We start from the raw sequence: 57477 nt of genomic DNA, 5'->3' as shown, positions 1-57477 counted from the left end.
TCGAACACGTTCTGGTTCCCCCGGCCGAACACGCTCCTGTGCCCGTTGGCCGGGTCCCAGAACTCGAAGTCCCGCCGGGGCATCAGATACGTGGCGTTCGGGAAGGTCGGCACCCAGTCCCGGCCGTCGAGGCGGGTGTTCCAGCCCACGTGATCGACGTGCAGATGGGTGTTGACCACGACGTCGACGTCCTCGGGCCGCACCCCGGCGGCGGCGAGGTTGTCGAGGTAGCCGGTGTCCAGGCGGCTCCACACCGGCGCGTAAGGGCGGTCCTTGTGGTTGCCCACGCCGGTGTCCACGAGGATCGTGCGCCCCTCGCTGCGCAGCAGCCAGGACTGGATCGTCGTACGGCACTCGTCCGTCTCCGGGTCCCAGAAGTCGGGCACCAGCCAGTCGCGGTGCTCGTCCCACGAGCCGTCGGGGCTGTCCGGGAAGAACTGGCCCGGCGCCAGCCCGGCCGAGCCGTAGAACTCCTTGACGCGGGTGACGGTGACGTCGCCCAAGGTGATCTGTTCGGGGTCCTGGCCCATGTGCTGATCCATGTGCTGGCCCATGCGCTGATCCATGTCGTGATCGATGTTCTGGTTCATGTCCTGATCCATGCGGTCCGTCCTTGGGTCCGGGATACGCGGCCGAATCGGCGGCCGACTGAGACCGATCCTGGACACCCGGACGGGCACCAGCCACTCCCGGCTTGTCCTACCCCTCGCAGGGTGTGGCAGGGACCGGGCCGCCCGTCGAATACTGGGGCGATGAACGGACCAGGCCCACTCGGCGCCTTCCTCCAAGCCCGGCGGGCGCAGCTGCGGCCCGAGGACGTCGGCCTGCGCGACCTCGGGCCCCGCAGACGGGTGGCCGGGCTCCGGCGCGAAGAACTCGCCCAACTCGCGGGCGTCAGCGTCTCCTACTACACCCGGCTGGAACAGGGCCTGTCCCGCGGGGCCTCCGCCGAGGTGCTCGACGCCATCGCCGGCGCCCTCCTGCTCGACACCCACGAACGCGCCCACCTCGACCGGCTCGCCGACACCGCCCGCCACACGCCCCGGCCACGCCGCCCACGGCCCGAGAAGCTCGCGGCCGAAACCCGGGACCTCCTCCGCGCCGTCGACGGCGTCCCCGCGATCGTGCTCGGCCGCCGCACCGACGTCCTGGCCTGGAACACCCTCGGACACGCCCTGCTGGCCGGCCACCTCGACGTCCTCAGCCCGGACGACCCGGCCCGACGACCGAACATGAGCCGGATGCTCTTCCTCGACCTGCACTGCCGGGAGCTGTACGCGGACTGGGAACGCAAGGCGCGCGCGGTGGTCGGCAACCTGCGCATCGCCGTCGGCAGACATCCGGAGGACGCGCTGCTCGCGGAGTTGATCGGCGAACTGACCATGAAAAGCCCGGAGTTCGTCGCCCTGTGGGCAGACCACCGCGTAGTGCCGTGCGACGCCTCGTCCTACGAGCTGCACCACCCCGTCGTCGGCACGGTCACGGTGACCCAGCAGACCCTGTCCATCGCCCGCTCACCAGACCAGGCACTCATCGTGTGCACCACCCCCGCCAACTCCCCCTCCGAGCAGGCCCTCACCCTCCTCCGCCAGGCGGCCATCAGCCGGGCACCGCACGCGCGCGGCGCGGGCGCGCGCCAGGCGTAGGCCGGGCAAGCGCTGCGGCCCCGGGCCCGCGGTAACGGCGCCGCCCCGGCCTCTGCTGCGCGGGGCGCGGCAGGGCTCGCGGTCTTCCCCGAACCACCCGCGATCCCCTGGGCCGCCAGCACCGACACGGGCAGGCAGATGCAGGCCCACAAGCGCTCGCGCAAGGTCAAGGGCACCAAGCGGTCCTCGAAGGCGCGCAACGACCGGAAGCCCTCCCACGGCCGGTGGCAGGGGCTCACCGGCCGCCACCCTCGGGACAGCAAAGGGACATCACCGGGAGTCCGACGCCCCCACACGGACGCCGACCGTGAACAAAGTGGAACAACCCCCGCGAGCACGAGGCCGATTCCCATCCGGCCGGTGTCTGCAGGTCGACGCGGGAGCAACCCCCGCGAGCGCGGGGCCGATGGCGAGGGTGCCGGTGTGGAAGGCGGTGAGTGCGAGCAATCCCCGCGAGCGCGGGGCCGACACCAGCCGGGCCGCCCGGAGCGCCGCTAGGTCAGAGCAACCCCCGCGAGCGCGGGGCCGATGCGTGGTCGAGGGCGCGGTTCCAGGCGGCGGGGGAGCAACCCCCGCGAGCGCGGGGCCGATCGGGACGTGGGCGGGGTGGTTGCGGATGATCACGAGCAACCCCCACGAGCGCGGGGCCGATCTCGGGTACGGCCATGACGTGGTCGAGCAGGCGGAGCAACCCCCCGCGAGCGCAGGGCCGATGGGGTGAGCCGGACCCCGAGGCGGCCGGTGAGGGAGCAATCCCCGCGAGCGCGGGGCCGATCGCATCAGCCTCCGCCGCGAGGCCCGCATGCAGGAGCAATCCCCGCGAGCGCGGGGCCGATAACGCGGTGGTCATCGGGATGCCGAGGTAGGCCGAGCAATCCCCGCGAGCGCGGGGCCGATTTGCGGGGCGATTTGCCTCGCGACCAGCAGTGAGAGCAATCCCCGCGAGCGCGGGGCCGATGCCTGGCCGGTCCACTGCTTCACGGTCTCCCAGGAGCAATCCCCGCGAGCGCGGGGCCGATCAGCCACCCGGTTGCCGCTGCGCGGTCTCTCGGGAGCAATCCCCGCGAGCGCGGGGCCGATGACGGGCCGTAAACGCGGCCCGGCAGACCGACAGAGCAATCCCCGCGAGCGCGGGGCCGATACGACCAGCGAGAGCGAACGGCCGGCGGCGAGCGAGCAATCCCCGCGAGCGCGGGGCCGATAATCCGCTGCCGCCGAATTCACGGAAGCCGTTGGAGCAATCCCCGCGAGCGCGGGGCCGATGCGGAGTGGGAGAAGGCCACCGACCACGGCGCGGAGCAATCCCCGCGAGCGCGGGGCCGATCGGCCGGCTGTTGGGCCAGGGCGCCCCGCTCGCGAGCAATCCCCGCGAGCGCGGGGCCGATAGCGGCCGCCTCGCTCGCACTTCGCGCTGGAGAGAGCAATCCCCGCGAGCGCGGGGCCGATTGGTGCCAGGCCTGATCAAGGCAGTACGACCCGGAGCAATCCCCGCGAGCGCGGGGCCGATTCCATGGTCCGCAAGATCGACGCCGACCTGCGGGAGCAATCCCCGCGAGCGCGGGGCCGATCGGCTGTGGCTGGAGACCCTCGCCGACGCCGAGGAGCAATCCCCGCGAGCGCGGGGCCGATTCGGCGGCGGCGTTCTCGCCCCACCGCGAGAGGGAGCAATCCCCGCGAGCGCGGGGCCGATCACGCCGCCGCGCCCCGCTCCTGCGCCGCCACGGAGCAATCCCCGCGAGCGCGGGGCCGATATCAGGGAGGTGAGGCCCCGGGGGAGGGGCTGAGAGCAATCCCCGCGAGCGCGGGGCCGATGTCAACACCTCGAAGAACACCGGCACCACCAACGAGCAATCCCCGCGAGCGCGGGGCCGATCTCGGGGCTGGCGGGGTCCTCCCCGGTGAGGAGGAGCAATCCCCGCGAGCGCGGGGCCGATGCGGACCCAGGCCATCGTGGCTTCTCTCGGCAGGAGCAATCCCCGCGAGCGCGGGGCCGATTGGGGCTGTGATCCCCACCTGGGCCCGCATTGGGAGCAATCCCCGCGAGCGCGGGGCCGATACAGCAGCAAGAGCAGCAACTACATCGTGCAGAGAGCAATCCCCGCGAGCGCGGGGCCGATCTGGCGGTTACGAGGGTGACGGTGGCGTGGGTGGAGCAATCCCCGCGAGCGCGGGGCCGATGCCGCCACCCGCGTCGACGCCGAGCTCACCGCCGAGCAATCCCCGCGAGCGCGGGGCCGATGCCGCCACCCGCGTCGACGCCGAGCTCACCGCCGAGCAATCCCCGCGAGCGCGGGGCCGATAGCCGAACGCGAGCTCAGCGAACTCGTCGGGCGGAGCAATCCCCGCGAGCGCGGGGCCGATCGGATCTGGCCGGTCTGGGTGAGCATGAGGTAGGAGCAATCCCCGCGAGCGCGGGGCCGATTCCACGTCACCCAGCGACCACGAGCTCTTACCGGAGCAATCCCCGCGAGCGCGGGGCCGATACTTCCTGACCTGCGGTGATTAGCGGGCGAGGGGCCTGATTGATTCAGTTCGATTGGTAGAGGGCTCGTCGAACAGCCGATACGTTGTTGCCATCTCTCCTTGCCCCAGGGGTGGTTGTCATTGTCGTGGCCTACGCTCTCGAAGCGTACTCGTACGTGGAGGTTGAGACGATGCTTGAGGACCGTTGGCAGGGGTACCCGCCCGAGGTCGGGAGCTGGCTGGCGCGCTGTGGGGTAAGTCCGCTGGGCAGAGTGGGGGCGGCGGTTGATGCCGGGTACCGTCACGGTATGACGACTGGTGACTTCGTTGTGGTGACGACGACCCATGACGACGAGACGAAGGCCCGTGAGCTCGCCTCGGCGGTGATCCGTGACCGCCTGGCCGCGTGTGCGCAGGTCTACCGCGTCCAGTCCGTCTACTGGTGGGACGGCGGGGTGCAGGACTCCGCCGAGTGGCGGATCGACTTCAAGTCCCGGGCGAGCCTGGCTGATCGGCTGTCCGCGCGCATCGTTGAGCTGCACTCCTACGACACGCCGGAGGTCGTCGGGGTGCCGGTGATCACTGGATCCGCCGCCTACCTGGACTGGGTGGCCGCAGAGACGCGAAGCTGATCGGCAGTTGCTCCAAGGAGGCCCGGATCTCGTCTCGAAAGGCCTGGGCCGCCGGCGATGCCGAGAGTTGGTCGGCCAGTGCGGACAGCCGTACTCGACCCATGGTCGTCTAAGCTTCGAGCGTGGCGGCGAGGGCGTGGCGGCCGATCTCGACGGCCTGGTCGACGGCGCCCGCCGTGAGGTAGCCGGCCGCGACGTCTCCGAGCACTGCGACCCTGATCTTCCGGTCGTCTTCGCCCGGGTCGGCCAGGGTCTGGTCTGCGGCCGCGCCGAGGTCTCGGTGTCGCAGCTTGGCGTAGGTCGCCACCGTCATTGAGCTGAGGCGTGCTTCGCCGAAGAAGGAAAACCAGGCCGGAGCGGTGTCGGGCTCCGCGTAGTCGAAGGCAGTCCGGGCGCGGTCCAGTGCACGCAGTGCCGACTCCCTGTCGCCGTCCGCCGCGGCCTCCTCGGCTTCCCTTGCGGCGAGCCAGGCCCGGGCCGCTTCCAGGCCTCGGCCCCGGACATTCTCCTGTGCAGCGGCGAGCATCTGCCGAGCCGTTGCTGCATCCACCCCGTACGAGGCGTAGCCCAGGGCGAGGGCATGCAGCGGGCCGTGTCCGGCGCGGTCGGCCGCGAGTCGAGCCGTCCGGTAGTAGTGACCGGCGTGCGAGTAGTCGCCGAGGTCCCAATAGGTCCATCCGGCCAGAGCCGCGGTCTCTCCAGCGGCGATGGTGAGCGCGCCCCGGTGGGTGCCTGCGTTCGGCAGGACCGCAGTGATGTGGTCGATATGCGTGGACAGGTGCGCGGCGAGCAGTCGAGCCGGGATGTGTTCCTCGTCCCCGAACTGTCGAACGCTGGGAGAAGGTTGGTAGCCCGGGACAGGACGCGTTCGGCCTCATGGTGAGCGGCGAAGAGCAGCGGGTCTGGATCGGGGATCCGAGCGGCCCGAGCTGGCTCCTCCCCGGCTGACTGCCGGTACTCTGGGCTGCCCCGTCGCGGAGGAGGACCAGATGGACGAGGACGAACCCCTGGGGCAGTGGGCAGCGCGGCGGGACGCGCGGCGTCGGCCGGTCGGCGAACTCAAGGCCGCGACCATCGGCCACGAGACCGCACCGGCCCACCTGTACCAGGACGCACCTCGACTCATCTCCTGCTGGGACGGCTACCAGTGGGTACCGGAGACGATCGCGCCGAACTACGCTGCCGCACAGCGCTTCCTCCACGGCATCGGCGGCGACGGGGTGATTCTGATGTCTTCGGCTCGACCTCCGAAAAAGTCGGCGGGGAAGCATCGCAAGCCCTGACCGGCCGTACCACGGTACGGCCGGTCAGCGTCATCCATCACGGAGCAGTCGCCGGAGCGGCACCCCGATCGCACGGGCGATCGCGCTGAACTTGTCGAGCGTGGGCGGCACGGGCCTGTTCTCGAACCGGCCGACGGTCCGCCTGTCCAGTCCGGCCTGCTGCGTCTCTATGGGCACACACGGGGGAGCCCCCGCGAGCGCGGGGCCGACCGCCCGGCCCCGCCACCGACAGAACTCACCCGGGAGCAACCCCCGCGAGCGCGGGGCCGACTGCTGGGTGGTCTCCGGGATGCCGGTGCCGGTGGAGCAACCCCCGCGAGCGCGGGGCCGACGGCGGTGAAGCCCTCGACACCGAACGAGCCGTAGAGCAACCCCCGCGAGCGCGGGGCCGACCCGTCGACGGCCACCGGGTAGCGGCCGTGCTCGGAGCAACCCCCGCGAGCGCGGGGCCGACCCGTCGAAACCGGCGTAGAAGTGGCTTTCAAGGGAGCAACCCCCGCGAGCGCGGGGCCGACGGCATCTGGGCGGACACCTGCTGAACGATCCAAGAGCAACCCCCGCGAGCGCGGGGCCGACCGCCGCTCCCGCATCACCTGGAGGGTCGCCTCGGAGCAACCCCCGCGAGCGCGGGGCCGACACATCGGAGACGGAAAAGTGGCCTCAACCGACAGAGCAACCCCTGCGAGCGCGGGGCCGACAGGTGGTAGCCGGTGAGCCGTCCCTTGCCTGCCGAGCAACCCCCGCGAGCGCGGGGCCGACCGTTCTGGTGGCGGCTGGGGAGTGGTCGGCGGGGAGCAACCCCCGCGAGCGCGGGGACGACCAACTGACGATCGAGGACGCCTCCACCCCGCTGAGCAACCCCCGCGAGCGCGGGGACGACTCGCGGACCAGCGGGGCCAGCACCCGCGCCAGGGAGCAACCCCCGCGAGCGCGGGGACGGCGGCGGCTACAAGCGCATCCGCGACGGACGGGCGGAGCAACCCCCGCGAGCGCGGGGACGACCCCGGGAAACGCAAGTGGCCCCCGGGAGACGGAGAGCAACCCCCGCGAGCGCGGGGACGACGCGGTGAGGATGGCCATCAGGGCGCCGGCCGCGGAGCAACCCCCGCGAGCGCGGGGACGACTCGCGACCCCAAAAAGAATCATGGGCGACCTAGGAGCAACCCCCGCGAGCGCGGGGACGACGCCGCCGGACCGGTTGAGGCTCTGACGGCCCCAGAGCAACCCCCGCGAGCGCGGGGACGACGTCTCCCTGGTCCTGCTCCTGCTCGGGGTCGCGGAGCAACCCCCGCGAGCGCGGGGACGACTGGAGACCGAGGCCCGCGGCGAGCAGGGCTGGGGAGCAACCCCCGCGAGCGCGGGGACGACGTTCAACCAGGCCGTCACCGCTCAGTAGTGCGGGAGCAACCCCCGCGAGCGCGGGGACGACGTCGGGCAGGGGGTGCAGTCTCTCCAACACGTGGAGCAACCCCCGCGAGCGCGGGGACGACACTTTCTGACCTGCGGTGATTAGCGGCCGAGGGGCCTGATTGAGTCAGTTCGACCGGATGACGGCCCGGAGGGGAGCTGATGTATGACCGTCATATTTCTTTGCTCCGAGGTGAGTTGTCAGTGGGGTGTCCTAGGCTCTCGAAGCGTACCTGCGTGTGGAGGTTGAGGCGATGGTTGAGGTCCGTTGGCAGTGGTACCCGCCCGAGGTCAGGGGCTGGCTGGGTGCGCTGTGGGGTAAGTCGGCCGGGCGGGCCGGGGGAACGGCCAATCTCCTGCTGTCGCACATGCTGGACACTGCGGCGGTGGCAGAGATCCTCTGGGACCGCTACCTGCCGCCGGTGACGCGGTGGCGTCTGGACGCTCTCGCGGGGGGCACGGGTAAGGGGCGGCGTCTGTTCGCCTGGTTGTGCGGGATTCATGACTGTGGCAAGGCCACCCCGGTGTTTCAGCATCTCGACGGCGCCGGTGAGGCAGCGGTCCGTCAAGCGGGGCTCACCTGGGACAAGTACGCAGTGAAGGGGGCGTCTTGGCGGCATGACAAAGCCGGTGCCCGGGTGCTGAGGGCGCTGCTTACTGACGCGAAGTGGCATGAGGAACAGGTCGGTTGGGTCTGGCCGTTGGTCGCCGGCCACCACGGTTTGATCCCGACGCTGGGGCAGCTGAGGCCACCGAAGAAGAACGAAAAGCTGCAAGGCAGCAGCCAGCCCTGGAAGCTCGCGCAGTCGGCGCTGGTGGAGGTGTTCTCGCGGGAGCTCGGCTATGCGGGGAAGTCGCCGCTGGCTGCGGTGGAGCCGGCGCTGGTGCCGAGCCGCGCGGCGCAGCTTCAGCTGTCCGGCTTCGTGGTGATGGCGGACTGGATCGCCAGCGACGAGCGGCACTTCACGGGTGTGTCCGACCTGGCGAAGGTGGCGATGCCTCAAGCGCGGCAGCGGGCCGCGGCGGCGTGGTCGAGGCTCGAACTGCGCGGTGGATGGGGAGCGTTGGCGGCGCCCGGCCCGGAGACGTTTCGGGACCGGTTCGGCCACGGGACCAGGCCCTCGCAGGAGTTGGTCCTCGACGTGGTGCGTCGGATGGGCGGGCCCGGTCTGGCGATCGTCGAGGCGCCGATGGGGGAGGGGAAGACGAAGGCGGCTCTGGCGGCGGCCGAGCTGATGGCAGCGCGTCACGGTGCGGACGGGGTGTTCCTGGGCATGCCGACCCAGGCGACGGCGGACCCGATGTTCACCCAGGTCCGGTCGTGGCTGCGCGAGGTCGGCGATGGGCTGGAGGGCCAGGTCGCGCTGCTGCACGGCAAGCGGATGTTCAACAAGGAGTGGCGCGGCCTGCTGGAGGGCGCGGGGGAGTGGGGGCAGGACGCCGACGACCCCTTCTCGTCGGTGGGAGAAGACGAGTTCGGCATGCAGACCGACTGCTTCGACGGCTGCGCGGACGGGGAGCGCAGGGCCCCCGCCGAGTGGTTCCTCGGGCGTCGCCGTGGTCTGCTGAGCCCGTTCGCGGTCGGCACCATCGACCAGCTCCTGTACGCCGCGACCCGGACCAAGCACGTGATGCTGCGGATGGCTGGCCTGGTGGGCAAGGTCGTGATCCTCGACGAGGTCCATGCCGCCGACGTCTACATGTCGCAGTTCCTGCTGGAGGGCCTGTGGTGGCTCGGGCAGGCCAGCGTGCCGGTGGTGCTGTTGTCGGCGACGCTGCCGCCGGAGCAGAGGCGTCGCCTGGTCGCCGCCTACCTGGCCGGTACGCGGTCGGCGGAGGCCTCGGCAGCCCTGGAGCTTCCCGAGCCGGAGGGCTATCCGAGCGTCACGGCGGCCTGGGCGGGGCCGGCCGGGCAGCCGGAAGTGCTGGTGGAGAGCACCGCGTCCTGGCGTGAGGACCTTCAGGTGCGGGTCGAGGTGCTCGACGAGCCTCCGATGCGGACCGACGCCCAAGTCGCGCAGGATGCCGCCGTGGTCGACTATCTGAGGGAGCGGCTGGTTGACGGCGGGTGCGTCCTGGTCATTCGGAACACCGTGGCCCGCGCCCAGTCCGCGTTCGAGGCCCTCCACAAGGAGTTCGGCGCTGATGTCCGGCTCCTGCACGGGCGCCTGCACGCCGGCCACCGGGCGGACCGCACGCAGGAGGTGCTGAAGCTCCTCGGACCGCCGGCCGCGGGATCCGGGCGTCCCGGCAGGATGATCGTCGTCGCGACCCAGCTCGCGGAGCAGTCCTTCGACGTCGACGCCGATCTGTTGATCACCGACCTCGCTCCGATGGACCTGCTCCTCCAGCGCATCGGACGCCTCCACCGTCACGACGGCGTGCAGCGCCCCCGCCGGCTGTCCCGGCCCACCGTCGCCATCACCGGTGTGCACTTCGACGACGACGGCGCCCCGCAGATCCTGCGCGACTCGGAGGGGATCTACGGCCGCTACCTCCTGCTGCGTACGGCCGCAGAGGTCGAGCGGACGGCGAAGGCCGGCGCAGGCGCGTGGAGCATCCCCGGCCAGGTGCCGGAGCTGGTCGCCCGGGTCTACGGCACTGATCCCGTCGTCCCGGCGGAGTGGGGCGAAGCCGAGGCGCAGGCGCGGCAGGACTGGGAGAAGCGGCAGGCCAAGCGCCGAGATGAAGCAGCCCAGTACGTCCTGACCCGCTCCGGGGAGCACGGATCGCAGACTCTGGCCGGTCTGCACTTCGGAGCTCACAGCAATTTGGCAGAGGGACAGTTCGAGGCACTCGTCCGGGACGGGGAACGGAGCGTGGAGGTCGTGCTGGTGCGCCGCACCGGGGAAGACTTCCACGCGATGACGGGCCGTAAGATCGGCCCCAACGGGACGGTCGCGGCCGAGATGGTGGACGACGTGCTCTCCGGGACGGTGCGCCTGCCCACCAAACTGACAAAGACTGCCGAGCAGGCGCTCGGTCCGCTGTCGGGCTGGCGCGACCATCCATGGCTGCGATACAGCCTGGCCCTCGAACTCGACGAGCACGGCGAAGCAGCCCTCGGTGACTTCCAGCTGCGCTACGACGACCTGCTCGGACTCGTGGTGAGCGGAGGGCCCCAGCGGGCCCCAGTACCGATAGAGGCGAGGGGGTGAGTCGAACAGGCGTCGACCCACCCCCTCAACCCCGCGACCGCGGGGCCGACTTGCGGCCGACCTGGGCCGGAAAACACGGCCACGGGCCATCCCCGCGCACCGATGCCGCGGGGCCGGGGGCAATTCAAGCATTCACCCCACAACAGGCATCCGCCGGTGCCACGATGCATCAGCAACAAGCTAAACATGGCTAGTTGGGAGATCAGCGCGTGCCTGGGTACAACCTTGTCGAGGAACCGTGGCTGACGGTACGACCCGTCGGCGGCGGGCCCCCCGTGCAGGTGGGGATCGCTGAGGCCCTGGCCCGGTCCTACGAGTTCGAGGGCCTCGTCGTGGAGTTCTCCACCCAGCTGCCGGCCGTCCTGCGTCAGGTCCTGCTGCCCGTCGTCGCCGACGCCACCGGCGCGCCCCAGAGCCCCGGGGAGAAGGGTGAGCGGCTCACCCGGGGCGGATTCACGAAGGACGAGCTGGGCAGCCTGGAGACCTACCTCTCCGATCACCACGCGAAGTTCGACCTCTTCGACCCCGCCGCCCCGTTCGGGCAGGTCGCCGGGCTGCGCACCGCCAAGGACGAGACGAAGGGCTCCGCCGCCCTGGTGGCGACCGCGGCGAGCGGCAACAACGTCCCGCTGTTCGGCACCCGTACCGACGCGGATCCGCTCGACCTGACGCCGGCGCAGGCCGCCCACTGGCTCGTGCACGCCCACTGCTGGGACACCGCGGCGATCAAGACCGGCGTCGTCGGTGATGACCAGGTCAAGGCGGGCAAGACGACCGGGAACCCCACCGGCCCGCTCGGCCAGCTCGGCGTCATCATCCCCACCGGGCGCACCCTGTACGAGACCCTCCTGCTGAACCTTCCGCTCACCCCGCCCGACAACCTCGGCCTCCCGCAGTGGAAACGCGCCCCGCACGGCCCCGCCTGGCAGCCCCGCGCGGCCGAAGGCCTCCTCGACCTGTGGACCTGGCAGGCCCGGCGGATCCGCCTCATCCCGTACCAGGACGAGGCCGGGCAGCTGAAGGTGGCCCGGGTCGTCATCAGCGCGGGGGACCGGCTGACGCCCATGCCCGAGCAGGAGCCCCACACCGCCTGGACCTTCACCGCCCCCGCCAAGAAGTCCGCCTCCGCCCTGCCCGAACGCAGGCCGCGCCGCCACACCCAGGGCAAGGCCGCCTGGCGCGGTCTGGAGGCTCTTCTCACGCCCACTCGCCAGGGCCCCGACGGCGGCTTCGAGACCAGCATCCTGCTCGACCAGATCAGCGCCCTGCAAGAGGACGACCAACTCCCCGCCGACTACCCGCTGCAGGTCGAGACCTTCGGCATGGTCTACGGCACCCAGTCCGCGATCGTCGAGGACGTCATCCACGACGCCATCCCCCTGCCGCTGCTCGCCCTCCAGCAGGACAGCGAGGCCCAACTGCTCCTCCTGGACGTCGCCGAGCAGGCGGAACGACTCGCCCAGGCCGTCAGCAACCTCTCCGCCGACCTGCGCCGGGCCGCCGGAACGGACCCCATCCCCTGGGACAAGGGCCAGCGACCGGGCGAACTCCTCCTGCACACCCTCGACCCCCTGGTGCGCCGCCTGCTCGCCGGCGTCTGCACCGCCGGCGCAGACGACGAGGCTCTGGAGCGGGGCCGGCTCGCATGGGAACAACTCGCCCACCGCCAGGCGTGGGACGCGGCGAACACGCTCCTGCTGGCCGCACCCGCCACCACCTTCGGCGGCCGCACGATCAGCCAGGGCGGCAAGGCGGGCAAGACGCAGACCTACAGGCTCGGCACCGCGGGCGCCAACTTCCGGCGCCGGCTCGACGAGATCCTTCCCCGGTACGCCGACGCCGTACGGGAAGCGGCCGCCGCGCGGGCGGCCGAGACCGGCCCCGCCCTCGACCACGACCCCGGAGCGGACTTTGACGACTGAGCACACCGCCGCGGCTGCCGCTGAGCACACCGCCGCCGCTGAGCACACCGCTGCGACTGGGAACGCCGCCGCCCGACGGCGCCGGTACTGGGACGAGTTCACCGGCCCCGACCACAACTGGCGGTACGACCCCCGCACCAAGCAACCACGCCGGCCGCCCGGCGAGGACCTGGCGGCCCTGCGCTCCGGCCTCGGGCGCCCCGTCATGGACAGCCCCAAGATGTGGCCGCTCTACAGCTGCGAGGTCAACGACGTCCTCGCGCTGCGCGACGAGGTCTCCGACGAGCAGAAGGCCGAGCACGCCGCGCTGGCCCTCTACGGCCTGCACCAGCAGAGCCAGTCCAAGCCGATGCACCGCCGTGGCGTCAAGCTCGGGGAGGCGCTGCGGGTGCTGCGCCGGAGCGGCAAGGTCAGCGAGGAGGCGCTCGACACCCGGGTCGCGCAACTCGCGGGCGCCACCAGCGTGTCCGCGCTGCTGGTCCACCTACGTGGCCTGATCACCCAACTGCGTTCCATCACACAGCCGTTGGACTACAGCCACCTGATGGCCGACATCCAGGCCTGGCACAGCACCGACCGGCGCCCGCAGGTCCGCCTCAAGTGGGCGATCGGCTACCAGGCGTGGAAGGACAAGACGCCCGCCGACAGCTGATCACTCCCCGCCGCACCCGTCGCCGGCACCACCACCCCCGAGGAGAAGCGCATGACCGCCCGCCTCTACATCGACGTCCACATCCTGCAGACCGTCCCGCCGGCCAACCTCAACCGGGACGACAACGGCAACCCCAAGGAGGCGTACTTCGGCGGCAAGCGCCGCTCGCGCGTCTCCTCCCAGGCCTGGAAGCGTGCCACCCGCATCCACTTCGCCGAGAGCCGCGACCGGCAGGACCTCGCCACCCGCACCAAGCGGATCGCCGCCCAGCTCGCCAAGGGCATCACCGAGCGCACCGGCATCGAGGCCGAGGACGCGCAGCGGATCGCCGACGCCCTGATCAAGTCGACCGGGATCTCCGCCGGCAAGAAGGAGGGCGACACCGCCTACCTGCTCTTCTACGGGCGCCGCCAGCTGGACGGCATCGTCGACCTGGTCGCCGACACCGCCGCCGACCTCGCCGCCCTCGACGCCAAGGCCCTCGACGAGGCCGTCAAGGCCCTGCCGGTCAAGGAGCAGCTGCAGAGCGGCCACCCGGCCGACGTCGCGCTCTTCGGCCGGATGGTCGCCGACATCCCCGGCCTGAACGTCGACGCCGCCACCCAGGTGGCGCACGCGATCTCCACCCATGCCACCGAACTCGAGTTCGACTACTACACGGCCGTCGACGACGAGAACACCGCCGACGAGACCGGCGCCGGCATGATCGGCACCATCGGCTTCAACTCCGCCACCCTCTACCGCTACGCGACCGTGGGCCTGCACCAGCTGCGCGGCAACCTCGGCGACGACAAGGCCGCCGTCGACGCCGTCGACCTGTTCGTCGACTCCTTCGCCCGGTCCATGCCCACCGGCTACGGCAACTCCTTCGCGCACCGCACCCGCCCCAGCCTGGTGGCCGTCGTCGTGCGCGCCGACCAGCCCGTGAACCTCGTGTCCGCCTACGAGAACCCCGTCCCGGCGAGCCGGGGCATCGTCGCCGAGTCCGCGCGCCGTCTCGCCGTGGAGTTCGCCACCGCCACCGAGCAGTGGGGAGACAGCCCGCTGTACGTCGGCATCTGCCACACCCTCGGTGCGGACACCGGCGTCGACGAGCCCGCGCAGCAGCTGGCGGAGGCCTTCGGCGCGAACCGCACCTTCACCGAGCTGCGCGACGGCCTGCGCACCGCCCTCACCGAGCGGGTGAACGACAACTGATGCCCGCCGACCAGACCCCCACCACCACCCCCGCACCGGCCCCGGAGCAGGCGGAGGACCAGGCGGTCCTCGTCCTGCGCCTGGCCGGGCCGCTCCAGTCCTGGGGCGACCGCAGCGCCTTCAACCGCCGCGACACCCCGCCCCAGCCGACCAAGTCCGGCGTCGTCGGCCTGCTCGCCGCCGCCGCCGGACTTCCCCGCGAAGCGGACATCACCGGCCTGGTCGGCCTGCGCCTGGGCGTGCGCATCGACCAGACCGGCACGCTGCTGCGCGACTACCACACCGTCAGCGACTACCGGGGCCGCCCGCTGCCGCAGAGCGGCGTCAACGCCAAGGGCATCCAGAAGCCGACCTCCCCGGCCAAGGACACCCACGTCACCCACCGCTACTACCTCCAGGACGCGGTGTTCGTCGCCGCCGTCCAGGGCCCGGCCGGCCTCGTCGCGACGCTCGCCGAGGCGATCCGCCGCCCCGCCTTCCCGCTCGCCCTCGGCCGCCGCTCCTGCGTCCCCACCCAGCCGATCGCCCTCGGCGCCGTGCGCACCGGAGCCCTGGAGGACGTGCTGGCGGACGAGCCCTGGCAGGCGGGCGCCGCCGTCAAGGCCGCCTACCGCCGCCGGGCCGAACGCGGTCCGGATCCGTTCTCGCCGCACCGGATCGACCTGGCCGCGACCTTCGACGACCCGGCCGGCGACGACACCTCGCAGGACGTCCCGCGCTCCTTCGCGCCCCGCGAACGTGGCTTCACCACCCGGCGGATCCGCCACGCCTGGCTCAACGTCCCCACCGGCCTCGCCCCGTCCGCCCTGTCTGCCGCGTCCACCCCGCCCACCACGACCGCCCAACCGGCCACTGCGGCCGGCGGCCACGACCCGTTCGCCCTGCTGGGCTGGTGACCAGATGACCTACCTCTCCCGCGTCCGCATCAACCCCCTGCGCGCCGCCAGCCGCACCCTGCTCGCCAACCCCCGCGCCCTGCACGGCGCCGTCACAGCCGGTGTCCCCGACATCACCCCCGGCGACCGGATCCTGTGGCGCCTCGACACCGACCACCCGCGCCGCCCCACGCTACTGGTCCTCACCCCCTCCAAACCCGACTGGACCCACATCGTCGAACAGGCGGGCTGGCCCGACGCCGAAGGCGAGCACTACGCGGTCCGCGACTACAGCCCGCTGCTCGCCCAGCTCGCCGTCGGCCGCGAATTCGCCTTCCGCCTCAAGGCCAGCCCCGTCCAGAACACCTCCAAGCCCACCAAGACGAGCCCCCACCGCACCAAGACCGCCGCCGAACTCCACCACCGCTCCTACCGCATGGCCCACCGCACCGCCGCCCAGCAGCTCACCTGGTTCCTCGAACGCACCCAGCGCTGGGGCTTCACCATCCCCGAAGCCCGCACCGACAGCGCGGCACCGGGCCTCGAACCGTCGGCCCCGGACACCCCCGCAGAGGCACAGCAGCCCGCGCGGGAGGCCCGGATCACCGACCGCAGCCGCAGCACCTTCACCAAGCCCGGCACCCGCAGCCCGGTCACCCTCACCACCGCCACCTTCGAAGGCCGGCTGCGCATCACCGACCCAGGCCTCCTCCAAGCCGCCCTCCTCGGCGGCATCGGCCCCTCCAAGGCCTACGGCTGCGGCCTGCTCACCCTCGCCCCGCTGTCGACCGGACACCACTGACCGATGGCCGACATCTGGTGGAAAGCCCACCCCCACGACCTGCACCGCCTCGCCGACCGCGTCTCCAGCGTCTACGTCGAGCGCAGCCACATCGACCGCGACGAGAACGCCGTCGTCGTCATCAACAAGCGCGAGGCCGTCCGGGTCCCGGCCGCCATGGTCGCCGTGATGCTGCTCGGCCCGGGCACCCGCATCACCCACGGCGCCGTCAACCTGCTCGCCGACTCCGGCACCACCGTGTGCTGGGTCGGCGAGCAGGGCGTGCGGATGTACGCGGCAGGACTCGGCCCCAGCCGTGGCGCGGCCCTCCTCAACCGGCAGGCCTGGCTGGTCAGCCGCACCAAGGAACGCCTCGCCGTCGCCCGGACCATGTACCGCATGCGCTTCCCCGGCGAGGACGTCAGCGCCGCCACCATGCAGCAGCTGCGCGGCCGCGAGGGCGCCCGTATCCGCAAGCTCTACCAGGCCGAGTCCCGCCGAACGGGTGTTCCCTGGAACGGCCGGGTCTACAAGGCGGGCGATGCGTATGCCGCAGGCGACGACCTGAACCGGCTCCTGTCGGCGGCCAACGCCGCGCTCTACGGGATCTGCCACGCGGTCATCACCGGCCTGGGCGCCAGCCCCGGCCTCGGCTTCGTCCACACCGGCCTGGCGACCTCGTTCGTCCTCGACATCGCGGACCTCTACAAGGCCGAATACACCATCCCCCTCGCCTTCGACCTCGCCGAGCAGGGCCACACCGAGGAACGCGACGCCCGGCTCGGCCTGCGCGACCGCATCGCCCAGGACAAGCTGCTCGGCCGCATCGTCCACGACGTCAAGGCCCTCCTCAGCCCGGACGGCACCGACATGCCGGACGTCGAGGTCAACGAACTCTGGGACGAACGCGTCGGCACGGTCCAGGGCGGCGTCAACTGGTCCGGGACGGAAGGCACACCGACGCCCCCAGTCTCCGACCCGGGCATGGGAGACGAACACCTGGCCATCATCGGCCAGGAGTTCACCCAGGACACGGACAGCCCATGACCGTCATCATCCTCATCGCCGCCCCCGAAGGCCTGCGCGGCCACCTCACCCGCTGGATGGTCGAAGTCAACGCCGGCGTCTTCGTCGGCACCCCCAGCCGCCGCATCCGCGACCGCCTCTGGGACCTCCTCGCCACCCGCATCGGCGACGGCCAAGCCGTCCTCGTCGAACCCGCCACCAACGAACAGGGCTGGACCGTCCGCACCGCCGGCAAGGACCGCTGGAAGCCCGTCGACTTCGACGGACTGATCCTCTCAGCCCGCTCCCGCCGATAAACCCGCAGGTCACGAAGCATCGGCCCCGCACGCGCGGGGATTGCTCCCAGGTCGCCGACGTCGCCAAAAGGCCGGTGAAATCGGCCCCGCACGCGCGGGGATTGCTCGAAGTCCCGAGCGGCCAGCGCGTAGCGCCCTCGATCGGCCCCGCACGCGCGGGGATTGCTCCTCGCCGAAGAAGACCACAAGGCCCGCGAGAAGATCGGCCCCGCACGCGCGGGGATTGCTCCGCGAGGAGATCCGCGTAGGCGCGCAGCGCGGGATCGGCCCCGCACGCGCGGGGATTGCTCCGCCCAGGAGTGCGGAGAAGCGGCCCCGGGCAGATCGGCCCCGCACGCGCGGGGATTGCTCCGCCGCGACGCCCAGCCAGATCGCCTGGACCAGATCGGCCCCGCGGGCGTGGGGACGGGCTGCTTCAGGGGCGAAGTGTCCGGTGGAGGGCCTGTTTTCAGATGTGCGGTGCTCTGGGAGCATGGTGCGATGGATCATCGGCAGATAGTCAGTTCCGGCTCGCCTCTCGAACCTCAGATCGGCTTTTCCCGGGCAGTCCGCAAGGGGTCACACGTTGCAGTCGCGGGGACTGCTCCCATCGGGGACGGTGGGACGACCGTGGGGAAGGGCGATGTGTACGCCCAGACTGTCAGGTGTCTGGACATTGCGGAGGCCGCGCTGAAGGAGGCGGGGGCGTCGTTGGGGGACGTTGTGCGGACCCGTCTCATGCTCACCGATGTGACGCGCTGGAAGGAGGCCGCGCGAGCGCACGGGGAGCGGTTCGCGTCGGTCCGTCCGGTCTGCACCGTCGTCGAGGTTTCACGTTTCATCGATCCCGAATGGCTCGTTGAAGTGGAGATCGACGCCATCCTCGACTGATTCCGAAGAGCGCTGGTCGCGGCCACACGTGGGTGGCTGCGGCCAGCGCTGTGGTGTGTTCGTAGCGGGTGGGTGTGCCGCGCGATGCTAGGGGTGGTGGCGGCGGGTGTCGGCCAGGCCCTGCCAGCGTTCCGCGATGTCGGCGGTGCCTGCGGGGAGGTCGAACTGGTCGAGGACGCGCATGACGATGTGGTCGACGAGGTCGCCGATGCCGTTCGGGATGTCGTAGAAGGCCGGCATCGGCGGGACGATGCGTACGCCCATCCGGGAGAGCGCGAGCATGTTCTCCAGGTGGATCTCGTTGAGGGGTGTCTCCCGGGGCACGAGGACCAGTGGGCGCCGTTCCTTGAGCGTGACGTCGGCTGCGCGGGCGATGAGGTTGTCGGCCATGCCGTGCCGGACGGCCGCGAGCGTCTTCATGCTGCACGGGACGATGGCCATGCCCGCGACCGGGTAGGAGCCGGAGGAGATGGTGGCGCCGAGGTCGCCGAACTTGTGTGTCACGTCGGCGAGTTCGGCGAAGCGACGGGCGCTGTAGGGCGTCTCCACCTCGATGGTGGAGCGGGCCCAGGTGCTCAGGACGAGGTGGGTCTCCACCTGCGGTACCTCGCGCAGGACCTGTAGCAGGCGGACGGCGATCGGGGCGCCGGTGGCGCCGGTGACTCCGATGACGAGGCGGGTGGCGGGGGGTGTGGTGGGGGGTGTGGCGGACACAATGTGCTCCTGGCGTAGGGGGAAGGGCCGGAGGGGAGGGTGAGGGAGGGGGCGCGCCGCTGCTCCCTCACCGCCCCGGCGGGCTACAGCGCCAGGACGCCCGCCCAGCGTTCGCGCAGCCGCTCGCGGGTGGCCTGGTCGACGCGGTTGGCCGCCGGGTACCGGTCCTTCCACGCGAACGGCTTGCACGCGTCGATGAGCACGATGCCCATCGACAGGTCGCCGGCGGCGAGCCTGTCGGGTGCGAGCCGGGGGTCGATGGCGGTGGTGGGCGCACGCAGGACCTGGATGGACTCGGTCGGGTGGACGCGGGTGAACATCGCCCACAGGACGTGGTTGATGTCGGTGATGTCGATGTCCTCGTCGACCACGACGAAGTACCGTTCCATGCCGCCGGTGCGCTTGCGCCCGGCCGCCGCCAGCAGCGCGTGCATGGCGTCCCCCGCGCCGGTCTGCTCGATGGAGACGACCATCAGCAGCTGCCGGGCGTAGGCCCACACGCCCTTGACGTTCTGCACGCCGGACGCTTCCAGGTGGTCCCAGGTCAGCGACGCCGAGTAGAGCGGAACGGCCTGGTCGCCGGCCGGGATGGTCGGCAGCATGGGCGGGGCGCCCAGGATGATCGGGTCGTCGCGGTGCAGGATCCGGGTGACCCGGACGACGGTCTCCTGGCCCGAGTGCGTGTAGTAGCCGGTCCACTCCCCGAAGGGGCCCTCCAGGACGGACTCCTCCTCGACCGGCGGCAGTTCGCCCTCGATCACGATCTCGGCGTGCGCCGGGATCGGAAGCTCGCTGCCCGGCGCGTACAGGACCTCGACGCCCTCCCCGCGCAGCCCGCCCGCCAGGTCGTACTCCGACATCCCGGACGGTGCGGCGATCGCGGCGGCGGTCGAGAGGATCGGGTCCTGGCCCACCACCACGGCGATCGGGCAGGTCTGGCCGCGCGCCCAGTACTTCTCGGCGATCGCCTTGGCGTGCCGGTTGCCGAGCATCCACAGCGAGAGCCGGTCGCGGCCCTGGACGCAGGCCCGGTAGGTGCCGACGTTGACCCAGCCGCTGTCGGGGTCGCGGGTGATCACCATGCAGGCGGTGCCGATGTAGCGGCCGCCGTCCCTGTCGTGCCAGCGCGGGGTGGGGAAGATCCCGAGGTCCACGTCCTCGCCGACCAGGACGTTCTCCAGGACCGGGCCGGTGGCGACCTCCACCGGGGGAACGGGCTCGATCCGCTTGCTGAGGTCCTTCCAGGCCCGCACGATGTCGAGCTCGGGGGTGTCGTGCGGCAGCCCGAGCGCCACCGCGGTGCGGGCGGGCGTCCCCATGAAGTTGGTGAACACCCGGTACCCCGTGGGGAATCCCGGAATGTTGTCGAACATCAGGGCGGGGCCTTCCCGCTCCGCCAGCAGTTCGGTGATGCCTCCGATGTCCAGGTCCCGGTCGGCGCCGTCGATCTGGAGGACTTCGTCCTTCCCGAGGGCCTCGGTCAGGTGGTCGATGTAATGCCGAAGATCACGGAATGTGCTCATCTGCCGTCGGGGAGCCGGGTGGTGTGCCCGGATCTCCCCTCCTCCTCTTCCTCGCGGGTGGCGGCCGAGCCTCGGCGCGGCCGTCACGGGGATCGCAGTTCCGCGCGGACAGGTGCCGCGTCGGCCTGCGCACCGATGATCCGGATCGGCCGCGAGCGGACGCAACGAGTCCGGACGTAGGTGCCGGATACCGCCCCGGGTAGGGTCTGGATCCGTGGAATCCCTCAATCTCCGGCTGATCCACGCCCTGCAGATCGACGGGCGTGCCCCCCTGCGCCGGATCGCCTCGGTGCTGGGCGTCTCCGAGCAGGTCGTCGCCCGCCGCTACGCCGCGCTGTGCGAGAGCGCCGGGCTGCGCGTCATCGGTCGGCTCAACCCCCGGCCCGTCGGGCAGACCGTGTGGGCGCTGCGACTGCGGTCCGCCCCCGGCGCGTCGCTCGGCCTGGCCCGGGCCCTGGCCGCGCGGGAGGACACGCGGTGGGTCCAGCTCGCCTCCGGCGCCACCGAGATCATCTGCCATCTCGTGGCGCACCGCGACCGCGCCCAGGACGCGCCGGTGCAACTGCTCGACCGGCTCCCGGGGGTCACCTCGATCACCGCGCAGCGCGTGCTGCGGCTGTTCAAGGGCGGCCCGACCACCTGGGGCGCCCTGACCTGCGCGCTGGACCAGGACCAGCGGGACGCGCTCGCCCCCGCGTTCCCGCCGCCTGCCTTCCCACCCCCGAGGCTCCCGCCTTCCGACGCCCGGCCGTCGTCGCCGTCCTGGGCGCCGTCGCTGGAGCCCACCGGGCTCACCGAGCTCAACGACCTCGACCACACGCTGCTCGCCGCGCTGGCCCGCGACGGCCGTACGACGTACGCGGCGCTGGCCGCCGAGGCCCGCTGCCACGAGTCGACGGTGCGCCGCCGGATCGCCCACCTGCGCGCGGCCGGAGCGCTCTTCTTCGTCGTGGACGTCGACGAGCGGCTGCTGGGCAGCCCGACCACCACCGCCATCTGGATGTCGGTGCGGCCCTCGCACCTCGCCGCCGTCGGCGCAGCCCTGGCGGAACACCCCGAAGTCGCCTACGCCGCCGCCACCACGGGGCGGACCAACCTCCTCGCCGCCGTCCTCTGCCCCGACGACGAGTACCTGTACGACTACCTGACCGACCGTCTCGGCGCCCTCCCGGGCATCGACACGGTCGAGACCGCCCCGATCGTCCGGACCCTCAAACGCGTCGGCACCGTCGGCCGCCACCGCAACCGGCCGGCCGGCACCCGGCGCGGCTGAGGACCGTCGAGACGTCGGGCGGCTGACCGCCCGGCGAGCCGGCCAGCCGTTCAGAACGGCTTGGGCGGCCCCGATCGAACGGAGGCCGCCCAGGGCGTGATCCCTCGCATCTCCCGCATCTCCCGTTCGGACCGGGGCCCGGGGGAGGAAGGGGAGGAACTGCTACTACCCCACCACCTGGACCTCGTCGGCCTGGAGCCCCTTCTGGCCCTGGACCGCCACGAAGGTCACCTTCTGGCCCTCAACCAGGGACTTGAAGCCGCTTCCCTGGATCGCCCGGAAGTGAACGAACAGGTCCGCTCCGGACTCCGGGGTGATGAAGCCGTAGCCCTTCTCGTCGTTGAACCACTTCACCGTGCCGTTCTGTCGCTCTGCCACAGCCACTCCTGCTTTCCGAGGATCGAGGATCTACGAGACGCAACATGCCGATCATGACAGGGCTCGGGGTCTCGGCGGGGCTGTAACGCGAAGTTGGTCGGCCGCTGCGGTGAGTAGCCACCCGGACCGGTGACGGCACCACAGGTGCTGCACGCGCCGGAGTCCCGGCAACCGTCCACCGTCCATCTGCGCAGACGTGATCGGGTAGCCCGGCGGGCCGGCCTGAGTACCCGTACTCAGGCCGGCCCGGTCGTGCCGCCGGAGCATGGGGGCATGCACACAGCAGCAACACCGAGGATCGGCATCACCGCCGTCGGCTCCCACCTGCCGGCCCGCCGGCTCACCTCCCAGCAGCTCCAGGACGAGGTCACCGCCGGCGGCCGACTCGCCCTTCCGGAGCGGATGTTCGAGAAGGCGACCGGCATCCGCACCCGGCACTTCGCCGCCGACGGCGAGTACGCCTCCACCCTGGCGGTCGGCGCCGCCCGACGCGCCCTCGCCGCCCGTGCACTGCGCCCGCAGGACGTGGACCTGCTGCTGTTCGCCTCCGCCACCCGGGACGTGTGCGAGCCCGCCACCGCCCACATCGTGCAGGCCGAACTCGGCACCCGTGCACACGCGTTGGACGTCAGCAACGCCTGCAACAGCTTCCTCAACGGGATCGACCTGGCCCGCGCGATGATCCTGGCCGGCCGGGCCCGGCGGGCCCTGGTCGTCACCGGCGAGACACCCAGCCGGGCCATGCTCCGCACGCCGTCCTCCCCGGCGGAGTTCCGGGACGGCTTCGCCGGCTACACCTTCGGCGACGCCGGGGCGGCCGTCGTCGTCGAGGCCGTGGAGCGGGGCGGCATCCTCGACGTCGGGACGGAGACGGCCTCCGAGCACTGGCCGGCCGGCGGCATCCCCGGCGGCGGCTCCCGACACCCGCGCGGCGACGAGTACAGCTACTTCCGGGGCGGCGGCAAGGAACTGCGCGGCATCTTCGAGGAGATCGGCCCCGCCGCCCTGGCCCGGCTCGCCGCCCGCACCGGCCTCGGCTGGGACGACTACGCCCGGGTGCTGGTGCACCAGGTGACGATCCCCTACCTGGAACGCTTCGTCGAGCTGACCGGGGTGCCGGCCGGGAAGCTGGTTCTGACCGTGCCGGAACTCGGCAACGTGGCCAGTGCCACGTTGGGCGTGCAACTCGACCGAATACGCGGCACGTTGGCGCCCGGCGAGAAGGTGCTGCTGATCGGTCTCGGCGGTGGCGTCAGCCTCATGACCGTGGTCTGGGAGGCTTCGTGAGGACCGACCTGTGGGTGGTGGTCCCCGCCTACCAGGAGGAGGCCCGGATCGAGGGCGTGTTGCGCGCCCTCACCGGCCAGCGCGACCGAAACTTCACCCTGCTCGTCGCCGACAACGGCTCCACCGACGGCACCGTCGCCCTGGTGCGGGCCTTCGCCGCGCACGCGCCGTTCCCGGTCGAGGTGGTGGTCGAGCGGGAGAAGGGCGTCGGTTCCGCGGTGGACACCGCCTTCCGGTACGCCATCGCCCACGGCGCCACCCTGCTCGCCCGCACCGACGCCGACTGCCTGCCCGAACCGGGCTGGACGGCCGCGGCCCGCGCAGGGCTGGTCGCCTCCGGCGGGCTGGTCTGCGGCCGGGTCACCGCCCGCCACGACGAGCACGGCCCGGCCGGGCGCGCGGTGTTCCTGGCACTGGTCGCGCTCGGCGCCTTCTTCGGGCGGATCCGGCCCGCGCACCGCCGCCGGCACGGCTACCTGACCCCGTACCGGATGCACGCGGGCAACAACATGGCGATCACCGCCGAGCTCTACCTCGCCGTCGGCGGCATGCCGCGGCGGCCCTCACCCACCGACCGGGCGTTCCTCAACAGGGTCCGCCGGCACACCACGGCGGTGGTGCGCCGCCGCGACATGGTGGTGCAGAACTCCACCCGGCGCATCCGCGCGTACGGCGTGGTGGGCACCGCGCGCTGGTACCTGGAGCGCGGCGCGGGGCCGCGCGCCGTCGACGTGCGCTGACAGCCCGCGCGCCTCGCTCCTCACCGGCCCTTTCCCGACCGGACCCGCTCCGTTCCACTCCGCAGCCCGCCGCTCCGCAGCCCGCCGAAGGACCCCGCCATGCTCGACCGGCTCACCCACGCCCTGCGCACCGACCACCCCGACCGGCCCGCCGTCCTGCGCCACACCCGCCTGGGCACCGTCCGCACGGTGATCCGCCGCGGCGAACTCGCCGACCTGGCCGACGGCTACGCCGCCGCGCTGCACGCCCACGGCCTCGGCCCCGGCGACACCGTCGGCGTCGCCGTCCGGCCCGGGCCGCGCGCACTGGCCGTCATGCTCGCCGCGCACCGGCTGGGCCTGCGCATCGCCGTCCTCGACCCGACCGCCGGGCCCGACGTGCTCGCCGCCCGGCTCACCCTGGCCCGCCCCGATCTCGTCCTCGCCGACGCCGCCGCCCAGGCCGTGGCCGGCTGGGCCGGGCCGCTCGCCCGCCGCGCCGACCTCGCCCTGCCCCGCCTCACCGCACTCGGGCCGGTCGCCACCCTGGGCCGCCGCCTGCCCGGCTGCGCGCCGCACCTGCCCGGCTGCGCGGCGCACCTGCGCCCTGCCGGCGCGACCCCGCCCGCCCGACCTGACGGCGGCCCGGAAACGGACGCGGTGATCGTCTTCACCTCCGGCACCACCGCGCGCCCGCGCGCCGTCGTCCACACCCGGGACGGGCTGGCCGCCGGGCTGCGCACCGTCGCCGACCTGGTCGACCCGCGCCCCGGGACGGTCGTCCTCGGCGGGACGTTCTTCGTCCTCGTCCCGGCCCTCGCCGCGGGCGCCGCCGTGGTGCTGCCCGCCCGCCGGCCCGCCGCGCTCGGCCGCCAACTCGCCCGCCTCGGCCCCGCCCACACCTACCTCACCCCACCGCAACTGCGCGCCGCCCTCGCCGCCGGGGCCCGCTTCACCGGCCGGGTCTGGACGGGCTCGGCCCCGGCCGACGCCGCCCTGTTGCGTCGGGTCAAGCAGTCCGGCGCCCACCAGGCCTGGAGCGTCTACGCGCTCACCGAACTGTTCCCGGCCGCCGCCGTCGAGGAGGCGGACAAGAGCGCCCACGACGGGGACGGCGACCTGGTCGGAGCGCCCCTGCCCGGCGTCCGCGCCCGGATCGCCACCGGCGGTGGACTGCTGCTCACCGGCCCGGGCGCCCGCCACCGCTACCTCGGCGAGGACCCCGACCCCTGGGTGCGCACCGGCGACCGCGCCGCGCTCACCCCCGACGGACGGATCGTCCTCGCCGGCCGCCTCAAGGACATGGTGCTGCGCCGCGCCGAGAACATCTACCCCGGCCTGTACGAACCGGCGCTGCACCTGCCGGGCGTCGAACTCGCCGTCCTGGTCGGCGTTCCGGCCGGGGACGGCGACGAGCGGCTGGTCGCCCTCGTCCAGCCGGCGCCGGGCACCGACCCGCGGCGCCTGCGCGAGGCCCTGCGCCGACCGCTCGACCGGATGGCAGCGGCCCGGCCGGACGCCGTCCTGTTCGGCGAGGTCCCGCTCGCGGGCCGCTCCCGCAAGCCCGACCGGGCGGCGGCCGCCGCGCACTGCGCACGGGAGCTGGACCGGTGACCGACCCCGTGACCGCACCGATGACCGCACCGATGACCGCATCGGTGCCCCCGCCGCCGCCCCCACCCGCCGCCGCCCGCCGGGCCCGCCGCCGGGACCGCCGGGTCTACCTGCGCAGCCACCCCCTGCTCTTCGCCCTGCTCGCCGCCACCCGCCGCCGCCCGGTGGTCCGGCTCGGCCGCACCGTGCTGGTGCACGGCACCGAGGCCTACCGCGAAGCGCTCACCCAGGTCCCGCTGGACCGCACCGCACCCGGCACCACCGGCGGCGCAGCGGCCGAACTCACCGTCGGCGGACTGCTGTTCGACCAGGACGGCGCCGAACACCGAAGCGCCCGCCGCGCCCTGGCCGGCGGCCTCGACACCGCCGCACAGCAACGGATCCGCCCGCACTGGCAGGCCGTGCTCGCGACGCGGATCCCGGACCTTGCCGCCGGCGAGCTCGAAATCGTCTCACTGGCGCGCGAGTTGGCCGGTGTCACGGCCGCCGCCCTGACCGGCGCGCAGTCCTGCCCGCACCGCCTCGCCCACGCCGCGGCCGAAGCCGCCGCCCACGCCGCCCGCGACCACCTCCCGGGCCTCCGCCGCCGCGGCCCGGACGCGGTCGCCGCCACGGTCGCCGCCGCGGCCCGGCTCGCCGCCCTGCTGCCCGACGCGCCCGACGCGCCCGACGCACGTGACGCACGTGACGCCATGGTGGCCGTCGCCGCCGTGAACACCACCGTCGCCGCACTGCCCCGGGCCGTCGCCTGGTGCGCCGACGCCGGGCTCTGGCCGACCGTGAGCGAGACGACCGCACCCCGCCTCGCCGCCGAACTCCTGCGCCTGACCGCCCCGTCCCCGCTGCTGCCCCGGGTCGCCGCCGCCGACACCACCCTCGCCGGGCACCCCGTACGGGCCGGCGACCGGCTGGTCCTGGTCGCCCGGCACGCCGCCCGGGCCCACCGCCGCGGCCCGGCCGACGATCCCGCCGCCACCCAGGCCGTCTTCGGCGCCGGCCCGCACGCCTGCCCCGGAGCCGGACTGGCCCGCGCCCTGCTCGCCGACCTCCTCCTGGCGCTCGCCCCCCACCACCCGGTCGTCACCCGCGCGCGGGTCGACCGCCGCAGCGCCCTGCCCGGCTACGCCGAACTCACCGTCCGACGGGGAAGATCCTGATGCACCTCGCCATCACCGGCGCCACCGGCTTCTGCGGCGCCCACCTCGCCCGCACCGCCGCCGCCCTGGGCCTCGAAGTCTCCTGCCACGGCCGCCGCCCCGGCCCGGTCGGCCGCCACCGCCCCTGGGACGCAGACGAGGGCGAGCCCGACTTCACCGGCGCCGACCTCGTCGTCCACTGCGCCGCCGCCGTCGCCGACCTGCCCCCGGGCGATCCCGCCGAAGCCCACCAGCACGCCGTCAACGTCACCGGCACCGAACGCGTCCTGCGCGCGGCCGCCGGCCGCCCCCTCGTCCACGTGAGCAGCGCCAGCGTCTACGACCCGCGCACCACCGCCCGCACCGCCCCCGCCGCCACCGCTGCCCCCGCCGTCACCGAGGACCACCCCACCGCCGCCGGCCACCTCAACGCCTACGGCCGCACCAAGGCCGCCGCCGAACGCCTCGCCCTCGCGGCCGGCGCCGTCGTCCTGCGCCCCCGCGCCGTCTACGGCCCCGGCGACCCCCACCTCGTCCCCGAACTGCTCGCCCGCGCCCGGCACGGCCTGCTCCCGCTGCCCGGCCGCGACATCCCGCTCAGCCTCACCGCCGTCGCCAACCTCACCGACGCCTGCCTGTCCGCCCTCGGCCTCACCGGCACCCCGCCCTGGCCGCCCGGCGCCTACAACATCGCCGACGCCACCCCCTACCGCCGCGACGACGCCCTGCGCCACGTCCTCGCCGCCCACCGCGTCCCCGCCCGCATCGCCCACCTCCCCGCACCCCTCGCCCGCCTCGCCGCCCGCACCACCCGCATCCCCGGACTCACCCCCTACACCGTCGACCTCCTCACCCGCAGCGTCGTCCTCGACCTCACCCGCGCCCGCGCCCAGGGCTGGACCCCCACCCACACCCTCACCGACTACCACCCCTGACACCCGGCCGGGCCCGGTTGCCGCGACCGTGTCCATCCGACCCGCCGAGCCGTACCTCGCAGACCCTCTCCGCGCCAACGACCGGTCAGGTCAGCTCGACGAATCGGTGGACGCGGAAGCACGTGAGGTGACATCGCCGCCTCGTGCCCGTCGTGGTCGGAGGTGCACGGTGACCAGCGTCGAGGAACTGGCCACGCGGGCGACTCTCGGTTCGACCCGGGTGGTGCCGGTGGTCGGTCACGCAGCGGACCGCCCACGGAACTCGCCGCCACGTCCGGTCGCCTCGGTCGCGGATGGAGTCGGGTGGTGGTTTCTCGGTAGGCCGTCGGTTCCAGCAAGGGCGCTTCGACATCGGTGCTGTCGGAGCCGTGAGCACAACGGCTGTTCCGACAGACCGATGTCCGGGCCTACCGACCTTGTTGCAGCACCTCGGCTCGTCGGCCTTCGCCGAGCTCCGGCCGGCCGGACTCACCGGGGGAGAGGGCCAGGGCGTCCTGGCGCGGAGCCGGTCAGGGGCGGGAGACACGGCCCCGTCGGGGGAGACGGTCGATGAGGAGGATCGCGCTTCGGGCCGTCAGGTAGCCGAAGGCGGACGGGATGAGGAGCTGAGGCAGCATCGCCGCGACCGACGCGTGGCCGCCGAGGAGTACGGGGGTGAGTACGGGCGGCGCCGCCAGGACGGTCGCGGCCAGGGCCGCGTTCCCGGCCGTCCGGGCGGTGAAGGCCAGGGCTGCACCGGTGGCGAGCGGGGCCCAGGTGCCGAAGCCGGAGGTGAGGATCCGCTCGGCGGACTCGCCGGTGATCGTGGCGCCGATGCCCAGGGCCGTGACCGTGGCGGCGAGCAGCCAGAGCCCGGCACCGGTCCTGCGGGTCCGGTCCGGCGGGGCGACCAGCAGGACGAGGGTGTTGAGCACGATCAGCCCGAACCCCCGGGGGCCGAGGCCGAGTTCGGCCGCGGTGCGGAAGTCGAGGTCGAGCAGCCCGAAGCGGCACATGGCGTAGAACAGCGGCGCCAGTACCAGCGACACCAGGGCCAGGGCCCGTGCGGCCGACCAGCGGCCGGCCACGACCGCGCAGGCCGTCAGCACAGCGGGGACGAGCAGCGACGTCGCCGCCAGGAGCGCGCCTCCCACCGGGACTCCGGCGGGGAAGCCGCGGGACTCGGGGCTGATGGCGAGCCGCAGGTTCCGCCACAGGTAGGTCGCCGCGTACGTTCCGGCCAGCATCGCGGCGAGCGGCGCCGCGGTGGCGAACGCCCGGCCCAGCGGCCGGTGGGAGACCATCCCCAGCCGGAGCCGGGCCCCGTGCCCGGCGACGTCGGCCACCTCGCGCAGCCCCGCCGCAGAGCCGGAGCGGGCGATCCGGTGCTGGGCGAGGTCGGCGACCTCCGCGAGTGCACCGGCGCCGTAGGAAGCCGGGTACAGCCGGAGGGCCCGTTGCAGCAGGCGCGTGTTCAAGGGGTGCTCCGAGGTCATGCCGTGCCTCCTGCGGGACGGGTCCAGGTCTGCGTCAGGCGCCGGTCGGCCTCGCGCAGTGCGGAGCGGAGGCGTTCGGCCTCGTTCCTGAGCGACTGTTCACCGTCCGGGGTGAGGGCGAACACGCGCCGGGGGCGCCCGTCCACCGTCTCCTCGCGCTCGACGCGGATCAGCCCCTCGGCCAGGAGCCGGTCGAGGGTGCCGTACAGGCTGCCGGCGCCGAGCCGTACCCGGCCTTCGGAGATCGCGGCGACCTCGTCGCCGAGCGCGTAGCCGTGCCGGGGCCGGTCGGCCAGCGCGGTGAGGAGCAGGAAGGTCGGCTCCTGCATGGAGCGTTTGTTCTTCACGTTCCCCACCATAGTACGGTGACCGTAGTGTCTGGCAAGGCCCCCGTGGAACGGACCCGGGCTCACCAGGAGCTGCTGGAGCCGGTGGTGACGGCGTCGTCGACGGCGGGTGGCGGTGACGTCCGCCGAGCAAGGGGGCCGGCACTCCACGCGACGGAAATCCCGTGGCTGCTGTGGTCCACGAGGAGGAGGATCGCCCGCAGGCATGCCCACCCTCACCCTGGAGATCCCGTGTACGAGACCGAACGCCTGACCCTGCGCCAGTGGCGGCCCGCCGACCGCGACCGTGCGCTGGACATCTACTCCCGCTGGGAGGTCGCCCGGTGGCTGGGCGCGGAGCCGAAGGTGCTGGCGGACGAGGGGGCCGCGGAGGCGCTGATCGGGCGCTTCCGGGAACGGTCGGTGAACCCGCCGTTCGGGTGCTGGGCCGTGGAGCGGCGGGACACGGCAGTGCTGGTAGGCACGGTGCTGCTGGCGCCGATTCCGGACGGGGACGGCGCGGTGGAGGTGGGGTGGCACTTCCATCCCGACAGCTGGGGGAGCGGTTTCGCCACTGAGGCGGCCCAGGCTCTGGTGGCGGCCGGGTTCGCGAGCGGGCTGGCGGAGGTCCACGCGGTCGTTCGGCCGGGCAACGATCCCTCGATGGCGGTCTGCCGTCGGTTGGGGATGGCCGGACGCGGACTGACTGACCGCTACTACGGGACCGAGATGGAGCAGTTCACCCTTTCGCGGCCTTCAGGATGACGAACGTCGGATCCACAAGGACCACCTGATCAGCGACGGCGGCGGCATCCCGTTCCGTGCGATCATCACCGCGGTCGACGTCAACGTCGTCACCCGGACCCTCGCCCCGGCCGACGGCGCCCCACCCGTCGCCGACCGGATCGGCCACCCCGCAAGCGGCCCCGACGTCCCGGTCCCTGCAAGGCTCCGGGCATCGCCGAAGGCGCTGAGGCGGCTATGCCGCGCGGTGCAGTGCGTCCTTGTGCGCCGCCGCAAGCGCCTGCCCCGAGGTGGTGGCGAGGTCCGGTACGACACCCACGACTCGCTGGGGGAAGACGTACCCGGCCGTGATCCGGTCCAGGGCCAGGCCGATGATCTCCGTGTTGGTAGGAATGGTCACGGCCTCCACTCTTCGGCGAGGAGCCCGAGGACGGCCTCGTCCGCGAACTCGCCGCACACCCAGGCGGAGCGGCGGAGCGTTCCCTCCAGGGTGAAGCCGGCCCTGCGGGCGGCCGCGATCATCGGAGTGTTGTCGGCGAGGGTCTCCAGTTGCAGCCGGTGCAAGCCGCGTACCGCGAAGCCGTACTGGCAGAGCACCCTGACCACGTCCGTGCCCAGGCCCCGGCCGCGCAGGCCCGGGCGCAGGGCGATCCCGAGGTGGGCGGTGCGGTTGTGGGTGTCGATGCCCCAGAGCACGGCCTCCCCGGCCAACTCCCCCGAGGCCAGCTCCAGTACGGAGAAGCAGGCCGCTTCCTCCGAGGGCGGGGTCAGCGCGTAGGGGGATTCTGCCGAGCCCGGCGAGATGGGCCGCCAGGGGCGGGAGTCGGCCCGGGACCGGACGGCGACGTCGTCGTACAGTTCGGTCTGCAGAACGGCTACGTCGCTCTCGTGGCGTGCGCGGAGGGCGATCTTGAGTCCTTGTATCATGTCACATTGTTATCAGGGCCGTGTCGGCCGCTCAACCGAATTGGACCCTCTCCGGCGCGTTGCACCGTCGCCGTCATCGGGAGTGCCGGAGAGGGGAGTTCGACCGAAGTCAGAGTGGCGGCAGGCGGCGGGCCAGGAGCTCCGCGCCGGTTCCGTTCAGGGTGCTGAACAGGACCGTCGTGCCGAGGGCGTCCACGCTGGGGGCGGTGGAGGCGCCGGGCCGCTGGCTGCCGTCGGCCGCCGTGCTGACGCGTTCGGTCCGGCCGGTCCACAGGTCGCGGCGGAAGACGTCCGCGACGCCGTTGGTGTCGCCGGGGACGAGGGCGGCGGAGTCGGAGGCGAAGTAGACCCAGCGGTCGTCGGCGGTCATGACGGCGGGCTGGGAGTCGACGGCGGAGACCGTGGTCACCGTGCCCGTGCGCAGGTCGCGGGCGTAGAGGCGGACCTGGACGACGTCCTGCTCGCGCTCGAAGACGCGGAAGAGGGCGTAGCGGCCGTCCGGGCTGAGGCGTCCGGCCTTGGCGGCGTCGCGCAGGGCGCCGGAGGTGTCGATGCTGGCGCCCTGGATCCGGCCGGTGCGCGCGTCGTAGGTGTAGAGCGGGAAGAGCTGCCGTGCGGGCGGGGGCTTGGTGGCGGCCGTGGCCGTGGTCGTGGCCGTTGTGGCCGTTGTGGCCGTCGTGGGCGCGGTCGGTAGCAGGTTGGTCGCCTTCGAGCGGAAGGCGACGGTCTGGCCGTCGGCGCTGAGTGAGGGCTCGACCGAGCCGCCGTCGGCGGGGGCGCCGTCGCGGCCGGTGCTGACCAGGCGGGTGGTGCCGGTCCGACGATCCGTCAGGTGGATGTTCTGGACGCCGGGCTGGACGCCGGGCTGGGTGCCGGGGGCGAGGTCGGTGCGGTCCGAGGTGTACGCGACGTACCGGCCGTCGGCGCTGATCGCCGGGTCGAGCGAGTTGCCGGCGCCGGTGCCCGCGGTGAGCGGTTCGGTGCGGCCGGTCCAGCGGTCGCGGACGTAGACGTCGAACCGGCCGCCGCCGTGCTGCCCCGGGACGACGTCGGCGGCGTTGGTGCTGAAGGCCACGTACCGGCCGTCGGCGCTGATCGCCGCCTGGTTGGTGGAGCCGTCGAGCTGGCCGCCGTCGTCGGCCACGCTCACCCGCTCGGTGTGCCCGGTCCACAGGTCGCGGACGAACACGTCGTACAGGCGGTTGGTGTCGCCGGGCACCAGGTTGGCGGCCAGCGAGGTGAAGAGGGCGTAGCGGCCGTCGGCGCTCAGGCCGAGCGGCTCCGACCAGTCGTCGGCCGGGGTGCCGTCGGGGGCGACGTTCACCGTGACGGTGCCCTCCGGGAGCGGCGCGGCCTGGGCCTGGGCCTGGACCTGGGCCGTGGTGGCGGCCAGGAGCGCGGCTGCCAGCACGCTGCCGGCCCGTACCGCCCACCGGCCGCGGGTCCTCGCGTTCGTCCGTTCCACCTGAACCGTCCTCCCCTTGCCTCGGGCCGTACCGCCTCCCGCCCCCGCCGGCCGGCTCGGGGCGAGCCAACCGCCCGGCCGTACCGGCGGTCAACGGGGCCGGACCGGTCATGGACACGATTTCGCCAACTCCCCTCCACCTCCCGACCACGGCGAACGCCGGTCCGGCCGGACCCGGTGGGCCTGCCACCTGCGGGATCCGGGAGTTCGGGAATGACCGTTGACGAACCCTTTGCCGGAACGCGCTGGACGTGGCGGCCACGGTCCCGCACATCCGCGACCTCCAGCGGGACGTCCCCGCCGGCGGCCTGGATTCGTTCACGTGAAGTGGCAGCGTTCGGGCGGCTGCTCGGCGGCTGCTGGGCGGCTGTTGGGCGGATCAGGCTCCCCTGGAACCGATGATCCGGGGAACCGCAGAATCGGAGAACCGGGGAACCGGGAGGCGCCCTACCGGCGGACCGCCGAGACCAGTCCGCCGGGCTGCTCCTCGCGCTGCGCCGGGGTGCTGACCGGGCGGCCGTAGGCGGCGGCGCGCTCGCGCAGGGTGTGGCTGTCGGCCTCCCAGCCGTGCCCGGCCAGCCAGCGCACCGGGTCGTCGGGCATCTCCGAGACCCACATGGACGCCGCAGAGCCGGGCACGGCGTCCGCGCCGAAGCGCTCGATCACGCCGCGCGAGCCCAACGTCAGCCCCATCCGACTGCCTGCCGCCGACTGCGCGCTGATCCGGGCCAGCAGCAGCTCCACCGCGTCCTCGGGCAGATAGATCAGCAGTCCTTCGGCGATCCACACGGTCGGCGCGGCCGGGTCGTGCCCTGCGGCGGCCAGCGCGGCCGGCCAGTCCTCCCGCAGATCCGCCGCGACGGTGATCCGCTCGCAGCGTGCGACGGCCCGCTCCTGGCGCAGCACCGAGGCCTTGAAGTCCAGTGGCGCGGCGGTGTCGACCTCGAACAGCCGGGTGCCCTCGGGCCAGTCCATCCGGAAGGCGCGGCTGTCCATGCCGGCGCCGAGCAGTACGACCTGCCGGACCCCGGACGCGGAGGCCTGCCGCAACAGGTCGTCGAGGAACTTCGTCCTGATGACGATGGAGAACGACACGGCCAGTCGGCGGCGGCGCGCGGCCTCGTCAGCGGGTGGCGGCGAGGAGGGCCACAGGCCGCCGGCGGTGGCGAAGGCCTGTGCCAGCGGGTCGCGGAACAACGCGTCCACCCGCTCGGTCTCCAGCGCCCGCACCCTGGCCACCCCCACCGCCGTGGCCCACACTCCCGACGGCTGCACCCGCTCCTGCTCATCAGTCACCGCGCCAGCCTAGATGATCGATCCCGAGGGGCCTGATGAGGGGAGCCGGGTTCATGGGCGGCCGGCCGCGCATGCGCGCACTGACCGCCAACCTTGAGTCGCTTCGGTCGCTCCGGTCGCTGACGAGTCGCTGCACCGGCCTCCGCACCGGCCTCCGCACCGGCCTCCGCACCGGCCTCCGGAACGGCGACCCGTCGCCGGGTCTCGATGACGACGCCCGGCAGGAGTGCTACTCAGGGGCAGGGACGGGCCCGCCGAGACGGAAGCGCTCCACCCCGACGATGTGCCGCACCTTGAGCGGGCGCACGATCACCGCGACCCGCTGCTCACCGGGCATGGTCCACTCGAAGCGTTCGGCGCCCAGGTACTTGCGGGCCAGCCGGTCCATCCGGTCGTGCGCCTCCTCGCCCTCGATGAAGCGGGCCACCACGCCACTGATCTGCACGCGGTCGAAGGGGTCGGTGGCGTCCGCGTGCGAGAGGTAGACGCGCGGGTCGCGACGGAGGTTCTCCTCCTTCACCCGCCCCACCGAGGTGTTGAACGTCAGTTCCCCCTCGCCCTCCAGATCCACCCACATCGGGCTGACCTGCGGTGCTCCGTCGGCGAACACGGTGCCGACGTACCAGATGTTGGGTGCCCGCAGCCGGGCGCGGACGGCTTCGTCGAATGTCGCGGTCATCCCGGGAGGCTAGCAACCACGAAGGGGGCGGTTCGCTTCGAGTGAAGCCACGTTCGAGTGAGGCCGCGAGGGCGCGTCCTCCCGCCGGGTCACCGTTCGGCCGACACCTCCCGCCGGGTCACCGCTCGGCCGGCACCTCCGGTTCGGAGGCGCGGGCCGGGGCTCCGCGCGAACCGAGGAGCTGCGCGACCGGATCGGCGCTGCCCGAGGCGCTCAGCTCCTGCACCAGCTCGCAGTTCCTGGCGATCCTGCTGGAGACCCATTCGCGCAGCCACTCGGACAGCTGCGGGAGCGGCAGGTCGGACGGGGCCAGCCCGGCGAGCACGCACCCGGTTGCCGCCGCTCCGCCGACGTTGACGACCACGTCCGGCAGGACGGTGTGGCCGGCCTCGCGCAGCAACCGGCGGGCGGGCGGGGTGCAGCTCAGGTTTCCGCCCTCGACCACCAGGCCGGCCCGGACCGCCGGCACCGCCTCCTCGTCGACCGCGGAGGCGGAGGCCGCCAGCACCAGCACGTCGGCGTCGACGTGCAGCCACGCTTGCCCGGGCCCGTGGACGGTGACCCGGGCGGGCAGCCGGCTCCGGTCGATCGTGCCGTCGCTGCTGGTGAGCGCGGCGAGTTCGGCGACGGGCAGTCCGCGCTGGTCCTCGATGGTGCCCCGGACGTCGGCCACGGCCACCACCGAGTGGCCGTGGGCGGACAGGTGGCCGGCCACCGCGCGCCCGACGGTGCCGAAGCCCTGGATCGCGATGCGCTGCGGGGTCCGCGCACCGGAGGCCCGTAGGGCGCCGAGCACCGCGACGGCCACGCCGAACCCGGTGATGTCGGCCATGTGGTCCCACAGTTCGGCCCAGTCGACGGTGAGACGGGTGGTGCCGGGGCGGCGGGTGACGTCGTACCCGGCGGCCTCGAAGGCGACCTGCCGGTCGGCGTAGGTGGTGCCCTGGTCGCATCCCAGGTACACCCCGCCGTGCAGCAGCGGGGCCGCGGCGCGGCCGAACCCCCGCATCACCGCCCGCCGTTCGACGGTGGCGCCCGGATCGGGTGCGATGCCGGCCTTGGCGCCACCGATGGGCAGGCCGACCAGTGCCAGCTTGTGGGTCATCGCCCTGGCGAGCCCGGTCAGCTCCTGTTCGGTCACCGTCCGGGTCATCCTGGTGCCGCCCAGGGCCAGGCCGTCGACCATGGAGTCGACGACGACCCAGCCCCGGGCCTGGCACCCCGGGAGGTTCAGGGTGGTGGAGAGCAGGGGCTCGGCCACCGGGCGCGCGCCGTGCGGTGCGAGCGTCCGGTTCACTGCGCACCGTCCTCCGGGACGGACCGCAGGCGCAGGCTGCGGGGGCGCATGTCGGTCCACACGTGTTCGATGTGCGCGAGGCATTCGTCCTTCGCGCCCCGGACGCCGACCTCGCGCCAGCCCGCCGGCGACTCGCGGTCGGCGGACCAGATCGAGTACTGCTCCTCGTCGTTGACGACGACCTTCCACTGCTCGGATGCTTCGCTGGTCATGCCGTTACCTCCAGATGTCGGTGGTCGGGGGGTCCGCCGGGCGGCGGACGGGTGGAGCCGGTTCGCGGCCGGCGTCGAGACGGGTGCCAAGACGGGAGTCGAGACGGGAGTCGAGGTGGGTGCCAAGACGGGAGTCGAGGTGGGTGTCGAGGCCGTCCAGCCATTGCGGAAGGCTGGCGGCGCGCAGGAGGCCCGTTCCGATGAGTACACCGGCGAAGCCCTCACCGAGCAGGCGGGCGGCGTCGTCGGGGCCGCGGATGGCCCCGGCACTCACCGGGCACCGGGTACCGCTGCCCAGCACCGCGGGCAGGAGTGACGAGCTTCGCCCGAGGTCGCCCGCGCCGCGTTCGCGGGTGGCGATGTCCTTGTTGTTCACCGCGACCACGCACTCCTCGGCGCGCGGCACGCGGCTGATCTCCTCCTCGGTGGTGACCTCGACGAACGGCGTCAGGCCCAGGCTCAGGCCGAGCTCGACCAGATGGCCCAGGGTGGCGCGCGGCAGCAGCGCGGCGGTGAGCAGGACCGCGGACGCGCCGCTCTCGCGGGCCTGGTGCAGTTGGCTCCGGCGGGTGATGAAGTCCTTCTGCAGCACGGGCAGGTCCGTTGCCGCCACGACCTCGTGCAGCAGGTCCGGGGTGCCGCCGAACCACCGGCCGGTCACCACGGACAGGCAGGGTGCGCCGACGTCCTGGTAGTCGGCGACCAGCCGGGCGGCCGACCTGTCACCGAACAGGTCGTGCCCGGCGGCGTCCTGCCGTTTGAGCTCCATGATCACCGGTCGGCGGGCGTCCAGCAGCGCCTCGATGAACGCGGCCGTCATCTAGGCCCTCGCTTTCGGATCACGCCAGCCGCGCCGTACGGCCGTGACCCGGTCGGCGCTCAGCCGTCCGTCGCCGTCCCTGGCCGCCGTGTCCACGTCGATGCCCAGGAACAGGGGGTGGTCCAGCACCGCCCGGTAGTCCTCCCGGTTGTCGGCCGAGATGCCGCCGGCCAGCAGGAAGGGCCGCGAGAGGCGGTCCGCGATCTCGATGACGGCCCCGCAGTCCGCCGGTTGCCCGGTGCTGCCGATCCGGCCGTCCCCGGCGACCGCGTCCAGCAGGAAGAGGTCCGTTCCGGCCCGCTCGTACGCCGCGATCAGGGACCGCTCCGCGCGGGTGTCCGCGCCGAGGTGCAGCACCTTGACCACGGTGAGGTCCGTGGCGCCCTTCAGGGCGCGGACCAGGCCCGGCGGCTGGTAGCCGTGCAGTTGGACCCACCGGACCCGGGCCGCGGCCGTCGCCGCGCGCAGCGTCTCGGCGTCGTTGAGGAAGGTCACGAGGACCGGATGCATGCGCGCCGTTCGGTGTACGGAGTCGGCGAGGGATGTGAGTTGACTGAGCGTCAGGTCAGCACGGCCGCCTGGGACGCCGTGCCACAGGCCGACGAAGTCGGCGCCGGCGCTGTCGAGCGAGGCCACGTCCTCGGCCGAGGCGGCTCCGCAGATCTTGACCAGCATCAGGTGTCACAACCCCAACATGGCGGCGATGCGGTTGCGTTGGATCTCCGACGTGCCCGAGTAGATCGGGCCGGCGACCGCGTCGCGCACGTCCTTCTCCAATCCGTACTCGGCCAGGTACCCGCTGCCGCCGAAGATCTGCACGGCGGCCAGCGCGGAGGAGAGGTTGCTCTCGCTGGCGAGGACCTTGCTGACGGCGATGTCCCTCGTGACGTTCTCGCCCTCCGTCAGCCGGACGGCCGTGTCGTAGAGCCACTTCCGCGCGGTGTCCAAGCCGATGCTCATGTCCACGAGCTTGTGGGAGATCGACTGGTACGAGCCGATCGGACTGCCGAACTGGACGCGCTCCTTGGCGTACTCGACGCAGCGGTCGAGCCGGTAGCGCATCTGCCCGGTGTTGATGACGAAGGAGCAGAGGATCTCCCACTTCATCACGTGGTCCAGGACCAGGAACCCTGATCCGACCCGGCCGATCACGGCGGATGCGGGGATCCGGCAGTCGTCGAAGTGCAGTTCGCCCAGCGGCGCCGTCCGCAGCCCCATGGTGGCGACGGGCGGCCCGACGACGAGCCCCGGGGTGTCCCGCTCCACGACGAAGGCGGTGATGCTGAGCGGGCCGGCCTTCGGGTGGGTGCGCGCGTAGACCACGAACACGTCGGCCACCGGGCCGTTGGTGATGAAGGCCTTGCCGCCCCGCAGCACGAAGCCGTCGCCCTCGCGGGTGGCGGTGGTCCTCATCGCCAGCGCGTCGGAGCCGCTCTCGGTCTCGCTGATCGCGTGCGCCCCGATCGTCTCTCCCGAGCAGATCCCCGGCAGGTGGCGCGCCTTGAGCTCCGGCGAGCCGAACCGTTGCAGCGGTACTCCGACGCTGACCAGGTGGGTGGCGACCGAGAAGTTCAGTCCGCCGTCACGGCACCCGGTGCCGAGTTGTTCGAGCACGTGCATGGTGGTGAGCAGGTCCTGGCCCAGCCCGCCCCACTGCTCGTCGAACGGCAGGCCGAGGATTCCGGACCGCTGGATCAGCTTCCACTTGTCCCACGGGAAGGCGCCTTGCGCGTCCCCTTCGAGATGGCCCGAGCTGAGTTCCTCGCACCACTGGGCGATGCCCTCGCCCAGAGCGATCTGGTCGGCGTTCCAGCTGATCATCTGTCAGTCCTGTTAGTACTCGGAGAAATCGGTCGAGTCCAGGTTGTGGCGTTCGTCGCCGCGCAGCGCGGGCGAGAACACGCACACCAGGCGGAGGTCCGCGTCCTGGTCCGCGATCAGGAAGTGGGCGTCGTGCAGGTCGAGCGCGTACAGCGTGCCCGGCTCGATCGGGTGGGACGTGCCGTCGGCGTTCACGACCTGCCCCGTTCCCTCGATGCAGTAGCAGGCCTCCAGATGACGGCGGTACTCCAGCCTCGACTTGGTGCCGGCGCGGACGGTGGTGTCCGTCATCGTGTAGCCCAGGCCGTCGGATTCGAGAAGGAACCTGCGGCTGAGCCCGTTGCCCCAGTCCACGGTGGTCACCTCGTCAAGGCGTCGGACGATCATCGGGTGTGCCTCCTAGCGGTTTGCCGAATCAGCGGTTTGCTGAATGAGCGGCTTGTTGAGTGAGCGGTTTGTTGAGTGAGCGGTTTGCCGGATCAGCGGTTTGCTGAGTACGGCGAAACGGTCTGTACGAAGGTGTGGAACTCCTCGACCACGTCGGCCCCTTCGGCGAGGGCGTGCTCGATCCGGGCGACCCCGGCGCTGCCCACCACCGCGGCGTCGGCGCCGAGGCCGTGCAGCAGGTCGATGTCCGCCCGGGAGCGGACGCCGAATCCGACGGCGATCGGCACGGCGGTCGTCCTGCGCAGTGCGGCCAGCGCGTCGGCCAGCTCCTGGCGGTCGGCCGTGAGCTCGCCGCCGCTGCGGCCGTAGTGGGCCACCAGGTACAGGTACGCGGTGGCGGACTCGGCGGCCGCGGCCTTCACCTCGGCCGTCGACGCGGCGTAGCAGGTGGCGACCACGGGCAGCCCCGCCTCCTGCACCGCTTCGAGGTAGCCGGCCCGTAGCCGCGGCGGCAGGCCGTGGACCAGCAGGCCGTCGACGCCCGAGTCGGCGACCCGCCGGACGAAGCCGGGCACGGTCAGGCCTCTGACCGTGTGGCTCCAGTCGGCCAGCAGCGCCACCCGCAGGTGGCGCAGCCGGGGCAGGATCCCGCTGAGGAGTCCGAGCACCTCGTCGAGTCCGACGCCGTCGGCCAGGGCCCGCTGCGCCGATCGGCGGATGACCGGCCCGTCGGTGACCGAGTGGGGGAAGGGCACCGCCAGCTCCAGGCAGTCCACGCGGCAGTCGTCGAGCATCCGCATGACGTCGGCCAGGACGGGCAGCGGGGGATCTCCGGCGTTGAGGAACATCGCCAGGCCGGGCTGGTCCGGTGGCCGGCGTGCGAAGAACCCGCTCACCGCGCACGCGCCGTGGTGATCACGCGGCGCGCCGGGTGCGCGCGCAGGCGGTCGACGAGGTCGCGGGCGGCGCCGCTGCGGAGGGCGCCGTCGGCCGCCCTGATCGCCTCCGGCCACCCGTCGATCAGCCCGCTCGCGACGGCCAGGGCGGCGGCGTTCAGGCAGACGGTCCGCGTTGCGAGAGCCGTCCCGGCTCCGGAGAGCACGCCGAGGAAGTGGTCGACCACGTCCTCGCCCTCGCTGGTCGGCCGTAGTCCGGCGATCGGGTCGGTGCCGCTTGCGGGAGTCCCGGGAGCCTCGGCCCGCAGTCGGATCGCGTCGGTGCCGTCATTGGTGAGGACGACGTTGTCGACGGAGCTGACGAGCTCGTCGACTCCCAGCTCGTTGGAGCACAGCCAGATCCTCCGGTCGGCAACGGTGGCGGCGACCTGGCCCAGAGTCGGCACCAGCGAATGGTCCGAGACACCGACGAGCTGGGCGGAGACCGGCACCGCGGCCAGGAAGGGGCCGACGGAGTTGATGAATCCGCCGATCATCCGCAGGTCCATCGGCACGATGCTCCGGGCCAGCAGTGCCACCTCCCGCGGGTAGACGAAGTTCCCCGGGAAGGCGATGCCGAAGCGTTCCAGCAGGGCGTCGGTCTGCTCGTAGGAGGTGGTCGTTCCGATACCGAGGCGGTCGAGCAGGTCGTGGGAGCCGCAGGTGCTCGTGTAGGCGCGGGATCCCGTCTTGACGATGCGCACGCCCAGGGCGGCGGCGACGAACGCCGCCGCGGTGGAGATGTTGAACGTGGCCGGCCCGCCTCCGGTGCCGACGATGTTGGCCGTGCGGTCCAGCCGCGCGGTGACGGCCGGCCGGCGCTCGTCCAGCGAGCGGAGCATGGCGACCAGCGTGTCCCGATTGGGCATCCGGGTGGACAGCGAGGACAGCAGCGCCACCGTCTCGCCGGAGCGGAGGGCGCCGTCACGCAGCTGGTCCCAGAATGACCCCCACATCTCCTGGTCGACGACGGCGCGGTCCCGGTCGATCAGCGCTCGCAGCACCTCGTGCATGGCTAGTGGGCGTCCGTCCGGTGCTGCTGGGCCTGCTCGATGAACCTGCTGATCGAGCCGACCGAGCGGAAGCTGTCCGGGTCGAGGTCGAGGTCGATCTCCTCGACGCGCAGGTCGAAGCAGTCCTCGAGCCAGGCGATCGTCTTGAGCAGGCCGAGGCTGTCGATGACCCCGCCGTCCACGAGGTCGTAGTCGGAGTCCAGTTCGTTCGCGCCGACGTCCGGCAGGAACTCCTCGATGATGAACTGCGTGACTACCGCGGCGTGTTTCACGTGGCCGTTCCTTCGTTTGGCTGGGACGGGGAGCAGGCGGGCTGGAGGGGCGTGCGGTCGATCTTTCCGGTGGACGTCCTGGGCAGCGGGTCGTCCACGATCAGCAGGGTCGAGGGGACGGCGGTGAGCGGGAGCCGTTGTGCGCAGTGCCGGCGCAGCGCCAGCGAGTTCAGCCGGCTGTCCGGGGCGCGGCGGACCACGCTGCGCAGCAGGCGGCCGGCCACCGGGTCGGGCACGGTCACCACGGCCGCCTCGACGACGTCGGGATGGTCGAGCAGCACCTGCTCGACCTCGTGGGTGTTGACCCGCACGCCGCGGACCTTGACCTGGTGGTCGTTGCGGCCTTCCAGGGTGATGCGGCCGTCCCGGTCACGCCGCACGAGGTCGCCGCTGCGGAAGTAGCGCCGCGCCTCCCCGTCGTGGTGGTGGGTCGCGAACCTGTCCGCGTCCTGCTCCCGGTCCAGGTAGCCGTCGGTCTGGAACGGCGTCGCGACGTGGAGCTCGCCGGTCCCCGGCCCGGTCACGATCCCGCCGTCGGCACCGACGACCACCGCGTGGACTCCGGGCAGCGGGCGTCCGATCGGCACCGGGCCGGGGACCGGCTCGGTGCCGTCGACCTCGTGCAGGAAGCTGTCGTTGGTCTCGGTGCAGCCGTAGATGTTGTAGAACCGCGCGCCGGTGAACAGCTGCGGGAGTTCGGCCAGGCAGCGGGCGGGCATGCTGTCCCCGGTGAAGACGACGTGCTCGACCGTATCGAGCCGGCGGCCGCTCCCGGCGGCCGCGTCGACCAGCAGCCGGTAGAACATCGGTACCGCCTGGACGAGTTGGACCGCGTGGCGGGACACGAGGTCCAGCAGGTAGCCCGGCTGGGTGGCCCGGGCCGGATCGACCAGGACGACGCGGCCGCCGTACTTGAGCGTGGTCCAGATGTCCAGCAGGCACAGGTCGAAGGTGAGCGGGGCGTAGTTGAGGACCGTCGTTCCCCGGCGGACGCCGAACCGTTCGCCGGCCCAGGTGGTGAAGCGGTCCACCGCCCCCGTGCTCAGTGGCACGATCTTCGGCCGCCCGGTGGAACCGGAGGTGGTGAACATGAAGGAGACGTCGGCGGGCTCCGTACGGCGCGGCGCCTCCGGTTCCGCCGGCCGGTCCGGGGCGCCCGGCCCGGGTCCGGGCGCCCGGGGGCTCTCCGGTGACAGGACGTGCCGGATTCCGGCCTGCTCGACCAACGTGTGGGGCGTCCGCCCCTCCGGCGTGGGCGCCGGCAGCAGCAGGAAGCGCCGCCCTTCCAGCAGGCAGGCGAGCATCAGGGCGATCGTCGAGGGCGACTTGGCGGCCGGGATGCCGACCGGCTCGTCCCCGCCCGGGGCGAGCCGGGCGATCCGGACGCGCTCCCGCTCCGCCAGCTGGTGGAGTTCACGGTAGGTCGTCTCTTCTCCGCGCCATATCAGCGCCGGATCACCGGGGTGGCCGGTGGCGTGCGAGACGAATGAACCCACCAGACTCTGCTGCTGCATCACGACTTCTCCGAGTTCATGCAACGGGGTGGGTTCATATACAACGGATGAGTTCATGCAACGGGTTCACCGATCTTATTCGGAACAATGAAGGCCCGGCATGAAAGGGGCCCACCCGGCCGTCCCCTGGGGACAGAAGAATTATCACGTGGTGCCCGTCCACGGAAGTGGGGTGTGCGATCCGAGCCATGACGGCACGTCAGAGAGGGTGTCATGGCCGGCCGCGCCGATGCTAGCCGTCGAGCGTGTTCGATCTACATAAGGATTCCGGTGGACTGGCGTAAATATTGTCTTGATGCCTGCAACCCCGTTCTCGATCTTGCGGAGTGAGACGGGAGCCACCTAGTATCCGCCGTACTGTTCGCCAAGTAGCGAATCGGCGAGGGGATTTCCGGGGCGTTGAAGCGTTCCCGATCGCCGTGAAAGGTGGATCCGTCATGCCTGGTCCCGATCGGCGCGCGCACGCTCCGACCCTGTTGTCCTTCGCCCAGCAACGGCTGTGGTTCCTCGACCGGCTGCGGCCGGGCCGGCCGGACCACAACGTCCCGACCGCGGTGCGCCTGCGCGGACGGCTGGACCAGGGGGCGCTCACCCGGGCGCTGACCGAAGTCGTGCGGCGCCACGAGGTGTTGCGCGGCAGGATCGTCGACACCGAGGACGGCCCGCGCCACGTCGCGGAGCCGGTCGAGACCTTCGTGCCGACGATCACCGATCTGACGCACACCCCCGCGGAGCAGGCCTGGCAGCGGGCCCGGGAGCTGGTGGCCGCCGATCTGGCGACCCCGTTCGACCTCGGGACCGCTCCGATGCTGCGGGCCCGACTGATCCGCATCGCCCCCGACGACCATCTGCTGCTCCTGGTGATCCACCACATCGCCTGTGACGGCTGGTCGCTGTCGGTGCTGTGGCAGGAGTTCTCCGCCGGATACGGTGCCGCCGTCGACGGCCGGCCGATCGCCCTGGCGGACCTGCCCGTCCAGTACGCCGATTTCGCCGACTGGCAACGGAGCCATCAGGCCGGAACGGCGATGCTGGACCAACTCGCCTACTGGCGCGAGCACTTGGCCGACCTGAGCCCGTCGGTGCTCCCGACGGACCGAACCCGCCCCGCGGTGTGGTCAGGCCGGGGCGACCAGGTCGAGATCGAGATCCCGGCGGAACTCGCCGAGCGAATACGCACACTGGGGCGCGCCCACGAGGTGACGCCGTTCATGACGCTGCTGGCCGCCTTCCAGGTCCTGCTCGCGCGTTGCACGGGACAGGCCGACGTGACGGTGGGGACGCCGATCTCCGGGCGGACCCGGATCGAGGTGGAGCCGCTGGTCGGCTTCTTCGTCAACACGCTCGTCCTGCGTACCGACCTGTCGGGCGACCCCGGCTTCACCGACGTGCTCGCCCGGGTGCGGCGGTGCGCGGTGGAGGCCTACGCCCGCCAGGACGTCCCCTTCGAGCGGCTGGTGCAGGAGCTGCGGCCCGAACGCGACCTCGGCCAACACCCGCTGTTCACGGTCATGTTCCAGCTGGAGGAGCCGCCCGCGCTCCCGTCCGGCCTTCCGGGGATCGAGGTGAGTGACCACCAGATGCCGAACGACGTGGCGAAGTTCGACATCGAGGTCTCCATGACGGACGGCGGCGATCGCTTCACCGGCGTCATCCGCTACGCCGCCGACCTCTTCGACCGCGACACGGTGCGGCAACTCTCCGAGGGTTTCCGGGTGTTGCTCGACCAGCTCGTCGACAGCCCCGAACGGCCGATATCGGCGTGGGAAACCCCTCCCGGCCTCCGGGTGAGCCGCCCCGCTCCCGCCACCAGGAGCGAGACGGCCGGCGAGCCCGCCACCGAGTCCGCCACCGAGACCGGGCCCGCCACCGAGACCGAGCTCCTCGTGCTGGAGACCTGGGCCGAGGTGCTCGGTGTCACCCCGGACGGCGTGGACAGCGACTTCTTCGAGCTGGGCGGCCATTCGCTCCTCGCCTCGAAGGCCATGTCCCGACTCGGCCGGGCACTCGACCTCGAACTGCCCGTCGCCCTGCTCTTCTACCACCCGACCGTCGCCGAACTCGCCGACGGCATCGACGCGGCGTTGCTGGCGGACCTCGGTGCCGCCGCCGAAGCGGAACCGCTTCCCGCCGGAAAGGCCCGTCACCCGTGAAGGCACAGCACAGTCGCCCCGAGCCCGGCCGGCCGACCGGTTCCGCGCCCGGAGCCGCCCCGTCGGCCGGTTCCACGCCGGCCACCACCCGGGCCCTGCTCGACCAACGCGTCCGCGCGGCCCGGAGCAGGGCCGTCGAGGGCGAGCCGGAGGCCGCGATCCCGCCCCGCCCGGCGGGTGCGCAGGTGACGTCGTTCACCCAGGAACGCATGTGGCTGGTCGAGCGGCTGTCCGACGGCCCCGCGATGTACAACGTCCACGAGGTCTTCCGGCTGCACGGCCCGCTGGACGTGGACGCCCTCGGCCACAGCCTCACCGAGCTGGTGCGGCGCCACGAAGTCCTGCGCACCGCCTTCCCCGAGCGGGACGGGCTCCCCAGCCCCTCGGTCGAGCCGGCCCGGCCGCTCGACCTGCCCGTCACGGACCTCCGGACCGAGCCCGCGGAACGCCGGACACGGCTGGCCCTCGATCTCGTTCAGTCCGAGATCCTGCGCCCGTTCGACCTGGCCGCCGCCCCGCTGCTGCGCGCATCACTGCTGCGGGTCGGCGAGGACGAACACGTCCTGGTGGTGGTCGTCCACCACATCGCCGTCGACGGCTGGTCGATGCCGCTGCTGTGGGACGACCTGTCGGCGATGTACCGGAGCCGGCTGGAAGGCCGCGAGCACGAGCTGCCCCCCTTGCGGATCCAGTACGCGGACTTCGCCCACTGGCAGCGGGCCCGGCTCTCCGGCGACCGTCTGCGGCGCCAACTGGGCTACTGGAGCGCACAGCTGTCCGGGCTGTCGCCGCTGGACCTGCCCACCGACCGCCCGCGCGGACCGGTCCGCGCGGGCCGGGGCGAGCGGATCACCTTCACGGTGCCCGAGGAACTGGCCGGCCGGTTGCGGCTGCTGGGCAGGCGGCACGGCGCGACGATGTTCATGACGCTGCTCGCCGCGTTCCAGGCCCTGCTCGCCCGCTACAGCGGGCAGTCCGACGTGGCGGTCGGCACACCGGTCGCGGGCCGGACCCGTCCGGAACTCGACCCGCTGGTGGGCTCGTTCATCAACACCGTGGTCATCCGCACCGACCTCGCGGACGACCCGAGCTTCGCCGAACTGCTCGACCGGGTCCGCAGCACCGCCGTGGACGCCTATGCGCACCAGGACCTGCCGTTCGAACGGCTGGTGCAGGAATTGCGGCCGGCCCGCGGTCTCGACCGCAACCCGCTGTTCCAGGTGATGTTCGCCGGCCTGTCCGACCCGGCCGCCGCCCTCCGGCTGGTGGGGACGGAGGTCGAACAGATCGAGGTCGACAACGGCACGGCCAAGGTCGACCTCAGCCTGGTGATAGCCGACCGGTCGACGGGCGCGACCGGTACGACCGGGGCAGCCGGCACCACCGGGACCGTGGCCTTCGACACAGATCTGTTCGACCGCGCGAGCGTGGAACGGCTGGTCGGCCACTACCTGCGGCTGCTGGACGCCGCGGCCGGCGATCCCGACCGTCCCGTCTCGCGCCTGGACCTGCTCACCGAGGCCGAGCGCGAAGCGCTGCTGGTGGCCGCCAACGCCACCGACGAACCCTTCCCCGCGGACCTCTGCGTCCACGAGCTGGTCGAGGAGCAGGCCCGGCTGACCCCCGACGCGGTGGCGGTCCGCTGCGGCGGCCAGCGACTGACCTACCGGGAACTCGACCACCGGGCCAACCAGTTGGCCCGGCACCTGAGAGCCCGGGGAGCGCGCCCGGAACGCCTGGTCGGCGTGTGCCTGCCGCGCTCGGCGGACCTGGTCGTGGCCCTGCTGGCCGTCCTCAAGTCGGGCGCCGCCTACCTGCCGCTGGACCCGGACCTCCCGGCGCAGCGCATGTCGTTCATGCTCGCCGACGCCGAAGTGCCGCTGCTGCTCACCCAGCGCTCCCTGGCCGACCGGCTGCCGCGGCACGGCGCCGCGACGGTGTGGACGGACGACGAGGCCGGGCTCATCGCGGCCCTGCCCGGGGACCGGCTGCCGCCGCTCGCGACGCCCGCCAACCTGGCGTACTCGATCTACACCTCCGGTTCGACCGGCCGCCCCAAGGCCGTACTGGTCCCGCACGAGGGCGTGGTCAACTACCTGGTGGTCCGCGGCCGACAGCTGGACCTCGGCGGGGACGATGTCGTCGCCTCGGTGGCCTCGATCTCCTTCGACGTCATCGTCCCCCAGGTGCTCATGCCCCTGGCCTGGGGCGCGAGCGTGGTGATCGCCCCGTCGGAGGTCGCGGTCGACGGCCCGCGCCTGACGGAGATGATGCGCGAGTTCGGCGTCACCACGCTCATGGCCACACCGGCCACCTGGCTCCTGCTGCTGGACGGCGGATGGCAGGGCGGCCGGTTCCAGGCGATCTGCGTGGGCGAACCGCTCCAGCCCGCCCTGGCCCGGAGGCTCCTCGACCGGGTCTCCACGCTGTGGAACGGCTACGGTCCCACCGAGGCGTCCGTCGGCTGCGTCACCCGGCGCGTGGACGCCGACCGGGACCTGGCCCGGCCGGGAGGGTCCGTGCCGATCGGCCGGCCGCTCGGCAACCTCCGGATCTACCTGCTGGACCCGGCCGGCGCCCCGGTGCCCGTCGGCGTACCGGGCGAGATCCACATCGGCGGGGTCGGCGTCACCCGCGGGTACGCCAACCGGCCGGGGCTGACCGCCGAGCGCTTCGTGCCCGATCCGTTCGGTGCCGACGGCGGCCGGCTGTACCGGACCGGCGACCTGGCGCGGTACCTGCCGGACGGCAGCCTGGTCTTCCTGGGCCGCACCGACGAGCAGGTGAAGATCCGGGGCTACCGCATCGAGCTGGGCGAGATCGAGGCCGCGCTGTGCGCGCAGCCCGGCGTCGCCAGGGCCACGGTGACGGTGCGGGGCACCGGGACGGACGCCGAACTGGCCGGTTACCTGGTGTGGCAGGACCGGCCCGGTGACCTGGCGGTCCTGCGGCGCTCCCTGCGCGAGACCCTGCCCGAGTTCATGGTGCCCACGACGCTGACCGCACTCGACCGGATCCCGTTGACCACGAACGGCAAGGTGGACCGCGGGGCCCTGCCCGAGCCGGCCCGCCACGGCCACGAGGCGGGTGCGCTACCGCCGCGGGACCTGCTGGAACTCCTGATGACCAGGATCTGGGAGCGCGTGCTGGGCACCCCGCGGGTCGGCGTCCGGGACGACTTCTTCGCGCTGGGCGGGCATTCGCTCAGGGCGGTCGAGCTCGTGGAGGCGATCCGGCGGGAGTGGGGGGTCACCGTGCCGCTGAACACGGTGTTCCGCCATCCCACCGTCGAGGGTCTGTGCGCGGAACTGCCCAACGCCTCGCAGGCCCTTCGCCGGCTCGTGGTCCCGCTGGCCGAAGGAGACCACCGCAGGGCGCCGCTGATCCTGGTGCACCCGCAGAGCGGCGACGTGTGCTCCTTCCTCCACCTGGCCGAGCACCTCACCGAACGCCTGGCCGAGCACCCCGCCGAACAGCCGGCCGAGCACCCCTCCGAACCGCTCGCCGGCGGCCGGCCCGTCTACGGCCTGGAGGCCGTCGGCTACAACACCGACGAGCCGCCACTGGCCACCGTCGAGGAGCAGGCGCAGCGCTACCTGCGGGAGCTGCGGTCCGTCCTGCCCGACGGCCCGTACCTGCTGGCCGGCTGGTCCTTCGGCGGGCTGGTCGCCTTCGAGATGGCCCGCCTGCTGGAGGAGGAGGGGAACCCCCCGGGATTCCTCGGGATCATCGACGTCGGAGCGCCCGCCTTCACCGACGGATCCACCGACGGATCCACCGACGGCTCCACCGGCGGATCCACCGACGGATCCACCGAGTCCGACCACGGGCCCACCGACGGGCCCGGCGGCCACGACGCGCACGGGACGGCCCGGTTCGCGCTCGCCTCCGGGCTGCCCACCGGAGCCGTCGGAGAACTCCACGAGCTCGACGAGCAGGACGCCCTGTCCCTGCTGCTCCACGACGCGCACGCCGGCGAGCGCCTTCCCCTGCGGGTGCGCACCGAACAACTGCGGCGCATGGTCAGGGTCTTCACCACCAACGGCGACGCCGCCCGACGCTACCGGTCGACCGCGCGGCTGCGGACACCGATCCACCTGTTCACGAGCGCCGAGGCGCACCCCGTGCTCGCCGCCCCGGTCGTGGTCCCCGCCCGGTGGCGCGACCGCACTCAGGGGGCGTTGAGCGTGGTCGAGGTGCCCGGCAACCACCACGACATGCTGTCGCCGCCCCACGCCGCACCCTTCGCCGACGCGCTGTCGGCCGTCCTGGAGGAGCTCGGATGAGCGACGGACACGAGCTGCCGTTGTCGTCGGCGCAGTCCGGCATCTGGTTCGCCCACCACCTGCGCCCCGGCAGCCCCGTCTACAACACCGGTGAGTACGTGGACATCCCCGGGCCGATCGACCCGGAGCTGTTCGAGACGGCCGTGCGGCGCGTGGTGGACGAGACCGAGTCCCTGCGCGTTCGTCTCACCGACGGTGGCGAGGGCCCCCGGCAGGTCGTCACCCCGTCGCCCGACTGGTCGATGGACCACGTCGACCTCACCTCGACACCGGATCCGCTGCGGGCGGCCGAGCGCTGGATGCGCGCCGACCTGTCCACACCGGTCGGGCTCACCCGGGACCCGCTGTTCCGCCAGGCCCTGTTCGCCGTCGCGCCGGACCGCTTCCTCTGGTACCAGCGCGTCCACCACATCGTGGTCGACGGCTTCAGCATGTCGCTCATCGCGCGCCGCGTCGCCAAGACCTACACCGGACTGGTCGAGGGCGGGGGAGGGGCACGGCCGGCCTTCGGGCCGCTGAGCCTCCTGCTGGCGCACGACGCCGCCTACCACGCGTCGGAACAGCCCGGACAGGACCGGGCGTTCTGGGCGGCCCGGCTGGCCGGCCGGCCGGATCCCGTCAGTCTCGCCAGCCGCTCGGCGGCCGCCTCGGACGGCTTCCTGCGCCGTACCAGCACCCTCGACGCGCCCACCGTCGCGGCGCTGCGGCGGGCCGCGCGGCCCGCCGGGGCGAGCTGGCCCACCGCCTTCACCGCAGCGGTCGCCGCGTACCTCCACCGCCTCAGCGGCGAACGGGACATCGTGCTCAGCATGCCGGTGACCGGGCGCACCGGCTCCTCCGTGCAGGCCGTCCCCGGCATGGTGGCGAACGTGGTGCCGCTGCGGCTGCGCGTGCACCCGGAACAGGGTCTGTCCGCACTCGCGCGACAGACGGCCGAGGAGGTCGCCGCCCTGCGCGGGCACCAGCGCCACCGCAGCGAGGACCTGCGCAGGGAACTGGATCCGGCCCGGTCGGAGCGGGTCCTGTTCGGGCCCCTCGTCAACATCATGTCCTTCTACTACCACCTGGACTTCGCGGGCGTCCGGGCCACCGTGCACAACCTGTCCAACGGGCCGGTCGAGGACCTCTCGTTCTCCGTCTACGACCGCTCCGACGGCACCGCGCCCCGGCTCGACGTCGACGCGAACCCCGCGCTCTACTCCGAGGCCGAACTCACCTCCCACCAGCAGCGGTTCCTCCGGTTCCTGGACGCGGTGGCCGCCGACCCGGACCGGCCGATCGGCCGGCCCGACCTCCTCACCCCCGAGGAACGGCAGCGGACCGTCGTGGCCGTCAACCGCACCACGCAGCCGCTCCCGCACCCGACGGTGCCGCTGGCCTTCGCGGCCGAGGCCGCGCGCACGCCCGATGCGCCCGCCGTCGTGTGCGGCGAAACCACCCTGTCCTACGCGGAGTTGAACGACCGGGCCAACCGGCTGGCCCACCGGCTCATCGCCCTGGGCGTCCGCTGCGACAGCACGGTGGCCGTGCTCATGGAACGCTCCGCCGACGTGGTGGTGTCGGTCCTGGCGATCAGCAAGGCCGGCGGCGCCTACGTGCCGCTGGACACCCGGGCCCCGACGGCCCGCCTGCGCCGCGTCCTGGACGACACCGGGGCGGCGGTGCTGCTCACCCACCGGGCCACCCGGGACGACGCGCTGTCCCACGGCACCCCGGTCGTCGTCGTCGACACCGACCCCGGACTCGCCGACGAGCCGGCCACCGACCCCGTCGTGCCGCTGCGCCCGGACCACCTGGCGTGCGTCCTGTACACCTCCGGGTCCACGGGCACGCCGAAGGGGGTGGCCCTGACCCACCGCAACGTCATCAGCCTGACCGCGCAACGCTGTTGGCGCGAAGAGGACGGCCCGCGGGTCCTCGCGCACTCCCCGCACGCCTTCGACGCCTCGACCTACGAGTGGTGGGTGCCGCTGCTCAACGGGGGCCGGGTCGTCGTGGCCCCGCCCGGCGAGCTGGCGCTCGCGGACCTCCACCGGCTCATCGTCGACCACCGGGTCGGGGCGCTGTGGCTGACGGCCGGGCTGTTCCGGGTGTTCGCCGAGGAGTCACCCGGCACGCTGGCCGGGGTCGGCCAGGTGTGGACCGGCGGTGACATCGTGCCGGCCGATGCCGTCCGGCGCGTCCTGGCACGGTGCCCGGACTCCGTGGTGGTCGCCGGGTACGGCCCGACCGAGGCCACCACGTTCACCACGCGCAGGGTGCTGCGCCCCGGCCGGCCCGTGCCCGACGTCGTCCCCCTCGGCCGACCGGTGGACAACAGGCGGGTGTACGTCCTGGACGAGGCGCTGTCGCCGGTGCCGCCGGGGGTGGCCGGCGTGCTGTACGTCGCCGGTGCGGGCGTGGCGCGCGGGTACCTGAACGACCCTCGCCGCACGGCCGGCCAGTTCCTGCCGTGCCCCTTCGGCGACCCGGGCGAGCGGATGTACCGCACGGGCGACGTGGTCCGCTGGAACGCCGAGGGGGAGCTCGAGTTCCTCGGCCGCGCGGACGAGCAGGTCAAGCTCCACGGCTTCCGCATCGAACTGGGCGAGATCGAGGCGGTGCTGGCCGGGCACCCGGCCGTCGCCCAGGCGACCGTGGTCGCCGGCCCGGGAGCCTCGCCCGGCAGGCGTCTGATCGGCTACGTCGTCCCGGCCGGGGACTCGGGGCTCGACCCGGCGGCGGTGCGGGAGCACGCCAGCGCGGTGCTGCCGGACTACATGGTGCCCTCGGCGATCGTCACGCTCGACGCCTTCCCCCTGACCCCCAGGGGCAAGATCGACCGGGCCGCGCTGCCCGTCCCGGACCTCGCACCGGCACCGTCCGGGCCCGGGCCGCGAACCCCGGCGGAGCAGACGATGTGCGCGCTGTTCGCCGAGGTGCTCGGCCGGCCCGCGGTGGGCGTCGACGACGGTTTCTTCGCGCTGGGCGGCAACTCCCTGCTCGCGACCCGGTTGGTCAACCGGGTGCGGGTGAGGTTCGGCCGTGAACTCACCCTCGGCGCCCTGTTCCAGGCACCCACGCCGGCGCGCCTGGTCGAAGCGCTCGAGGACGCCCCGGACGCCGCGGCCGTACCGGCTCTCTCACCACGTACACGACTCTGACAGCGATCGAGCGATCACAGGAAGCACCTCGGCATGGTCCACACCCTCTCCCATCCCGACGAAACGCCGGCACCATCGGCAACACCCGCGACACCGGAGACCCCGATGGCCCCGGAGACCCCGATGGCCCCGGAAACCCCGACGGCACCCGCGCTGGGGGTGTCCCAGGTCCGCCGGTACTACCAGCTCGTCGACGCCGGGGACGTGCCCGCGCTGGTCGCCCTGTTCACCCCGGACGCCCGCTACCACCGCCCCGGGTACCAACCCATGGTCGGGCACGCCGAACTGGAACGCTTCTACCGCGACCAGCGGGTGATCCGCACCGGCGTGCACACCCTGGCCACCGTGGTCACGACCGACGACGAGGTGGCGGTGCACGGCCTGTTCCGCGGCGTGCTGCACGACGGCGGTGAGGTCGAGCTGCGGTTCGCGGACTTCTTCCGGATGACGCCGCAGGGCCGCATCGCCGCGCGGGACACCTTCTTCCACGTGCCGGCGGTCTGAGGCGGTGGACGCACCCGGTGACACCGCGCACCACGTGCTGCGCAGCGGCCACCGCGACGGCCACCGCGACGGCTACCGCGACGGCGACGGCGACGGCCACGGCGACGGCCCACGCGGTCGCGCGTTCAACCCCGACGGGGACACTTCAGCACAGGAAAGCGGGAAGCAGTTGACCAAGACGGTCCTCACCTCCGACATCCCGGCGTTCGTCGGCAGCGGACGGCCACCGTTCGACGCGCGGGCCATCCACGAGCTGGTCGCCGAACAGGCGGAGCGGGCCCCGCACGCGCCCGCCGTCACCTGCGACGGACGGACCCTGACCTACCGGCAGCTCAACGACCGCGCCAACCGGCTCGCCGGGCGGCTGCGAGCGGCCGGACTGGCGCAGGAGGACGTCGTGGGCGTGCTGGTGCCGCGGTCGCCGGAGCTGATCGTGGCCCTGCTCGCCGTCCTCATCGCGGGCGGGGCGTACCTCGGACTCGAACCGGACGACCCGGCCGGCCGCCACGCGCTGCTGCTCGAGGACGCCGGCGCGGGCATGGTGATCGCCGGAGAGGCCCTGAGGGAGCAACTGCCCGACACCGTCGTCACGGTGACGGAAGGCGGCCCGGCGCAGGAGCCGGCCACCGGGCCGGCGGCTGCGGCCCGCCCCGGCGCCCCGGACCGGCTCGCCTACGTCAGCTACACCTCGGGCTCCACCGGCGAGCCCAAGGGCGTCGGCGTGCCCCACCGGGCGATCGACCGGCTCGTCCGGGGTGCGGACTGGGTGGACGTCCGCGCCGAGGACGTCTTCTTCCACCTCGCGCCGGTCGCGTTCGACGCGTCCACGTTCGAGATCTGGGCCCCCCTCGTCAACGGCTGCCGACTGGTCCTCTTCCCCCCGGTCGCCATCACGCTGGAGCACGTGGCGCGCGTCGTCCGCGCTGAGCGCGTGACGGTCCTGCTGCTGACCACCGGGCTCTTCCACCAGATGGTGAGCTCCCACCTGGAGGCGTTCGCCGACGTGCGGCACGTCCTCACCGGGGGTGACGTGGCCTCGCCGGGCCACGTCCAGCACCTGCTGGCCCGCTACCCGGAGCTGCTCTTCACCAACGGCTACGGGCCGACCGAGAACACCACGTACACGACCTGCTGGACCAGCAGCACCCTCCCGGAGCTGCGCAGCGTGCCGATCGGCCGCCCGATCAGCGGCACCAGGGTCGCCGTGCTCGACGGTGACCTCAGGCCGGTGCCCGTCGGCGAGTGCGGCGAACTGTACGTGGCCGGGGCGGGCCTGGCCCGCGGCTACCTGGGGCGCCCGGCCGCGACGGCCGAACGGTTCCTGCCCGACCCGTTCGGGACCGAGCCGGGGGCCCGGATGTACCGGACCGGCGACCTCGTGCGATGGCTGCCCGACGGCACGCTGGAGTTCGTCGGACGCGCGGACGACCAGGTCAAGGTCCAGGGCTACCGCGCCGAACCGCGCGCCGTCGAGGTCGAGCTGGAACGGCTCGCCGAGGTGCGGCACGCGGTCGTGCTGCCGCAGGCCGACCCGGCGGGCGGCACCCGGCTCCTGGCCTACGTCGTGCCCGCGCAGTCCGACCCGGCGGGTAACGCCGACCTCGGTCGGCGGCTGCGCCACGAGCTGCGGGACAGGCTGCCGGGCTACCTGATCCCCTGGGCGATCCTCGTCCGTCCCGAGCTGCCGGTGAACCGCAACGGCAAGATCGACCGCCGGGCCCTGCCCACCGCCACCCGGGTACCGCGCAACGTGGCCAACGAGTACGTCCCGCCCGTCACCGAGGTGCAGACGCGGCTGACCGAGTTGTGGGGCGACATCCTCGGCATCGAACCGGTCGGCGTCGACGACGACTTCTTCGACCTCGGCGGGCACTCCCTGCTGGCCACCGACCTCCTGGTCGCCACCCAGCGCGAGTTCGACGTGGACCTCCCCGCGCAGATCCTCTACCTGTCGCCGACCGTCGCCGAGCTGGCGACGGCCCTCACCGCCCGGATGCGGACGGCGGGCCCGGACGGCCCGGCGGCGCGCCCGGACGGCCTGACGGCGGGTGGCCCGGCCGACGGAGCACGGCAGGAGCAGCCCCGATGACGGCGGTTCCCCCCACCCCGCGATGCCCGGTCCTCGCCCCGCAGCCGGTCGACCTGATCGACCCCGACCTGTACCACTCGGGCGGGGCGCACGAGGTGTGGCGACGGCTGCGCCGCCACGCCCCGGTGAGCTGGCAGCCGGTCGGCGACATCGGCTACTGGTCGGTCGTCGGCTACGCCGAGGCCAACCGGGTGCTCCGCGACCACGACACGTTCACCTCCGAACAGGGCACCCTGCTCAACCTCCTCGGCCAGGGCGACCCCGCCGGCGGCCGGCAGATGGCCGTGACCGACCCGCCCCGGCACGCGCACCTGCGCGGCCCGCTGCAACAGGCGCTGTCGATCAAGACGGTGGAGAACGACCGGGAGGCCATCCGCCGGGTCATCGTCGAACTGCTCCGGCCGTTGGCCGACGGCGGCCCGTTCGACTTCGCCGCCGCCATGGCCACCCTGCCGATGGCGGTGATCGGCACCATGATGGCGCTGCCGGAACAGGACTGGCCGCGGCTGGTCCGACTCGCCCACGCCTGCATCGCCGCGGACGACCCCGAGTTCCAGCTCGCCGCCGGACCGCAGGCCACCCTCGTGACCGCCCACCGCGAACTGTTCGCCTACTTCCAGGACATCGTCACCGCGCGTCGGCGCGCACCGGGTGACGACCTGATCAGCGTGCTGCTCACGATGGAACTGGACGGACGGCGGCTGTCGCCGGGCGAGATCGTGTCCAACTGCTACAGCCTGCTGCTCGGTGCGACCGTCACCACCGCCCAGCCGCCGATCGCGGCGATGGTCGAACTGGCCGGGACGGCGGTCCTGGACGACTGGGCGGCACACCCGGAGCTGCTCGGCAGCGGCGTGGAGGAAGCCCTGCGATGGGCCTCGCCCACCCAGCACTTCATGCGCCACGCCACCCGCGACGTCGAGGTCCGGGGCGTGCCGATCCCCGCGGGGGACGCGGTCGTCGTGTGGCTGGGGTCGGCCAACCGCGACGAGACCGTGTTCGCCGACCCGGACACCTTCGACATCCGACGGCGGCCCAACAAGCACATCGCGTTCGGCGTCGGCGCGCACTACTGCATCGGACACACCGTCGCACGGGTGGCCCTGCGGATCCTGTTCGCCGAACTGCTCGGCCGGTTCACCGGCTTCGAACTCGCCGGGACGCCGCGGCGCATGCGCTCGAACATCATCGCGGGCTTCACCCACCTGCCGATCACCGCGCGGACCCGCTAGCGCGTGCACCACCGCAGCCGCACCCGAGAAGAAACCCCACCCGGAAGGTCATCAGTGAACGCTCCGACGGCCCGTACCCGCAACAAGTGGTTCCTGCGCGAGCCGTCGCCGGTGGCACCGGCACGGCTGTTCTGCCTGCCCTACTCCGGCTGCGGAGCGAGCATGTACCGCCAGTGGCCGTCATCGGTCAACGGCGTCGAGGTCTGCCCCGTGCAGCTGCCCGGCCGGGAGAACCGGATGCGCGAGCCCGCCCACACCACCTACGAGGCACTGGCCGACGACCTCTGCGAGGCGCTGCGCCCCTACCTGGACCGTCCCTACGCGCTGTTCGGGCACTGCGGCTCCGCGCTGGCGGCGTACGAGACCGCCGTACGGCTGGTCGAAAGGGGCTGCCCCGCCCCGACCCGGGTGTTCGTCTCCGCCGAGGTGGCGCCGCAGGACGGCCCCTACGGCCGCTTCCTCGGCATGGACGACGACGAGCTGGCCGGCGAACTGCGCCAGCTCGTCGCGGAACTGGGCGGCACCCTGGAACCGAGCCTGCTCGCGCTCTACCTCGGCGTCCTGCGGAACGACGTCGACATGAACAAGCGGTACCACGTGGCCGAGCCGGTCCGGCTGCCGTGCCCGATCACCGCCATCGGCTGGACGGAGGACACGGGAATCGAGCCGTCGCTGATGACCGGCTGGTCGGCGTGCGGCGAAGCGACCTTCGAACTCCTGGAGGGAGGCCACTACCGCTTCATCGAGGCGCCGACGGACCTGCTGGCGCTCCTGGTCGCGGACCTGACGCCCACCCGGTCCGGCACCCCCTGACACCTGCGCCCTCTGGCACCTGCGCCCTCTGGCACCTGCACCCGGACGGGCCGGCCGCCCCGGCGTCGATGCGCAGCGGGCCCCGGCAGAGCGGCGATGCTCTGCCGGGGCCCGCGGCGGTCAACTCCCCTCAGGGTGCGGGTCGGTCACGGTGTGGGGCCGAGCTTCTGCCAGGCGTCGCTCTTGCCGGGTTCGTCGGTCGCCTTGTTCCACCACTTGGCGCGCCAGTAGAAGCCGTTCCACGACACCGTCGAGGCCCAGGCGCCGTCGGTGTCCCCGGTGATGAT

The 57477-nt window shown here is 72.9% G+C and carries 49 protein-coding genes and 3 CRISPR repeat arrays (1 of these 52 only partly in view); of the genes, 26 read left to right on the top strand and 23 right to left on the bottom strand.

Annotated elements, in window-relative coordinates; genetic code table 11:
* Positions 1–530: the 5' portion of an MBL fold metallo-hydrolase gene (locus ACIO9K_RS32845; protein WP_400335299.1), read on the bottom strand. The gene continues 388 nt to the left of window position 1, outside the view; 530 of the gene's 918 nt are visible here — the first part of the coding sequence; the start codon lies at positions 528–530; the stop codon falls past the left edge of the window.
* A 222-nt stretch (positions 531–752) separates the two neighbouring features.
* On the opposite strand from ACIO9K_RS32845, the gene ACIO9K_RS32840 reads away from it, so the two are divergent.
* Together ACIO9K_RS32840 and cutA are read left to right on the top strand one after the other, a co-directional pair.
* Positions 753–1646 (top strand): helix-turn-helix domain-containing protein, encoded by an 894-nt coding sequence (locus ACIO9K_RS32840; RefSeq protein WP_400335253.1) that lies wholly within the window; start codon positions 753–755, stop codon positions 1644–1646.
* Between the two features lie 319 nt (positions 1647–1965).
* Positions 1966–4129: a CRISPR direct-repeat array (repeat unit 28 nt; unit sequence GAGCAATCCCCGCGAGCGCGGGGCCGAT).
* A gap of 288 nt (positions 4130–4417) precedes the next feature.
* A complete protein-coding gene (gene cutA / locus ACIO9K_RS32835; protein ID WP_363583343.1) occupies positions 4418–4741 on the top strand; it encodes a divalent-cation tolerance protein CutA in 324 nt (107 codons plus the stop codon).
* Between the two features lie 109 nt (positions 4742–4850).
* Here cutA and ACIO9K_RS32830 read toward each other — a convergent pair whose 3' ends face one another.
* Positions 4851–5267: a hypothetical protein gene (locus tag ACIO9K_RS32830; protein ID WP_400335251.1), complete on the bottom strand. Its 417-nt coding sequence runs from the start codon at positions 5265–5267 to the stop codon at positions 4851–4853.
* Positions 5268–5730: 463 nt separating this feature from the next.
* Between ACIO9K_RS32830 and ACIO9K_RS32825 the strand changes: the two genes are divergently transcribed.
* From ACIO9K_RS32825 to ACIO9K_RS32780, 10 genes are all read left to right on the top strand, one after another.
* Positions 5731–6024, top strand: coding sequence for a DUF6087 family protein (locus ACIO9K_RS32825; protein ID WP_400335249.1), 294 nt, complete (start codon positions 5731–5733; stop codon positions 6022–6024).
* A 182-nt stretch (positions 6025–6206) separates the two neighbouring features.
* Positions 6207–7514: direct repeats of the CRISPR family, unit length 28 nt; unit sequence GAGCAACCCCCGCGAGCGCGGGGACGAC.
* A gap of 171 nt (positions 7515–7685) precedes the next feature.
* Complete coding sequence (cas3, locus tag ACIO9K_RS32820) at positions 7686–10589, top strand: CRISPR-associated helicase Cas3' (RefSeq protein WP_400335247.1); 2904 nt, start codon at positions 7686–7688, stop codon at positions 10587–10589.
* Positions 10590–10798: 209 nt separating this feature from the next.
* Complete coding sequence (gene casA / locus ACIO9K_RS32815; RefSeq protein ID WP_400335245.1) at positions 10799–12511, top strand: type I-E CRISPR-associated protein Cse1/CasA; 1713 nt, start codon at positions 10799–10801, stop codon at positions 12509–12511.
* A complete protein-coding gene (gene casB, locus ACIO9K_RS32810; protein ID WP_400335243.1) occupies positions 12501–13163 on the top strand; it encodes a type I-E CRISPR-associated protein Cse2/CasB in 663 nt (220 codons plus the stop codon). The genes casA and casB overlap by 11 nt, the downstream gene beginning before the upstream one ends.
* Positions 13164–13214: 51 nt before the next feature.
* Positions 13215–14360 (top strand): type I-E CRISPR-associated protein Cas7/Cse4/CasC, encoded by a 1146-nt coding sequence (gene cas7e / locus ACIO9K_RS32805; protein WP_400335241.1) that lies wholly within the window; start codon positions 13215–13217, stop codon positions 14358–14360.
* Positions 14360–15256, top strand: coding sequence for a type I-E CRISPR-associated protein Cas5/CasD (cas5e, locus tag ACIO9K_RS32800; protein WP_400335239.1), 897 nt, complete (start codon positions 14360–14362; stop codon positions 15254–15256). Before cas7e ends, cas5e begins: the two co-directional genes overlap by 1 nt.
* A 4-nt stretch (positions 15257–15260) precedes the next feature.
* On the top strand, positions 15261–16037 hold the full coding sequence (gene cas6e, locus ACIO9K_RS32795; protein ID WP_400335237.1) for a type I-E CRISPR-associated protein Cas6/Cse3/CasE: 777 nt from the start codon (positions 15261–15263) through the stop codon (positions 16035–16037).
* A 3-nt stretch (positions 16038–16040) separates the two neighbouring features.
* Positions 16041–17063 carry a type I-E CRISPR-associated endonuclease Cas1e gene (gene cas1e, locus ACIO9K_RS32790; RefSeq protein WP_400335234.1) on the top strand — a complete coding sequence of 341 codons (1023 nt, stop codon included), beginning with the start codon at positions 16041–16043 and terminating at the stop codon, positions 17061–17063.
* Positions 17060–17338 carry a type I-E CRISPR-associated endoribonuclease Cas2e gene (cas2e, locus tag ACIO9K_RS32785; protein WP_331744407.1) on the top strand — a complete coding sequence of 93 codons (279 nt, stop codon included), beginning with the start codon at positions 17060–17062 and terminating at the stop codon, positions 17336–17338. Before cas1e ends, cas2e begins: the two co-directional genes overlap by 4 nt.
* Positions 17339–17356: 18 nt before the next feature.
* Positions 17357–17750: direct repeats of the CRISPR family, unit length 28 nt; unit sequence ATCGGCCCCGCACGCGCGGGGATTGCTC.
* Positions 17751–17818: 68 nt separating this feature from the next.
* Positions 17819–18208: a RidA family protein gene (locus ACIO9K_RS32780; protein WP_363378571.1), complete on the top strand. Its 390-nt coding sequence runs from the start codon at positions 17819–17821 to the stop codon at positions 18206–18208.
* An 87-nt stretch (positions 18209–18295) separates the two neighbouring features.
* On the opposite strand, the gene ACIO9K_RS32775 is transcribed toward ACIO9K_RS32780, so the two are convergent.
* Together ACIO9K_RS32775 and ACIO9K_RS32770 are read right to left on the bottom strand one after the other, a co-directional pair.
* Positions 18296–18922: a UbiX family flavin prenyltransferase gene (locus tag ACIO9K_RS32775; RefSeq protein ID WP_400335231.1), complete on the bottom strand. Its 627-nt coding sequence runs from the start codon at positions 18920–18922 to the stop codon at positions 18296–18298.
* Positions 18923–19005: 83 nt separating this feature from the next.
* Entirely contained in the window at positions 19006–20445 is a 1440-nt protein-coding gene (locus ACIO9K_RS32770; protein ID WP_400335229.1) for a UbiD family decarboxylase, read from the bottom strand.
* A 214-nt stretch (positions 20446–20659) separates the two neighbouring features.
* On the opposite strand from ACIO9K_RS32770, the gene ACIO9K_RS32765 reads away from it, so the two are divergent.
* Complete coding sequence (locus ACIO9K_RS32765) at positions 20660–21718, top strand: Lrp/AsnC family transcriptional regulator (RefSeq protein ID WP_363619592.1); 1059 nt, start codon at positions 20660–20662, stop codon at positions 21716–21718.
* Between the two features lie 165 nt (positions 21719–21883).
* Here the strand turns inward: ACIO9K_RS32765 and ACIO9K_RS32760 are convergent, their stop codons facing one another.
* Positions 21884–22096: a cold-shock protein gene (locus ACIO9K_RS32760; RefSeq protein ID WP_363583369.1), complete on the bottom strand. Its 213-nt coding sequence runs from the start codon at positions 22094–22096 to the stop codon at positions 21884–21886.
* Between the two features lie 273 nt (positions 22097–22369).
* Between ACIO9K_RS32760 and ACIO9K_RS32755 the strand changes: the two genes are divergently transcribed.
* The 5 genes from ACIO9K_RS32755 to ACIO9K_RS32735 all read left to right on the top strand — a co-directional run bounded on the left by ACIO9K_RS32755 (position 22370) and on the right by ACIO9K_RS32735 (position 27787).
* Positions 22370–23383, top strand: a complete 1014-nt coding sequence (locus ACIO9K_RS32755; protein ID WP_400335227.1) for a 3-oxoacyl-ACP synthase III family protein — start codon at positions 22370–22372, stop codon at positions 23381–23383.
* Entirely contained in the window at positions 23380–24123 is a 744-nt protein-coding gene (locus ACIO9K_RS32750; protein ID WP_400335226.1) for a glycosyltransferase, read from the top strand. Before ACIO9K_RS32755 ends, ACIO9K_RS32750 begins: the two co-directional genes overlap by 4 nt.
* Before the next feature lie 99 nt (positions 24124–24222).
* Positions 24223–25716: a class I adenylate-forming enzyme family protein gene (locus ACIO9K_RS32745; protein WP_400335224.1), complete on the top strand. Its 1494-nt coding sequence runs from the start codon at positions 24223–24225 to the stop codon at positions 25714–25716.
* Complete coding sequence (locus ACIO9K_RS32740; RefSeq protein WP_400335222.1) at positions 25713–26873, top strand: cytochrome P450; 1161 nt, start codon at positions 25713–25715, stop codon at positions 26871–26873. Before ACIO9K_RS32745 ends, ACIO9K_RS32740 begins: the two co-directional genes overlap by 4 nt.
* Positions 26873–27787 carry an NAD-dependent epimerase/dehydratase family protein gene (locus ACIO9K_RS32735; protein ID WP_400335219.1) on the top strand — a complete coding sequence of 305 codons (915 nt, stop codon included), beginning with the start codon at positions 26873–26875 and terminating at the stop codon, positions 27785–27787. Before ACIO9K_RS32740 ends, ACIO9K_RS32735 begins: the two co-directional genes overlap by 1 nt.
* A 509-nt stretch (positions 27788–28296) precedes the next feature.
* Here ACIO9K_RS32735 and ACIO9K_RS32730 read toward each other — a convergent pair.
* Together ACIO9K_RS32730 and ACIO9K_RS32725 are read right to left on the bottom strand one after the other, a co-directional pair.
* Positions 28297–29262: a hypothetical protein gene (locus ACIO9K_RS32730; protein ID WP_400335217.1), complete on the bottom strand. Its 966-nt coding sequence runs from the start codon at positions 29260–29262 to the stop codon at positions 28297–28299.
* Positions 29259–29591, bottom strand: a complete 333-nt coding sequence (locus ACIO9K_RS32725) for a PadR family transcriptional regulator (protein WP_079136622.1) — start codon at positions 29589–29591, stop codon at positions 29259–29261. The genes ACIO9K_RS32730 and ACIO9K_RS32725 overlap by 4 nt, the downstream gene beginning before the upstream one ends.
* A gap of 249 nt (positions 29592–29840) precedes the next feature.
* On the opposite strand from ACIO9K_RS32725, the gene ACIO9K_RS32720 reads away from it, so the two are divergent.
* Positions 29841–30353: a GNAT family N-acetyltransferase gene (locus ACIO9K_RS32720; RefSeq protein ID WP_363629986.1), complete on the top strand. Its 513-nt coding sequence runs from the start codon at positions 29841–29843 to the stop codon at positions 30351–30353.
* On the opposite strand, the gene ACIO9K_RS32715 is transcribed toward ACIO9K_RS32720, so the two are convergent.
* The 16 genes from ACIO9K_RS32715 to ACIO9K_RS32640 form a co-directional block, all read right to left on the bottom strand.
* Positions 30328–30501, bottom strand: coding sequence for a hypothetical protein (locus ACIO9K_RS32715; protein WP_400335215.1), 174 nt, complete (start codon positions 30499–30501; stop codon positions 30328–30330). The genes ACIO9K_RS32720 and ACIO9K_RS32715 overlap by 26 nt on opposite strands.
* 66 nt (positions 30502–30567) lie before the next feature.
* Positions 30568–30732: a hypothetical protein gene (locus tag ACIO9K_RS32710; protein WP_400335213.1), complete on the bottom strand. Its 165-nt coding sequence runs from the start codon at positions 30730–30732 to the stop codon at positions 30568–30570.
* Positions 30729–31259, bottom strand: a complete 531-nt coding sequence (locus ACIO9K_RS32705) for a GNAT family protein (protein ID WP_363619610.1) — start codon at positions 31257–31259, stop codon at positions 30729–30731. The genes ACIO9K_RS32710 and ACIO9K_RS32705 overlap by 4 nt, the downstream gene beginning before the upstream one ends.
* Before the next feature lie 109 nt (positions 31260–31368).
* Entirely contained in the window at positions 31369–32724 is a 1356-nt protein-coding gene (locus ACIO9K_RS32700) for a TolB family protein (RefSeq protein ID WP_400335211.1), read from the bottom strand.
* 447 nt (positions 32725–33171) lie between these two features.
* Entirely contained in the window at positions 33172–33984 is an 813-nt protein-coding gene (locus tag ACIO9K_RS32695) for a class I SAM-dependent methyltransferase (RefSeq protein ID WP_400335296.1), read from the bottom strand.
* A 265-nt stretch (positions 33985–34249) separates the two neighbouring features.
* Entirely contained in the window at positions 34250–34699 is a 450-nt protein-coding gene (locus ACIO9K_RS32690; RefSeq protein WP_400335209.1) for a TIGR03618 family F420-dependent PPOX class oxidoreductase, read from the bottom strand.
* Between the two features lie 118 nt (positions 34700–34817).
* The gene (locus ACIO9K_RS32685) at positions 34818–35996 is read right to left on the bottom strand and encodes a Glu/Leu/Phe/Val dehydrogenase dimerization domain-containing protein (RefSeq protein ID WP_400335207.1); all 1179 of its coding nucleotides are present in this window, start codon (positions 35994–35996) and stop codon (positions 34818–34820) included.
* Positions 35993–36208 carry an MbtH family NRPS accessory protein gene (locus ACIO9K_RS32680; RefSeq protein ID WP_363378543.1) on the bottom strand — a complete coding sequence of 72 codons (216 nt, stop codon included), beginning with the start codon at positions 36206–36208 and terminating at the stop codon, positions 35993–35995. The genes ACIO9K_RS32685 and ACIO9K_RS32680 overlap by 4 nt, the downstream gene beginning before the upstream one ends.
* 4 nt (positions 36209–36212) lie before the next feature.
* Positions 36213–37028 (bottom strand): indole-3-glycerol-phosphate synthase, encoded by an 816-nt coding sequence (locus ACIO9K_RS32675; protein WP_400335205.1) that lies wholly within the window; start codon positions 37026–37028, stop codon positions 36213–36215.
* Positions 37029–37703 (bottom strand): N-(5'-phosphoribosyl)anthranilate isomerase, encoded by a 675-nt coding sequence (locus ACIO9K_RS32670; RefSeq protein WP_400335203.1) that lies wholly within the window; start codon positions 37701–37703, stop codon positions 37029–37031.
* Between the two features lie 6 nt (positions 37704–37709).
* Positions 37710–38849 carry an acyl-CoA dehydrogenase family protein gene (locus ACIO9K_RS32665; protein ID WP_363619624.1) on the bottom strand — a complete coding sequence of 380 codons (1140 nt, stop codon included), beginning with the start codon at positions 38847–38849 and terminating at the stop codon, positions 37710–37712.
* 12 nt (positions 38850–38861) lie between these two features.
* Positions 38862–39236 (bottom strand): ectoine synthase, encoded by a 375-nt coding sequence (locus ACIO9K_RS32660; protein ID WP_331744348.1) that lies wholly within the window; start codon positions 39234–39236, stop codon positions 38862–38864.
* 92 nt (positions 39237–39328) lie between these two features.
* The gene (gene trpA / locus ACIO9K_RS32655; RefSeq protein WP_363619626.1) at positions 39329–40132 is read right to left on the bottom strand and encodes a tryptophan synthase subunit alpha; all 804 of its coding nucleotides are present in this window, start codon (positions 40130–40132) and stop codon (positions 39329–39331) included.
* Complete coding sequence (locus tag ACIO9K_RS32650; protein ID WP_400335200.1) at positions 40129–41184, bottom strand: anthranilate phosphoribosyltransferase; 1056 nt, start codon at positions 41182–41184, stop codon at positions 40129–40131. The genes trpA and ACIO9K_RS32650 overlap by 4 nt, the downstream gene beginning before the upstream one ends.
* Before the next feature lie 2 nt (positions 41185–41186).
* On the bottom strand, positions 41187–41456 hold the full coding sequence (locus ACIO9K_RS32645; protein WP_363583409.1) for an acyl carrier protein: 270 nt from the start codon (positions 41454–41456) through the stop codon (positions 41187–41189).
* Positions 41453–42970 (bottom strand): AMP-binding protein, encoded by a 1518-nt coding sequence (locus ACIO9K_RS32640; RefSeq protein ID WP_400335198.1) that lies wholly within the window; start codon positions 42968–42970, stop codon positions 41453–41455. Before ACIO9K_RS32640 ends, ACIO9K_RS32645 begins: the two co-directional genes overlap by 4 nt.
* Before the next feature lie 437 nt (positions 42971–43407).
* Between ACIO9K_RS32640 and ACIO9K_RS32635 the strand changes: the two genes are divergently transcribed.
* From ACIO9K_RS32635 to ACIO9K_RS32605, 7 genes are all read left to right on the top strand, one after another.
* Complete coding sequence (locus tag ACIO9K_RS32635) at positions 43408–45123, top strand: condensation domain-containing protein (protein WP_400335196.1); 1716 nt, start codon at positions 43408–43410, stop codon at positions 45121–45123.
* Positions 45120–49409: an amino acid adenylation domain-containing protein gene (locus tag ACIO9K_RS32630; protein ID WP_400335194.1), complete on the top strand. Its 4290-nt coding sequence runs from the start codon at positions 45120–45122 to the stop codon at positions 49407–49409. The genes ACIO9K_RS32635 and ACIO9K_RS32630 overlap by 4 nt, the downstream gene beginning before the upstream one ends.
* Positions 49406–52552, top strand: a complete 3147-nt coding sequence (locus ACIO9K_RS32625; protein WP_400335192.1) for an amino acid adenylation domain-containing protein — start codon at positions 49406–49408, stop codon at positions 52550–52552. The genes ACIO9K_RS32630 and ACIO9K_RS32625 overlap by 4 nt, the downstream gene beginning before the upstream one ends.
* A gap of 105 nt (positions 52553–52657) precedes the next feature.
* Positions 52658–53056, top strand: coding sequence for a nuclear transport factor 2 family protein (locus tag ACIO9K_RS32620; RefSeq protein WP_400335190.1), 399 nt, complete (start codon positions 52658–52660; stop codon positions 53054–53056).
* Positions 53057–53060: 4 nt separating this feature from the next.
* Entirely contained in the window at positions 53061–55145 is a 2085-nt protein-coding gene (locus ACIO9K_RS32615; RefSeq protein ID WP_400335188.1) for an amino acid adenylation domain-containing protein, read from the top strand.
* A complete protein-coding gene (locus ACIO9K_RS32610; protein WP_363583422.1) occupies positions 55142–56377 on the top strand; it encodes a cytochrome P450 in 1236 nt (411 codons plus the stop codon). Before ACIO9K_RS32615 ends, ACIO9K_RS32610 begins: the two co-directional genes overlap by 4 nt.
* A 54-nt stretch (positions 56378–56431) precedes the next feature.
* Entirely contained in the window at positions 56432–57190 is a 759-nt protein-coding gene (locus tag ACIO9K_RS32605; protein ID WP_363583424.1) for a thioesterase domain-containing protein, read from the top strand.
* Positions 57191–57477 lie beyond the last annotated feature (287 nt).

Source organism: Kitasatospora sp. NPDC087271, from assembly GCF_044744605.1.
In the GTDB taxonomy this organism is placed as follows: Bacteria; Actinomycetota; Actinomycetes; order Streptomycetales; family Streptomycetaceae; genus Kitasatospora.
This window is presented reverse-complemented; position numbering and strand designations above follow the sequence as displayed.

Coding starts and splice junctions, on each gene's coding strand:
- ACIO9K_RS32840 (WP_400335253.1), top strand. CDS start 753: ATGAACGGACCAGGCCCACTCGGCGCCTTCCTCCAAGCCCGGCGGGCG.
- cutA (WP_363583343.1), top strand. CDS start 4,418: ATGACGACTGGTGACTTCGTTGTGGTGACGACGACCCATGACGACGAG.
- ACIO9K_RS32830 (WP_400335251.1), bottom strand. CDS start 5,267: ATGCTCGCCGCTGCACAGGAGAATGTCCGGGGCCGAGGCCTGGAAGCG.
- ACIO9K_RS32825 (WP_400335249.1), top strand. CDS start 5,731: ATGGACGAGGACGAACCCCTGGGGCAGTGGGCAGCGCGGCGGGACGCG.
- cas3 (WP_400335247.1), top strand. CDS start 7,686: ATGGTTGAGGTCCGTTGGCAGTGGTACCCGCCCGAGGTCAGGGGCTGG.
- cas7e (WP_400335241.1), top strand. CDS start 13,215: ATGACCGCCCGCCTCTACATCGACGTCCACATCCTGCAGACCGTCCCG.
- cas5e (WP_400335239.1), top strand. CDS start 14,360: ATGCCCGCCGACCAGACCCCCACCACCACCCCCGCACCGGCCCCGGAG.
- cas6e (WP_400335237.1), top strand. CDS start 15,261: ATGACCTACCTCTCCCGCGTCCGCATCAACCCCCTGCGCGCCGCCAGC.
- cas1e (WP_400335234.1), top strand. CDS start 16,041: ATGGCCGACATCTGGTGGAAAGCCCACCCCCACGACCTGCACCGCCTC.
- cas2e (WP_331744407.1), top strand. CDS start 17,060: ATGACCGTCATCATCCTCATCGCCGCCCCCGAAGGCCTGCGCGGCCAC.
- ACIO9K_RS32780 (WP_363378571.1), top strand. CDS start 17,819: ATGGATCATCGGCAGATAGTCAGTTCCGGCTCGCCTCTCGAACCTCAG.
- ACIO9K_RS32770 (WP_400335229.1), bottom strand. CDS start 20,445: ATGAGCACATTCCGTGATCTTCGGCATTACATCGACCACCTGACCGAG.
- ACIO9K_RS32755 (WP_400335227.1), top strand. CDS start 22,370: ATGCACACAGCAGCAACACCGAGGATCGGCATCACCGCCGTCGGCTCC.
- ACIO9K_RS32745 (WP_400335224.1), top strand. CDS start 24,223: ATGCTCGACCGGCTCACCCACGCCCTGCGCACCGACCACCCCGACCGG.
- ACIO9K_RS32735 (WP_400335219.1), top strand. CDS start 26,873: ATGCACCTCGCCATCACCGGCGCCACCGGCTTCTGCGGCGCCCACCTC.
- ACIO9K_RS32730 (WP_400335217.1), bottom strand. CDS start 29,262: ATGACCTCGGAGCACCCCTTGAACACGCGCCTGCTGCAACGGGCCCTC.
- ACIO9K_RS32725 (WP_079136622.1), bottom strand. CDS start 29,591: ATGCAGGAGCCGACCTTCCTGCTCCTCACCGCGCTGGCCGACCGGCCC.
- ACIO9K_RS32705 (WP_363619610.1), bottom strand. CDS start 31,259: ATGATACAAGGACTCAAGATCGCCCTCCGCGCACGCCACGAGAGCGAC.
- ACIO9K_RS32690 (WP_400335209.1), bottom strand. CDS start 34,699: ATGACCGCGACATTCGACGAAGCCGTCCGCGCCCGGCTGCGGGCACCC.
- ACIO9K_RS32680 (WP_363378543.1), bottom strand. CDS start 36,208: ATGACCAGCGAAGCATCCGAGCAGTGGAAGGTCGTCGTCAACGACGAG.
- ACIO9K_RS32675 (WP_400335205.1), bottom strand. CDS start 37,028: ATGACGGCCGCGTTCATCGAGGCGCTGCTGGACGCCCGCCGACCGGTG.
- ACIO9K_RS32670 (WP_400335203.1), bottom strand. CDS start 37,703: ATGCTGGTCAAGATCTGCGGAGCCGCCTCGGCCGAGGACGTGGCCTCG.
- ACIO9K_RS32665 (WP_363619624.1), bottom strand. CDS start 38,849: ATGATCAGCTGGAACGCCGACCAGATCGCTCTGGGCGAGGGCATCGCC.
- ACIO9K_RS32660 (WP_331744348.1), bottom strand. CDS start 39,236: ATGATCGTCCGACGCCTTGACGAGGTGACCACCGTGGACTGGGGCAAC.
- ACIO9K_RS32650 (WP_400335200.1), bottom strand. CDS start 41,184: ATGCACGAGGTGCTGCGAGCGCTGATCGACCGGGACCGCGCCGTCGTC.
- ACIO9K_RS32640 (WP_400335198.1), bottom strand. CDS start 42,970: ATGCAGCAGCAGAGTCTGGTGGGTTCATTCGTCTCGCACGCCACCGGC.
- ACIO9K_RS32635 (WP_400335196.1), top strand. CDS start 43,408: ATGCCTGGTCCCGATCGGCGCGCGCACGCTCCGACCCTGTTGTCCTTC.
- ACIO9K_RS32625 (WP_400335192.1), top strand. CDS start 49,406: ATGAGCGACGGACACGAGCTGCCGTTGTCGTCGGCGCAGTCCGGCATC.
- ACIO9K_RS32620 (WP_400335190.1), top strand. CDS start 52,658: ATGGCCCCGGAGACCCCGATGGCCCCGGAAACCCCGACGGCACCCGCG.
- ACIO9K_RS32610 (WP_363583422.1), top strand. CDS start 55,142: ATGACGGCGGTTCCCCCCACCCCGCGATGCCCGGTCCTCGCCCCGCAG.